General features: G+C 42.0%; 40 protein-coding genes and 1 pseudogene (1 of these 41 running past the window's edge). 27 read left to right on the top strand and 14 right to left on the bottom strand.

Annotated elements, in window-relative coordinates:
• Positions 1-64 precede the first annotated feature (64 nt).
• Positions 65-1,459, bottom strand: coding sequence for a TldD/PmbA family protein (locus tag ACM5QX_RS17635; protein WP_414754714.1), 1,395 nt, complete (start codon positions 1,457-1,459; stop codon positions 65-67).
• A 466-nt stretch (positions 1,460-1,925) separates the two neighbouring features.
• Positions 1,926-2,417, bottom strand: coding sequence for a phosphate-starvation-inducible PsiE family protein (locus ACM5QX_RS17640; protein ID WP_414754715.1), 492 nt, complete (start codon positions 2,415-2,417; stop codon positions 1,926-1,928).
• A 329-nt stretch (positions 2,418-2,746) separates the two neighbouring features.
• Between ACM5QX_RS17640 and ACM5QX_RS17645 the strand changes: the two genes are divergently transcribed.
• The 5 genes from ACM5QX_RS17645 to ACM5QX_RS17665 all read left to right on the top strand — a co-directional run bounded on the left by ACM5QX_RS17645 (position 2,747) and on the right by ACM5QX_RS17665 (position 7,059).
• On the top strand, positions 2,747-3,718 hold the full coding sequence (locus ACM5QX_RS17645; RefSeq protein WP_414754716.1) for a CobW family GTP-binding protein: 972 nt from the start codon (positions 2,747-2,749) through the stop codon (positions 3,716-3,718).
• Positions 3,719-3,809: 91 nt separating this feature from the next.
• On the top strand, positions 3,810-4,871 hold the full coding sequence (locus ACM5QX_RS17650) for a WD40 repeat domain-containing protein (protein ID WP_414754717.1): 1,062 nt from the start codon (positions 3,810-3,812) through the stop codon (positions 4,869-4,871).
• A gap of 78 nt (positions 4,872-4,949) precedes the next feature.
• Entirely contained in the window at positions 4,950-5,222 is a 273-nt protein-coding gene (locus ACM5QX_RS17655; RefSeq protein WP_414754718.1) for a hypothetical protein, read from the top strand.
• A gap of 269 nt (positions 5,223-5,491) precedes the next feature.
• Entirely contained in the window at positions 5,492-6,472 is a 981-nt protein-coding gene (locus ACM5QX_RS17660) for a metal ABC transporter substrate-binding protein (RefSeq protein WP_414754719.1), read from the top strand.
• A 236-nt stretch (positions 6,473-6,708) separates the two neighbouring features.
• Positions 6,709-7,059 carry a hypothetical protein gene (locus ACM5QX_RS17665; protein WP_414754720.1) on the top strand — a complete coding sequence of 117 codons (351 nt, stop codon included), beginning with the start codon at positions 6,709-6,711 and terminating at the stop codon, positions 7,057-7,059.
• A gap of 246 nt (positions 7,060-7,305) precedes the next feature.
• On the opposite strand, the gene ACM5QX_RS17670 is transcribed toward ACM5QX_RS17665, so the two are convergent.
• Positions 7,306-7,854, bottom strand: coding sequence for a pentapeptide repeat-containing protein (locus tag ACM5QX_RS17670; RefSeq protein WP_414754721.1), 549 nt, complete (start codon positions 7,852-7,854; stop codon positions 7,306-7,308).
• A gap of 207 nt (positions 7,855-8,061) precedes the next feature.
• Between ACM5QX_RS17670 and ACM5QX_RS17675 the strand changes: the two genes are divergently transcribed.
• Positions 8,062-8,718 (top strand): glutathione S-transferase family protein, encoded by a 657-nt coding sequence (locus tag ACM5QX_RS17675; protein WP_414754722.1) that lies wholly within the window; start codon positions 8,062-8,064, stop codon positions 8,716-8,718.
• A 227-nt stretch (positions 8,719-8,945) separates the two neighbouring features.
• Here ACM5QX_RS17675 and ACM5QX_RS17680 read toward each other — a convergent pair whose 3' ends face one another.
• On the bottom strand, positions 8,946-10,337 hold the full coding sequence (locus tag ACM5QX_RS17680; protein WP_414754723.1) for a choice-of-anchor Q domain-containing protein: 1,392 nt from the start codon (positions 10,335-10,337) through the stop codon (positions 8,946-8,948).
• Positions 10,338-10,971: 634 nt separating this feature from the next.
• Complete coding sequence (locus tag ACM5QX_RS17685; RefSeq protein ID WP_011317181.1) at positions 10,972-12,126, bottom strand: NAD-dependent epimerase/dehydratase family protein; 1,155 nt, start codon at positions 12,124-12,126, stop codon at positions 10,972-10,974.
• Positions 12,127-12,983: 857 nt separating this feature from the next.
• Here ACM5QX_RS17685 and ACM5QX_RS17690 point away from each other — a divergent pair.
• Entirely contained in the window at positions 12,984-13,973 is a 990-nt protein-coding gene (locus ACM5QX_RS17690) for a protochlorophyllide reductase (RefSeq protein WP_414754724.1), read from the top strand.
• Positions 13,974-14,254: 281 nt separating this feature from the next.
• Here the strand turns inward: ACM5QX_RS17690 and dnaK are convergent, their stop codons facing one another.
• Positions 14,255-16,156, bottom strand: coding sequence for a molecular chaperone DnaK (gene dnaK, locus ACM5QX_RS17695; protein ID WP_011317183.1), 1,902 nt, complete (start codon positions 16,154-16,156; stop codon positions 14,255-14,257).
• A 514-nt stretch (positions 16,157-16,670) separates the two neighbouring features.
• Here dnaK and ACM5QX_RS17700 point away from each other — a divergent pair.
• Positions 16,671-19,184: a DUF3656 domain-containing U32 family peptidase gene (locus tag ACM5QX_RS17700; protein ID WP_414754725.1), complete on the top strand. Its 2,514-nt coding sequence runs from the start codon at positions 16,671-16,673 to the stop codon at positions 19,182-19,184.
• Positions 19,185-19,462: 278 nt separating this feature from the next.
• Here the strand turns inward: ACM5QX_RS17700 and ACM5QX_RS17705 are convergent, their stop codons facing one another.
• Complete coding sequence (locus ACM5QX_RS17705) at positions 19,463-20,161, bottom strand: YdcF family protein (protein ID WP_414754726.1); 699 nt, start codon at positions 20,159-20,161, stop codon at positions 19,463-19,465.
• Positions 20,162-20,484: 323 nt separating this feature from the next.
• Here ACM5QX_RS17705 and ctpB point away from each other — a divergent pair, with 323 nt between their 5' ends.
• From ctpB to ACM5QX_RS17725, 4 genes are all read left to right on the top strand, one after another.
• Positions 20,485-21,822, top strand: a complete 1,338-nt coding sequence (ctpB, locus tag ACM5QX_RS17710; protein WP_414754727.1) for a carboxyl-terminal processing protease CtpB — start codon at positions 20,485-20,487, stop codon at positions 21,820-21,822.
• A 187-nt stretch (positions 21,823-22,009) separates the two neighbouring features.
• Complete coding sequence (locus ACM5QX_RS17715) at positions 22,010-22,978, top strand: glycosyltransferase (protein WP_414754728.1); 969 nt, start codon at positions 22,010-22,012, stop codon at positions 22,976-22,978.
• A gap of 66 nt (positions 22,979-23,044) precedes the next feature.
• Complete coding sequence (locus ACM5QX_RS17720; protein WP_190568729.1) at positions 23,045-23,740, top strand: response regulator transcription factor; 696 nt, start codon at positions 23,045-23,047, stop codon at positions 23,738-23,740.
• 68 nt (positions 23,741-23,808) lie between these two features.
• Complete coding sequence (locus tag ACM5QX_RS17725) at positions 23,809-23,955, top strand: hypothetical protein (RefSeq protein WP_414754730.1); 147 nt, start codon at positions 23,809-23,811, stop codon at positions 23,953-23,955.
• A gap of 314 nt (positions 23,956-24,269) precedes the next feature.
• On the opposite strand, the gene ACM5QX_RS17730 is transcribed toward ACM5QX_RS17725, so the two are convergent.
• Positions 24,270-24,551 (bottom strand): Npun_R1517 family heterocyst differentiation transcriptional regulator, encoded by a 282-nt coding sequence (locus tag ACM5QX_RS17730; protein ID WP_010995902.1) that lies wholly within the window; start codon positions 24,549-24,551, stop codon positions 24,270-24,272.
• Between the two features lie 691 nt (positions 24,552-25,242).
• Between ACM5QX_RS17730 and ACM5QX_RS17735 the strand changes: the two genes are divergently transcribed.
• The 4 genes from ACM5QX_RS17735 to ACM5QX_RS17750 all read left to right on the top strand — a co-directional run bounded on the left by ACM5QX_RS17735 (position 25,243) and on the right by ACM5QX_RS17750 (position 31,444).
• The gene (locus ACM5QX_RS17735; protein WP_010995900.1) at positions 25,243-25,599 is read left to right on the top strand and encodes an NAD(P)H-quinone oxidoreductase subunit M; all 357 of its coding nucleotides are present in this window, start codon (positions 25,243-25,245) and stop codon (positions 25,597-25,599) included.
• Positions 25,600-26,236: 637 nt separating this feature from the next.
• Positions 26,237-28,513: a protein phosphatase 2C domain-containing protein gene (locus tag ACM5QX_RS17740; protein WP_414754731.1), complete on the top strand. Its 2,277-nt coding sequence runs from the start codon at positions 26,237-26,239 to the stop codon at positions 28,511-28,513.
• Between the two features lie 372 nt (positions 28,514-28,885).
• Entirely contained in the window at positions 28,886-30,463 is a 1,578-nt protein-coding gene (locus ACM5QX_RS17745) for a CHAT domain-containing protein (protein WP_414754732.1), read from the top strand.
• A gap of 336 nt (positions 30,464-30,799) precedes the next feature.
• Positions 30,800-31,444 (top strand): hypothetical protein, encoded by a 645-nt coding sequence (locus ACM5QX_RS17750; protein WP_414754733.1) that lies wholly within the window; start codon positions 30,800-30,802, stop codon positions 31,442-31,444.
• Positions 31,445-31,703: 259 nt separating this feature from the next.
• Here the strand turns inward: ACM5QX_RS17750 and ACM5QX_RS17755 are convergent, their stop codons facing one another.
• Positions 31,704-33,038, bottom strand: coding sequence for a PrsW family glutamic-type intramembrane protease (locus tag ACM5QX_RS17755; RefSeq protein WP_414754734.1), 1,335 nt, complete (start codon positions 33,036-33,038; stop codon positions 31,704-31,706).
• Positions 33,039-34,152: 1,114 nt separating this feature from the next.
• On the opposite strand from ACM5QX_RS17755, the gene ACM5QX_RS17760 reads away from it, so the two are divergent.
• The 5 genes and pseudogenes from ACM5QX_RS17760 (at position 34,153) to ACM5QX_RS17780 (ending at position 38,013) form a co-directional block, all read left to right on the top strand.
• Positions 34,153-34,563, top strand: a complete 411-nt coding sequence (locus tag ACM5QX_RS17760; RefSeq protein WP_414754735.1) for a hypothetical protein — start codon at positions 34,153-34,155, stop codon at positions 34,561-34,563.
• A 115-nt stretch (positions 34,564-34,678) separates the two neighbouring features.
• A complete protein-coding gene (locus ACM5QX_RS17765; RefSeq protein WP_414754736.1) occupies positions 34,679-36,082 on the top strand; it encodes a hypothetical protein in 1,404 nt (467 codons plus the stop codon).
• Positions 36,083-36,096: 14 nt separating this feature from the next.
• On the top strand, positions 36,097-36,279 hold the full coding sequence (locus tag ACM5QX_RS17770; protein ID WP_414754737.1) for a hypothetical protein: 183 nt from the start codon (positions 36,097-36,099) through the stop codon (positions 36,277-36,279).
• 96 nt (positions 36,280-36,375) lie between these two features.
• Positions 36,376-37,140, top strand: a pseudogene (locus ACM5QX_RS17775) (class II aldolase/adducin family protein); the annotation flags it as partial.
• A gap of 84 nt (positions 37,141-37,224) precedes the next feature.
• Positions 37,225-38,013: an SDR family oxidoreductase gene (locus tag ACM5QX_RS17780; RefSeq protein ID WP_414754738.1), complete on the top strand. Its 789-nt coding sequence runs from the start codon at positions 37,225-37,227 to the stop codon at positions 38,011-38,013.
• Positions 38,014-38,350: 337 nt separating this feature from the next.
• Here ACM5QX_RS17780 and ACM5QX_RS17785 read toward each other — a convergent pair whose 3' ends face one another.
• Positions 38,351-38,719: a KGG domain-containing protein gene (locus ACM5QX_RS17785; RefSeq protein ID WP_414754739.1), complete on the bottom strand. Its 369-nt coding sequence runs from the start codon at positions 38,717-38,719 to the stop codon at positions 38,351-38,353.
• A 621-nt stretch (positions 38,720-39,340) separates the two neighbouring features.
• Between ACM5QX_RS17785 and ligA the strand changes: the two genes are divergently transcribed.
• Positions 39,341-41,371, top strand: coding sequence for an NAD-dependent DNA ligase LigA (gene ligA, locus ACM5QX_RS17790; RefSeq protein WP_414754740.1), 2,031 nt, complete (start codon positions 39,341-39,343; stop codon positions 41,369-41,371).
• Between the two features lie 951 nt (positions 41,372-42,322).
• Positions 42,323-46,522: a chemotaxis protein CheB gene (locus ACM5QX_RS17795; RefSeq protein WP_414754741.1), complete on the top strand. Its 4,200-nt coding sequence runs from the start codon at positions 42,323-42,325 to the stop codon at positions 46,520-46,522.
• Positions 46,523-46,568: 46 nt separating this feature from the next.
• Here the strand turns inward: ACM5QX_RS17795 and ACM5QX_RS17800 are convergent, their stop codons facing one another.
• Positions 46,569-47,531, bottom strand: coding sequence for a phosphatase PAP2 family protein (locus tag ACM5QX_RS17800; RefSeq protein ID WP_414754742.1), 963 nt, complete (start codon positions 47,529-47,531; stop codon positions 46,569-46,571).
• 428 nt (positions 47,532-47,959) lie between these two features.
• Here ACM5QX_RS17800 and ACM5QX_RS17805 point away from each other — a divergent pair, with 428 nt between their 5' ends.
• Positions 47,960-50,557 (top strand): M1 family aminopeptidase, encoded by a 2,598-nt coding sequence (locus tag ACM5QX_RS17805; protein WP_414754743.1) that lies wholly within the window; start codon positions 47,960-47,962, stop codon positions 50,555-50,557.
• Positions 50,558-50,809: 252 nt separating this feature from the next.
• Here the strand turns inward: ACM5QX_RS17805 and ACM5QX_RS17810 are convergent, their stop codons facing one another.
• A complete protein-coding gene (locus ACM5QX_RS17810) occupies positions 50,810-51,898 on the bottom strand; it encodes a hypothetical protein (RefSeq protein ID WP_414754744.1) in 1,089 nt (362 codons plus the stop codon).
• Between the two features lie 447 nt (positions 51,899-52,345).
• Here ACM5QX_RS17810 and ACM5QX_RS17815 point away from each other — a divergent pair, with 447 nt between their 5' ends.
• The 3 genes from ACM5QX_RS17815 (at position 52,346) to ACM5QX_RS17825 (ending at position 55,781) form a co-directional block, all read left to right on the top strand.
• Entirely contained in the window at positions 52,346-54,064 is a 1,719-nt protein-coding gene (locus ACM5QX_RS17815) for an ABC1 kinase family protein (protein ID WP_414754781.1), read from the top strand.
• A gap of 56 nt (positions 54,065-54,120) precedes the next feature.
• Positions 54,121-54,498: a hypothetical protein gene (locus tag ACM5QX_RS17820; RefSeq protein WP_011317205.1), complete on the top strand. Its 378-nt coding sequence runs from the start codon at positions 54,121-54,123 to the stop codon at positions 54,496-54,498.
• Between the two features lie 512 nt (positions 54,499-55,010).
• On the top strand, positions 55,011-55,781 hold the full coding sequence (locus tag ACM5QX_RS17825; protein ID WP_414754745.1) for a glycosyltransferase family A protein: 771 nt from the start codon (positions 55,011-55,013) through the stop codon (positions 55,779-55,781).
• A 52-nt stretch (positions 55,782-55,833) separates the two neighbouring features.
• On the opposite strand, the gene ACM5QX_RS17830 is transcribed toward ACM5QX_RS17825, so the two are convergent.
• Complete coding sequence (locus tag ACM5QX_RS17830) at positions 55,834-56,760, bottom strand: Npun_R2821/Npun_R2822 family protein (RefSeq protein WP_414754746.1); 927 nt, start codon at positions 56,758-56,760, stop codon at positions 55,834-55,836.
• A gap of 10 nt (positions 56,761-56,770) precedes the next feature.
• Positions 56,771-57,671 carry the 3' portion of an Npun_R2821/Npun_R2822 family protein gene (locus ACM5QX_RS17835; RefSeq protein ID WP_414754747.1) on the bottom strand. Its footprint extends 95 nt past the window's final position, so only the last 901 of its 996 coding nucleotides appear in the window; the start codon falls outside the window, past its right edge — the gene reads right to left on this strand; the stop codon is at positions 56,771-56,773.

Raw genomic sequence — 57,671 nt, forward strand, 5'->3', positions numbered from 1 at the left:
ACTTTCATCTTCTTACTTCTCCCGCCTTTTTTCTTAATTCACATTAGGCGTAATTTTGAATTGATTACATCTCTCCCCCAACTACTACATCTCGAATCCGTAAACTAGGGCCACCACAACCTACAGGTAAGCCATTTTGCCCACCTTTACCGCAACCTCCAGATTCATCCCAATAAAAATCATCACCAATAGCCTCAATATCAGCCAGGGTTTGAAAAACATTTCCTGAAAGCGTCACATCTTTTACAGGTTCGGCAATGTTACCGTTTCTGATCATCCAAGCTTCCCCGGCGCTAAAGGTGAACATTTCGCCGTTAGTCATACCACCTAGCCAATTACGAGCGTAAACACCTTCTTTAATATCAGTAAATAAGTCTGCAACTGGTGTTTTACCCCGTTCAATCCAAGTATTGGTCATCCGCACAATGGGATTGAAGTGATAATTGAGGCAGCGAGCGTTACCCGTTGGCGTTTCTTCTAACTTACCGGCGGTTTCACGGGAATGCAAACGTCCCACTAAAACACCATCTTTGATTAGTTGGGTAGTGGTAGCGGGTGTACCTTCATCATCATAAAAATAACTACCGCGATGTCCTTCTGGGGCTGCACCATCAAATATTTGCAGTTCTTTGGGGCCAAAGCGCCTGCCAATGGTCATCACGTCTAATAAATCTGGATTTTCGTAAGCCATGTCAGCTTCGGAAAGATGCCCAAAAGCTTCATGAACAAATAAACCTGTCAGCACGGGATCGATAACTACAGTGTAGGTATTACCTTTGACTGATGGTAGAGACAAAGCTGCAACAGCTCTTTGTGCAGCATTCTTAACTTGAGTATCTAAATTAATTAAATCTTCGTAGGCTTTGCGAGAACCTGTAGTTTCCCTGCCAGTTTGCACTGTTTCACCATTTTTAGCAGTGGCAGCAAAGCGCATTTCCATATCCACCCAAGACTGTTGAATGAGAGTTCCTTCCGAAGTGGCAAGGATAATTTTTTGGCTACTGTCACTATAACGAACTGAGGTTGTAGTAATCCGGTGGTCAACACTTTTGAGTAAATCAGTATAGCGATCGCATAATTCTTTCTTCTTCGCCAAGGGAACTTTTCGCGGATCTGTACCTGTCAGGGGTAGCCTGCATATAGCTTGTACTGAGTCCATAGGAGCCAGTATCGTTTCTTCGTCTCCTACCATACGGGCGGCGGCGATCGCTTCTTCAATCCTGTCTTGAATCGTTGCCAATTGGTTAAAGCAGCTCAACCCCCAACCACCTTTATAACAAGCGCGGACGTGTCCACCAATTGAAATCCCTTCGCTAAGAGTTTCTACTTTGTCACCACGCAACAAGATATCAGTTCCTTCTGCTTCCTCTAGGCGAATCATTAAATAATCTACACGCGACGAGTAACGGGCGATGAGGTCAGATAGTAAATTTTGTGCGTCAGCAAGTATAGTCGGCATTTCTTAGGTAGTCACCACAACGGACTGTATTTATTTTGCAATCATTTTGGTAATATCTGCTAGTGGTTTCAATAATTAGGGGTGTGGGGATAGTAGTTTACAACCCAAAATTGCTGGGCTAAGGCAAGTAGGGGAAGCAGAGGAAGCAGGGGGAGAAGTCGCAAGGAGGAGCCACTGTGTTGGGCGGGTTTCCCGACTTATAGCAAGTGGCGTTGGTTTCCCTCTCTTACGAGACGCTTACGCGAACCGGGCGAACTTCGGGGGAGAAAGAGGTTTTTTTGCTGCTATTAACCTCACAAAGTTGACTTGCCAGACTACTAGGGAGAGGTGTACTGACTTTTTCCATAAATCAAATATGAGTCCCGTACCACTCTCTGGGTACTGTTTACTAAGCCACTCTGCTTTTAGGTTGCACAATCCGTCGTGAAAGCTGTTGACTGTTGACGGTCAACAGCCAATCTGTATTTCAAGATTTATCAGATAACAATTCTGTACTTTCTTCTGTGCTTTCATAGTCAGTAAGTCTAACGTGTTCAAAAAATTGGGATATCCAAGGTAGAGCCATTAAAATTCCTGTTAACACCAACAAAAATATAGAAATGCCTATAATTTGGTCACGATTAATTTCTAACACTCCACGTAGAATTACTTCCCGTAATGCAGAAACTATCGTAATTTCTGCGGCTGCTCCTACTGATATTTTCTGTGATTGCAAGTAGTCAATTAACAAACGAAATAATTCTACCAAAATTAAAATAAACAAGATATCTGATGTGACTTCCCTTAAATCTAATGGTCGCAAAAAAGATAAAAACATATCACATAGACGAATGAGCATGACACAAAATAAGCCCATGCACAGGGAAATTACAATAATATCTTGAAAAAATTCTAGATTACTGACAATTCTATCTCGATGAAACCAACTATTGAATTTTGTAATTATTCTCTTAGGCATAAATTCTCTGGCAGAATATAAATTATCTATCTTAATAATAAGCAATATAAAAAATAACTTTTATAAAAATTTTGACAGTTTGCCAAACTGATAACACTGATGCCATAATATGAGATAAATGTGGCTTTGATTACATTTATTTTCATATGGATGTATAGAAAAGATACCTAATACAGTTTAGTGAGCTACACAAATTTTAAAGATGTAACTGAGTCACCGGAAAATATTTTTTAACAGTCTTATGTGAACAAGATTCGCACAAAAATATAAAAAGACTTATCATAGGTGATAATGATTATCCGTATGGTAAGATTTGAGGCTTTTATAATATGATGGCCGACGTAATTACAGATTCAGTTCCCGTTACTGTTCTGACTGGCTATTTAGGCGCAGGTAAAACAACCCTACTCAACCATATCCTCACATACGAGCATGGCAAGAAAGTTGCTGTCATCGTTAACGAATTTGGGGAAGTAGGCATTGATAACCAATTAGTTATTGATGCAGATGAAGAAATTTTTGAGATGAACAACGGCTGCATCTGTTGTACAGTTCGCGGGGACTTAATCCGGATCATTGGCAATTTGATGAAGCGTCGTGATAAGTTTGACCATCTAGTAATTGAAACTACTGGATTAGCTGACCCTGCACCAGTGATTCAGACATTCTTTGTAGATGAAGATATGCAAAGCCAACTGTCTTTAGATGCAGTAGTAACGCTGGTAGATGCCAAGCATATTTGGCAACACTGGGATGCAGACGAAGCGCAAGAACAGATTGCCTTTGCTGATGTAATTTTACTTAATAAAACTGATTTAGTTACCCCATCAGAATTAGATGAATTAGAAAAACGGATTAGGTCGATGAATGCGATCGCCAAAATCTACCGTACTCGCAATTCTGAGTTAGCAATGGACGCTTTGTTGGGTGTGAAAGCCTTTGATTTAGACCGTGCTTTAGAGATAGATCCCAATTTTTTAGGTGAAGATGCCCACGAACATGATGATACTGTTTCCTCTGTGGCTTTAGTACAAGAGGGTGAACTCGACGGGGAAAAATTAAACGCTTGGATTTCCGAATTATTGCGTACCCAAGGCCCCGACATATTTCGCATGAAAGGCATATTAAATATTGCCGGGGAAGATAATAGATTTGTCTTCCAAGGGGTACACATGATATTCGATGGGAGACCCGATCGCCTCTGGAAACCCAACGAAAAACGCAAAAACGAACTAGTGTTCATCGGTCGCAATTTAGATGAAGCCCGACTCAAGCAAGATTTTCTCGCTTGTTTTGCTTAAAAGATACCAAGAGGCTAGGGGGTTCTCTCCCCCTGCTCCCTCTGCTACCCCTGCTCCCCCTGCTCTCTTCTCTCACCTCTCTCAACAACCTATGAACGTGACAACCAGCAAAAATAAGGAATTTGAAGAACACTATTCAGGGATGCTGGCAGAATATGTAACAGCGATCGCCTGGTCTCCACAAGGAAATACTTTAGCCGCAACTTCGGCAAATGGTGAAGTAGTACTATGGCAGGATGGTGAGTTAACAACCCTGCAAGCTGGTAATGGCCAGTCTGTCGATTGTCTTGCTTTCTCCCCTGATGGCAAATTTCTCGCTGTTGGTGGACAAGATGGACGGGTGAAAATCTGGCAGGAACAAGAATTAATCGCCACCTTAGAAAATGCACCTGCATGGGTAGACAAGCTGGCTTGGAGTCATACTAGCAACCAGTTGGCTTTTAGTTTGGGGCGTTATGTACAAGTTTGGGACGCTGATACTCGTGAGGTTGTCACCACCCTGAATTTTGCCGACTCATCCCCATTGAGTATTGATTGGCGGATTGATGGTCAATACCTAGCAATTGGTGGTAACAAGGGAATTAAAATTTGGCACGCCCAAGACTGGGATGAAGAACCATATATTCTGAATATGCCTACTGTGAGTGTGACTATGGCTTGGTCGCCTGATGGTAAATTCCTGGCTTCAGGCAACATGGATCGTAGCGTCACCGTGTTGGAGTGGAATAATCCCGACCCTTGGGTTATGCGTGGCTTCCCCGGTAAGATTCGCCAACTAGCATGGTCAGAAGCCACCACCAAACTAGGCGCACCAATACTAGCCTCTTCCAGTGTGGAAGGTATCGTGGTCTGGGAAAAGCTAGAAGATGAAAACTTGGGATGGGAAGCGCGAGTTTTAACTAATCATGTGGGTGTGATTAATGCGATCGCCTTTGCACCTAAAAGCTTTTTACTAGCTTCGGCTGCAACCGATGGCTGGCTATGTTTGTGGAACAAAGCCAAGGAAGTATCCCAAATTCTCACAGGTGTTGCTGACGGATTTTCTACCCTAGCATGGCACCCCCAAGGTAAACTAATTGCCGCAGGTGGTGAAAAAGGAGAATTAATCATTTGGTCAAAAATTTTGCGGGGTCAAGGATTTGGGCGTAGTTAATTAGTATTTATTTACTAAAGTTGAAGATAGTTAATAAATTGGCTATGCTGTATCAGAAATAGTAATTATTTGTGAATTATGTACTTAGTCAAACTAGTTTTGCTGGCCTGTCCTGTACTGATCGCATCTATGTTGCTGGTAGCTAACCCAGCAAAGGCAGTTAGTATCAACTCTGTACTTGATACACAAGCCATTACAGCCGTATCTACACAGCCCATTTCCCCATCGACCACTCTACACTTGACTCGTTCATCTAATCCCATCATCGATCAATTGGGTTGTAACTGCGCCAACTGTGTCCAAACTAGGCTTCAGCTACTACAAGGGAAGTTACCCACTGGTAATTTGTGAAGTGAAAAAGCATAAACTTTTAGAGGCACAGCAATGCTGTGCCTTTATTCTTATTGCACTCCTACAAAAATCTGATGAGATTCTTGAATAATCTAAGTACTAGTAGGGTGGACAATGCCCAGTACAAGCCGACTGTAATATAAAAATCAAATGGTAGTCCTATAGGTAATAGCTAATAGGAAATTGTTTCATCTTCCAGCCAATTAAAAATTAGTATAATCTTATTAATCAATATCTATTATTTTTTATCCAGTCAGCAACAGTAAATAATGCCAAAGAAATTATTAGCTAAAAATTTATTACGCGTAATTTTAACTATTTTCACCACTGCATTTGTTGGATGTAGAAATCAAACTACAAGTGCATCTTTTACTCAGACTACTAATGTGGTTGATGAAAATCTTCCCAAAGTTGTAGCAACCACAAGTGTACTGTGTGATTTAACCAGACAGATTGCCGAAAATACGATTAATCTCATCTGCTTAATCCCCCCTAACAAAGCACCTCAGCTTTATCAAGCAACAGCAGAAGATAAAGATGCACTTGAGCAGGCTAATCTAATTCTCTATAACGGTTATAATCTTGAGTCAGAATTAATCAAGCTCATAAATACAACCAAAAACTCTGCACCTAAAATTGCTGTGAGTCAAATTGCAGTTCCTCAGCCACAGCAAATTCTAGCAAATTCTCGTAGAGTAAATAACCCTTATGTTTGGCATAATCCTAAAAATGCTATCAAGATGTTGGAAGTCATTAATAGCAACCTGAGAAAATTAGAACCCAGTAATACCGCCATTTATGGTGATAATACAAAAAGAATTAAAACCGAATTAATTCAACTAGATAATTGGATTAAATTAAAAATTGCCACTATTCCCAAAGAAAAGCGCAAATTAGTAACAACTTATAATGCAATAAATTATTACACAAACGCCTATGGCATTCCCTCCGCTACTATTGGCACTGAAGAACAAGCGACAGATCAGAGAATCAAAAATCTGACTCAGTATATCCAAAAATCTAATGTACCGACAATCTTTGCAGATATGACCGATACATTAAAAGTGATGGAATCTGTCGCTACTGAGGCGGAAGTAAAATTGTCAGAACGGCGACTATACACTCAAGGACTAGGAGAAACAACCAGTGATGGTGACACTTACCAAAGTATGATGATTGCTAACACACGCACAATTGTGGAAGGTTTGGGGGGTACATACTTGATATTTCAACCCAAAGCCCAAAAGTAGTATCTAATTATTCTTCTTGTTGCCTCATTGCTAATATTGCTATGCCTTGGTTCAATCAGTAAATAAATTTATGGATGGAAATAATAAATAAGTAACAACACTAATGTTACTTTTACCTACTCTATCCTCGACAAAAGTCCTGACTAGGCAACATAATCTCCTGATGGACAATCAGTATCACTGTAAGATTTAATCGGAGTATTCTGAGTTGTCAGAATTAATTTCCAAGGAAACCCATGAACAAATTTATCCTAACCCTAATTTCTAGTCCCGTTTTGATAGCATCTATTCTGTCTATGACAGTTATGGTCAATCATACACAAGCAATTGAGCCAGAAGTCAAAAACACAGATAAGTTATCTTGTATCAGAAATAAACATAAGGTTGGTTTGGTCTGTGCTAGAGCTTCTGTTTTAGCCCAAGTGCCTAACTATCAGCCGGAAATAGAATTTTCCCAAGAAGATGCGCCTATGTTGGAGTTCAACGATGCAGAAAGCGATATAGCAATTGCCTTGTTTGGTTGTGACTGTCCGGCTTGCATTAATTCTTTCCGTCAGATGCGCGGTGCAACTCCTTTGGTTTACTAAAATTGTACACGCAAGCTAGCTATAAAAATACAGGAGGCAGTTGTTCAACGACTGCCCCAGATTTGGAAACACAAAAAATAAATTATCCGAAATTGATGGTTTGGTGGGGTGCGTCAGTGTGAATAATTTCTGAGCGTATTTAGGTTCTATGGCACTGACGCACTCTACATTTTGGGTATTTTTTTATCTGGAAGTCCCTTATTAGGGTAACAAATACTCTTGTTACCCTTGTGTATGTTGTCTGAGTCAATGACAACCAGCCCAAGTTATCCATCTGTGAGAGAGACCTAAGCGCACAACTCTACCAGTGATTTCTTGCTCTGTAATTACAGCTCCAGAGAAATTTGCCCCCCTCAATTCTGCTTCCATGACGTTGCTACCAATTAAGTTTGCTTGCTTGAGATTAGCGCCACTCAAATCAGCACCACTCATTTCCGCTTCACTCAGGTTAGCACTGAATAAATTGGCCAAAATTAAATTGGCACCCCGTAAATCTGCTCGACTGAGAGTGCTTTGTTTTAAATTGGTGCTAATTAAGTCTGCACCGATGAAGTTGACTTCACTCAAGTTAGCTCCACTTAAGTTAGCTCCACTCAAGTCTGCATCAGTTAAATTAGCACGGCTGAGATTACATCCGCTCAAGTTAGCTTGACTAAGGTTGGCTCCACTTAAATCAGCTTCGGCAAAATTTGCCCCCCTCAAATCAACAGCATAAAGGTTAGCTTGATGCAGATTTGCTCTGTGGAATTTTCGTTCTCCTGCGTTATATAACTCTAGGAGTTTATTAGCATCCATACGGACACCTCTCAATGTTTGCGGGTAAGTAAGTCTAGTTGTGAATCAGCACGAACCACACCACACCAAAGAAAATCTATTAAGTTTTTGGTAATGAGAATTTTAGGTAAAACTTGTTATTTTATTGTGCTAGATTTTCCAGTATTTTGTACAATCACTTAACGAAAGGATATAATCCCTGAGCGTAGTTGATAACTTAGGGTTGCCATGCTGAAGTTTTACTACAATCCCATCTCTGTTAATGCTCGTCGAGTTTGGGTAGCTTTACTGGAAAAACAAATCCCTTTTGAACCATTGTTGCTGAATCTCGATGGTGATCAATTTCAGGAGGAATTCACGGTAATTAATCCCCTCCAGCGTGTGCCTGTGATAGTAGATAATGGCTTACGGGTGGTGGAGTCTTTGGCAATTTTGGATTATCTAGAGACAAAATATCCCACTCCCTCGCTAATTCCTAGTGAGCCTGCGGCGATCGCTACAGTTCGGATGGTAGAAATGATCACAGTCAGCGAGCTTCAGCCTGCTACCGTCATCTTGACTCGGCCATTAGTAGAATTAGACACCGATGCCAAAAAGCTCGCATCTGCTCAAGAGGCAGTAGGGAAGATTTTACAGTTTTATGAAACTCTTTTGGGTGAACACACCTACTTTGCAGGCCAAGATTTCACACTGGCAGAAGTGGTTGCAGGTACACTGATTCCTTCTCTCCCCCTTTTCGGGTTCTCTTTAGATGATTACCCCCGTCTGCTAGCCTGGGCGGAACGACTAGAAGAACGGGAAAGTTGGCAAAAGACAACCCCAGATTTCGCCTCTATCGCCGCCGCTATCCCCAATATCAAAGCAATCCTAGAACGGCGTTTTTAAAAATAGGGAGTAGGGAGTACTGAGTGCTGAATATTCAGTGTTGAGTCCTGATATCGTCTGAGCAATATAGATTAATTTGCTTCGACTCAAGGATGATTGCTCATTGATCAAACAAAGCAATTCGATTGTAAAAAAAGAGGTTGTGCGCCGAAAACCAATAGAAGATAAAAGTTTTTCTGTATAATTCACATTCTCGGCACACAACCCCCTGTTTTTCTCTCTAGTTACTAAAACTGATACTCGTATGCACCGATATCATATTTAATACCAGAAGGACGAGGATTACTGAGGATATCTTTCTTTAATTGACTCCAGGTATAACCATTGTTAATTGCTGGACTAGTTACATTCAATTGGAAGTTGTTTAGGGATGGGTTAACAAACTGGGGGTCCGCAATAATATCATTAGCTCCCATCACAGTGATCAAGGAACTATTAGCGTATACATTGTAGTTATAACTAACATTTGTATTGCTCCAGTTATTGTTGACATTTTTGCCAGGATAAGCGTAAAGAATGTTATTCCACACCTTGACATTTGACGAGGCATTAGCAAAGATTTGCCCATGAGAGATTTCTGGGCTTTGGTTATTCAAATAAGCAGTATTGTGAACAATATCTACATTTTCACTGAGGTAGGTATGAATGCCCGTACCACCATTTTTATATGTAAGATTGTTAGCAACCAAAGTACGTCCTAGATAGGGGCCTAAAGTTGATCCGCCTTGAGTATTTCTTAAATCATCGATGACGATACCATTACCATCTTCAATTTTCCCACTGTATACGAAGGGAATATACTGTCGATTATCATAAACCCGATTGTTGGTAACATACATTCTGTATCCCTTATTGCTATCATAATTCCAATTCTGATAGACCGAAATACCACTGCTAGCATAAGGAGAGTACCAAGCATTGTTATAGACTTCATTGCCATCTATCGTTACATAGTCTGCTTGAATTACAGCAATACCACCACCGCCGCATCCATGTATCTTGTTGTTGAGGATTCGGATGTGATGCGGATGACCATTGTTCCGTCCATCAATGGTGATACAATTTCCGATTGTCCAGGGATTATAAAGGTTATACTGCTGTTCTCTAGCATAATCAAGGCTGATATTGTCATTATTCCCTTCTATCTCTAGCCCTTGGATCTCGACATAAGAGGCTCCATCGCCAATATAAATCCCATTCCAAGCATCATGCTTAATTTTAGGTGTATGTCCACTAGATGCCCGAAATTTGATCCATGCGTTAGCGCTACCAGAGCGAGTTATGGATACAGCATAGCCAGCACCAGGGTATGGATTTGTGTACAGTCCATTCATAATTATGACTGTATCCCCTGGGTTGGTCAAATCGGCAGCTCTTTGAATTGTTCTAAAGGGAGTAGTTCTGGAGAGTCCATTATTGCTGTCTTTTCCCGTACCACTTACATAATAGGTTTTTGGTGTAGTAGCTGCGGCTAATAAAGTGTGTTTAGGTGCTTTGACTTCTTGAACAGTAGAGGAATTACTGGTATCAATCCTTGATGTAAGTGTATGTTTTTGTACATTAACTGAGCTGCTGAAAAGGACGGGCATGATTAGCAATGCAGTAAAGTTAGTCTTCATGATTAGGTATGCTCGTAAAAAGTTAACAAGTTTTGCGGTCAGATAATAACGTAGGTTCCTAGTTATTTTGATGAAAGTGTAATATTTATTCGTTCCAAAATCTTTAAATACTGTATTTTTTTTACTATTACCAAAGATGGACAGTCATGATGAAGTAAATTTCGCAGCTAAGCATGAAATTTTTCTAGGGGCTGGAGACTGATATTTTTACTCAGAGTTGTCCGCTCGGAACTGAATTGTGTTAAGACTCACGCATAAGAACACAAAATCAACGGTGCAGGAATATAGCGGTGTAGGACTTTAAAACCCTTACACTGTATTCCCTTGGAGTTGGAACGATTGTTCTGTCGCTAAAAATGGGGCTGTTTTTTGGGCCAAATCTATACGCGCTTATGTAATGATCGGCTGCCTTGAAAGTGGGGAGTAGGGAGTAGGGAAAATACAGCTTTTATATTTGGCTGCGAAAGTTTTTTCTTCAGGACTGTCTTCCTCAAAGGAAAATCTACAACGAAACATAAAGATAACTTTCTCTGATCTAAAAATAGGGTGTAAAGGTATGAGAGTCTAGGTGTTGAACAATCTCATACTTTTACACCCTGGGAGAACAAAAAAGCTTTTTGCTTCAGTCTTATTGTTAATTTCTATGCCAAGAGACTTTGGGTAAAATTTGCTTTTGATCAACTCGTCCTTGATACTTGACAGCAAAGTTTAAGAGAGAATCTAGCAGAGAATCAGAGAGATAATGAGGTTGCAAGCCTAAATCGAGTAGTTTAGTGTTTTTGGCATTGAAGTAATGTTCTTCTTTCTCGATTCTGGGATTATCGAGATTATTGATCTCTACATTTAACCCCAAGGCATTGCCAGCTTTTTTCACCATTAATGCCAAGTCACCAACACTGAATTGTTCAGTAAATTGGTTAAAGACACGAAACTCACCCGATGGAGCCGGATTAGCGATCGCTAGTTCTACACATCGCACCGTATCCCGAATATCCAAGAATCCGCGCGTTTGCCCACCTTTACCATAAACAGTTAGGGGATGACCAGTTGCAGCTTGAATGCAGAAACGGTTGAGCGCTGTACCAAACACACCATCATAATCTAGTCGGTTAATTAAGAGTTCGTCCATCCCCGTTTCTTCGGTGAGAACGCCGTAAACCACACCTTGATTTAAGTCTGTTGCCCGCAATCCCCAAATCCGACAAGCAAAATGGATATTGTGGCTATCATGAACTTTACTCAAGTGGTACATTGAACCGGGTTGCTTGGGATAAGGTAGGGTATCCTTGCGCCCATTGTGTTCAATGGTGATGTAGCCTTCTTCGATATCAATATTAGGTGTGCCGTATTCCCCCATTGTTCCTAACTTCACTAAGTGACAGTCAGGAAAATCTTCCTTCATTGCATACAGCAAATTCAACGTACCCACAACGTTATTGACCTGGGTAACAACTGCGTGTTCACGGTCAATCATCGAAAATGGTGCTGAACGCTGTTCGCCAAAATGGACTATGGCATTTGGCTCGAATTTATGCAACGCTTTTTGGAGAAATTCATAGTTGGTAATATCGCCAACAAACAGGTCAATAGATTTGCCTGTTAAATCTTGCCAGCGCTGGAGACGTTGCTGAATTGGTGCGATCGGAGTCAGAGTTTCGATACCCAGTTCATTATCCCAGTGCCGACGCACCAAACTATCTAATATTCCAACTTCATAACCGCGATTGGAAAGATAAAGTGCGGTTGCCCAACCGCAATATCCATCGCCACCAATAACTAGGACTTTCATTTTCACCAGTTTTTACTCGCTGATAGCTTAATCTATCAGGTTTGGGTACCCCCTCACTCATCATTCTGGAAGATGTGGAGTCAGAAAGGACTCTTCATTTCAACGAAAAAACAATGTCTTCTTGTGGCGATCGCATCATAAGGATTATTTAAAAGTCCTACAATTCGATATGTATGAGTTGATTATCAGTTATTTCTCTTCCTAAATACTTAGCTCGCTCTTTGACTAACCAATACTCTTTATTTTGAGTATTCATTTGTCATTTTTGACTTTTTTGCTGATTACTAGCTATATGTTTATCCAGGTAAGAGGGCAAATGTTGTTCTAGGTACTTATCTACCTGTTGTTTAATCAGATGTTCCCAATCTATTTTTCCTGGATCTTTTATATTCCTTGAACTCTTAACTACTTCGTTTAAGGGATTATTTACATACTGGGAGATAAAATTAATTAGTACGGCAGTGGCTGTTGTACTGTTATCTCGACACTGGCGGGTAAACTTTTCCCAAAGTTCTACATCGCAGTTGCATGAAGCTAGTTTTTTATTACGTAAGGACTCAAAAAATCGAGTGACTGGACACTAAATTCTTTAAAACTGACAAATAATTCTTTAATGTACAACCCTCAGAAGGTTTTTTTGGTTCAGTGCGTAAGTCCTATATGTGAGTCAATCACCAGACCTTTGCTCAGACAATTTCCCATATTGCCAAGCAACCAGATTTATTAAGCAATTTGAACTAAAAGTTAAGATTGATGTGACTCTATGTAACAGTCAGTAATCAACCAATCAGAGGTAGCAACTCCTTAAGGTAAGATCCTGAAAATAGTAAAAGGCGATTACATAGAGTCTTAAGACAATGGCACAGGATCGAAAATCAACAGTTATAGTCACTGGAGCTTCTTCTGGGGTTGGTTTGTACGCTGCAAAAGCCCTTGCTAAAAGAGGATGGCACGTCGTCATGGCTTGCCGCAATTTAGAGAAAGCAGAACAAGCCGCGCAAGAAGTCGGCATCCCCAAGGATAGCTACACCGTCATACATATTGACTTAGGCTCATTGGATAGTGTGCGCCAGTTTGTCAATGACTTTAGAGCTACTGGCAAATCCTTAGACGCTTTATTGTGCAATGCTGCCATTTATATGCCCTTAATCAAAGAGCCTTTACGCAGTCCAGAAGGTTACGAATTGACCATGACCACCAATCACCTTGGTCATTTTCTGCTGTGTAAGCTCATGCTGGAAGATTTGCAGAAGTCATCGGCTGCGGATAAACGACTTGTGATTTTAGGAACTGTCACCCACAACCCAGATGAACTAGGTGGTAAAATTCCTCCGCGCCCAGACTTGGGTAACTTGGAAGGGTTTGCCCAAGGCTTTAAACCACCAATTTCTATGATTGACGGTAAGAAATTTGAACCAGTGAAGGCTTACAAAGACAGCAAAGTTTGTAACGTCCTGACCATGCGGGAACTGCATCGCCGTTATCATGAATCCACCGGCATTACCTTCACTTCCCTTTATCCCGGTTGTGTGGCCGAAACACCACTATTCCGTAACCACTATCCCCTATTCCAGAAAATCTTCCCCTTGTTCCAAAAGTACATCACTGGTGGCTACGTATCCCAAGAGTTGGCAGGAGAGAGGGTTGCAGATGTGATTGCTGCGCCTGAATACAAACAATCTGGTGCTTATTGGAGTTGGGGAAATCGTCAAAAGAAAGATGGTAAGTCTTTTGTACAAAAAGTTTCTCCCCAAGCTCGTGATGATGAAAAAGCCGAACGCCTGTGGGATTTGAGCGAAAAGCTAGTCGGACTGGAGTCACAAAAGCCAGTTGCACTCAATAGTTAGTAATTTGTTTTGGTTGTTGACGGTTGATAGTTGACAGTTGATGGTCAACTGTTAATACCAATTCTCTATGAAGTTGCACCCAATAAATGATGTAGAGACGTTGCCTGCAACGTCTCTACAATCCAGAATAAAGCACATCTTCATTAAGAAATTTTCACCAGTCCCCAGGCGTATTCTGCTTTTCTCAATATCTAAACATAAAAAAATTCCCACCCAAACATCGATTTGGGTGGGTGATATTGAGTAGGTACAAATTAATGTACCTTAAATCATTACCAAGATTATTTAGTCTCTGTAAAATCAGCGTCAATTACATCATCACCACCATCAGATGAAGTAGTACCGCCATCTTGAGGAGCCGCACCAGGCGCAGCACCGCCACCAGCTTGTTGATAGATGTTGCTACCAACTGCGAACAATGCTTGTTGCAATTCTGGGGTCAGTTTCTTGATTTGCTCGTCGTCTTCCTTCGCAACAGCTTCCCGCAGGTCTTTGACTAAACCTTCAACTTTGGTTTTATCCGCTTCGGGGACTTTATCGCCCAATTCTTGTAGCTGCTTCTCAGCTTGGTAAGCCAAAGAATCGGCTTGGTTTTTACGCTCAATTTTTTCCCGGCGTTCTTTGTCAGATGAAGCGTTTTGTTCCGCTTCTCTCACCATGCGGTCAATGTCAGTTTTATCCAGAGTGGAAGCACCAGTAATACTGATGGACTGTTCCTTACCGGTACCTTTATCCTTAGCGGTGACGTTCAGGATACCGTTAGCATCAATGTCGAACACGACTTCGATTTGGGGAACACCCCGTGGTGCTGGGGGAATACCGTCGAGGCGGAAGGTTCCCAAGCTCTTGTTATCGTTAGCAAATTCTCGTTCACCTTGGAGGACGTGAATTTCCACGTTGGTTTGACCATCCACGGCTGTAGAGAAGACTTCAGATTTTTTGGTGGGGATTGTGGTGTTGCGAGGAATAATCTTTGTCATCACACCACCCAAGGTTTCTACACCCAAGGACAATGGTGTTACATCTAACAACAAGATGCCTGTGACTTCACCACCCAATACACCTGCTTGAATCGCTGCGCCAACTGCCACAACTTCATCAGGGTTAACAGTTTGGTTTGGTTCTTTACCTAGCAGATTCTTAACGAGTTGTTGTACCGCAGGAATACGGGTAGAACCACCCACTAAGACCACTTCATCAATATTGTCTTTCTTGAGTTTGGCATCCCGTAGCGCCTGTTCGACGGGAATACGACAACGGTCAATCAAGTCAGCACAAAGTTCTTCAAACTTAGCGCGAGTCAGAGTCATATCCAGGTGTTTGGGGCCGTCCTGGGTAGCTGTGATGAATGGAAGGTTGATTTCTGCTTGGGTCACGCTGGAAAGCTCAATCTTGGCTTTCTCTGCTGCTTCGGTTAAGCGTTGCAGTGCTTGTTTGTCTTTGCGGAGGTCAATACCTTCGTCTTTTCTAAACTGTTCAGCTAGGAAATCAACGATTTTTTTATCGAAGTCGTCACCACCAAGGTGGGTATCACCAGAAGTAGCCAATACTTCAAATACGCCGTCGCCTACTTCTAGGACGGATACGTCGAATGTACCGCCACCAAGGTCAAATACGAGGATGGTTTCATTGCTCTTTTTATCAAAACCGTAAGCCAAGGAAGCGGCTGTGGGTTCGTTGATAATCCGCATGACTTCAATACCAGCGATCTTACCAGCGTCCTTGGTAGCTTGACGTTGGGAGTCATTGAAGTACGCGGGAACGGTGATTACAGCTTGGGTAACAGTTTCACCAAGATATTTACTAGCATCTTCCACTAGTTTGCGGAGAACCTTGGCAGAAATTTCTTCGGGAGCAAATTGTTTACCGGCTCCAGGAGAGTCTACCTTGACGTTACCGCCACTGCTGAGAACTTTGTAGGAAACTTCTGTAGCTTCGTTTGTTACTTCGTCATAGCGACGACCAATAAAGCGCTTAACAGAATAGAAAGTATTTTCGGGGTTCATCACCGCTTGGCGCTTGGCGATTTGTCCTACTAGGGTGTCGCCGTTTTTAGCAAATGCCACTACCGACGGTGTGGTGCGGAAACCTTCTGCGTTGGCAATAACTGTGGGTTTACCACCTTCCATTACTGCGACGCAGGAGTTAGTTGTTCCTAAGTCAATTCCAACTACTTTTGCCATTTTAGGTGCTGGCTCCGTATAACTACAAATGAATGGGAATATAAAGGGCTTAATTCTTGAACTAACTAGTGAAAAAAGCAGTCAGTTCAGTATCCATAACCTTTGATTTGGTCTTCCTGGGTGGGAAATTCCAAGTTATGCTGATATATATACTGAAGCTCAGGGATCGCCAGTCCATGAAGGGTGGTTTCCCGAACCTTGAATGGGACGGTTAATTTTAAAATTTGTTTTTAGCTGGTTCATGGATTAAACTGCTGTCACTCTGTCTAATTTATGAGAATTAATACTTTGAGTAATTAGGGTCAACCGTAACGTTAATGTGGTGTTTGCCGTCTTTAGAGATAAATAACCCTATTTTGTCTAAGATCATCCTGACAATAAATAAAGCGATCGCTCCCCTAATTACGTTAAGTTACTGATACAAATACACCATTGGTAATTGCTGATTCTCTTCCAGTCGCCAGTTTTTCTTAGATAAAATTACTATGGTGATACATAACCTTTGCCAAACTTGATGAAAAGCGCTGACAGACAAAATCCCCAATCCTCCTTTCCACGTCCTGACATCCTCGCACCGGCTGGTAACTGGGAATGTGCTAAAGCTGCTGTAGAAAATGGGGCAGATGCGATTTATTTTGGTTTGGATAAGTTTAACGCCAGAATGCGGGCGCAAAATTTTACTGAGGCAGATTTACCTGAATTAATGGCATTCCTGCACCTGCGGGGCGTAAAAGGTTATGTCACCGTCAATACACTAATTTTTCCCCAAGAATTAGGGGAAGCGCAGCAATATCTCCGCACAATTATTGCTGCTGGTGTGGATGCGGTGATTGTGCAGGATGTGGGGATTTGTCGGCTTATCCGTCATCTGTCACCGGATTTTCCCATTCACGCTTCTACACAAATGACCATCACTAGCCCGGCTGGTGTGGAATTTGCCAAGTCTCTTGGTTGTGAATTGGTAGTACTAGCCCGTGAATGTTCTCTTGCAGAAATTAACAAGATTCAACAGCAGATTGCACAAAGGTCTGCTTCCCTACCCCTAGAGGTTTTTGTTCACGGGGCTTTGTGTGTAGCCTATTCTGGTCAATGTTTGACTAGTGAAGCCTTGGGGGGACGTTCTGCCAATCGTGGTGAGTGCGCCCAGGCTTGCCGAATGCCCTATGAATTAACTGTTGATGGGGAAATTATAGATTTAGGCGATCGCAAATATTTACTCAGCCCCCAAGATTTAGCAGGATTGGAAATTTTGCCTGATTTGGTTAAGTCAGGGGTGACCAGTCTCAAGATTGAAGGACGGTTAAAAGCTCCAGAGTATGTGGCTAATGTTACCCGTGTCTATCGACAAGCATTAGATCGGGTGATGGGACACTCACAAAGGGATTATGTATCACATCAAGAGCGCTACGACTTAGAAATGGCTTTTTCTCGCGGACTTTACACTGGTTGGTTTCAGGGAATTAACAATCAAGAACTAGTTCATGCCAGATTTGGCAAGAAGCGCGGGGTTTACTTAGGTGAAGTCAGCCGTATTCACCATGAAGAGGTGACAATTAAATTAGCAGCACCTGTGAAGCCAGGGGATGGTGTGGTGTTTGACTGTGGTCATCCAGAGGCGAAAGAAGAAGGTGGTCGAGTCTATGGGGTGGTGCAGAAGGGTAAAGAAGCCGTATTAAGCTTTGGTCAAGGTAATGTGAACTTCCGCCGCGTTCATGTAGGAGATAAACTTTGGAAAACCAGCGACCCAGAACTTGATAAACAATTGCGCCAAAGCTTTGCTGGAGATAACCCCCAATTTCAACGTCCCATAGACTGGGAAATTCATGGTGAAATTGGTCAGATGTTAGTGGCGATCGCCCGCGATGAACTCGGTAACATTGTACAAGTAGAGTCAGCAATATCATTAGTTGCAGCCCACACCAAACCCTTAGATACAGAACGTCTACAAGAACAATTCGGTCGTCTTGGTAACACTCCCTTCCGTTTAGGAACCCTCACCAATCACCTCAATGGTGCGGTCATGGTTCCCGTCAGTGAGTTAAATCGGATGCGGCGAGAAGTTGTGACTCAATTAGAAGAATTACGCAGTCAACCCAAACGCTGGCAACTACGTAGTCATGTTTCCTTCCCAGACCTCCTCCCTCCCCCATCTCCCCAATCCCCCCAATCCCCCTCCCTCATCGTTTTAGTCCGCAACCTCAAGCAACTCCAAGCCGCCTTACAAACTGGTGTCGAAACCCTATACTGCGAATTTGAAGACCCCCGCACCTATAAAGAAGCTGTACAACTAGTACATGAAGTAAGGAGAGAATCCGCTTCTCCCCAAATCTTCGTCGCCCCACCCCGCATTACCAAACCCGGCGAAAACTGGATTTTACAGCAAGTCCGCGCCGCCAACGCTGATGGTTATCTGATCCGCAACTACGACCAGTTAGAATTTTTTGCAGGCGATATTTGCATTGGTGATTTTTCGCTGAATGTTGCCAACCCCTTAACCGCAGACTACTTTAAACAAAACTTCGGTTTGAACCGGTTGACAGCATCCTATGATTTAAACATCAATCAACTAGAAAACTTACTTACCAGTTGCCCTGCCCAGTGGTTTGAGGTAACAATTCATCAACATATACCCATGTTTCACATGGAGCATTGTGTATTTTGTGCCTTTCTCTCAGAAGGAACCGATTATACCAATTGTGGCAGACCTTGTGAAAAACACGAAGTGAAATTGCGCGATCGCGTGGGTAGTGAACACGTCTTACAAGCAGACGCAGGTTGTCGTAATACTGTATTCAATGGTACAGCCCAAACCGGAGCCGAATACGTACAGCGCTTGATAGGCTTGGGTTTAATTCACTTCCGCCTTGAGTTTGTCAATGAAACACCTGAACAAGTGACTAAAACAATACAGCGTTATCGTCAATTACTGGCAGGTGAAATTACAGGTTCTCAACTGTGGCGAGAGTTGAAACTACAAAATCAACTAGGTGTAACTCGCGGCCCCTTGGGTGTATCTGCACTGCGATGAAATTAGGACTTACGCACCCAGATTTTCTTTTGAGACTGGGTGTAAGGGTGTAAGGGTGTAGGGGTTTCAAACATTTATACCCCTATACCCTTCTCCAAACCCTTGATATTTCGTTTTCATACGTAGGTCTTAAAAATGTGTGCTGTCAAAATTTATAGCTATCGCCAGTAGTGTTAGGACATCAATAAGATGATGTAACCTAGACACCAAGAGGCTTTTCACCCAGTCCCCAGTCCCCAATCCCCGATCCCCAATCCCCAATCCCCAGCCATAACCTCTCACATCCTCAAGTCCCCTTGATATTCACACTTAAAACCTCGACTTTGCCAAGTTGACATATTTACTTTGCTCAGTTGCATAACTTTTGGGCATTGTGGCTGAATGATTTGACTCAAGCCAGCCCATAATATGCTACGGGTGACATCTAACCCTGTTTTGATCCAAGACTCCCGATTACCAGGAACACCAGTTTCTTTAACGACCTCAACTTCTACCCAAATACCACGAGAGCCTAAAAGAATCTGTGCCATCCATTTAGCTCTTGGTAAATGAGTGGGTGAAGTAATTAGTCTGACTTTATGTACTCCCCAACTTTTTAATATCGGTACTCCATAGTAGAAATTTTCAAAGGTGGAATTGGCGCACTTTTCCAGCCAAACATTAGACAAATCTGCCGCCTCACGCTCAAAAATTAGCTTGATACATGGGTCTGGAGAACCTTGGGAAATTAAAATGGGGATTTGTGGATATTGTTTGGCTATTTGGGCAATATAAATTTCCCGTCTAATACTACCGCCAAGGACAAAAAAGGCATCTGGAGGCTGGGAAGAAGCAAAAACTAGGGTTATAGTGGTGATGATTAGCCAACCGCCAAGCACCAGACATAAAACCCCCACAAGTTTTTGTATTAATCGCCACTTTTTCCTTATGTCTTCCCTTATAGGGACTGATGAATTTCTGTTGAATTTGCGCCTCATGACACAAGATAAAAAAGCTTGGTTAGTTAAGCTTAAAAGACCAGCAATTCTCCAATAGAAGTGCTATCTTATAAAATTAATATGGGGTGTAAAGATGACAGTAACAAAACTGTCACACTATTGTCACACTGCTAGATTAAACTAGCTAAGAAAATCAAAGAAATAGTAATGATTGTTAATAAATTAATGCAAAATATTAGCATAATTTAAAGGGGAGAATTAATGAGGGGAGTGTAGCTGAAAATTGAGTATAAAAACTTAAAACTTTACCCAAAGTCTGATTGCTAAACTGTCAAAATCACAATAAATCCCTGCTGATATACATGAACTCATCTGCGAAACATCACTCGCTGCTCCAGGTTGCTATGATTGGAGGAGCGATCGCTACAACGGCGACTATATCCGTATTTGGCCCAGCTTGGACTCGTAGCGTTCGTGCCGCCTTACAAGATAGTCCTAAAGCGGTAATAGACCAAGTATGGCAATTAGTAAATAACGAATATGTTGATGGCAAGTTTAATCAACAAGATTGGCTAGCAGTTAGAAAAAGTTTATTAAGCAAAGATTATTCATCTAAAGAAGAAGCTTACGTGGCAATTCGGGAAGCCCTACAAAGGCTGAACGATCCATATACCAGGTTTATGGACCCCAAGCAGTTTGAAGTCCTCACCAGTCAAACATCTGGGGAAGTATCTGGTATAGGTATCCGCATGGAGTTGAACGAAACAACCAAGCGGCTGACTGTCCTAGAAGCCATAGAAAACTCTCCAGCCTTGAAAGCTGGGATTAAAGCAGGTGATGAAATCCTAGCAATTGACGGCAAACCCACCCAGCAAATGAAAGTGGATGATGCCTCTAAATTAATTCGCGGTAAAGAAGGCACCGCTATTACTTTACGTCTAGGACGTACTGGAAACAGTGCCTTTGATTTGAAGCTCACCAGAGCCAAAATAGAAGTACCAACTGTTTCCTACAACCTGAAGCAAGAAGGTAGCAGACGGGTTGGTTACATCCGCTTACGGGAGTTCAGCGCCCACGCCGCCGAGCAAATGGCACGAGCTATCCGCAATTTGAACGGACAAAAAGTAGATTCTTATGTCTTAGATTTGCGGGGAAACCCTGGTGGTTTATTGCAGGCGAGTATTGAAATCGCTCGGATGTGGTTAGATGATGGTGGCATTGTCCGTACCGTTAACCGTCAGGGATTTAACGAAGATACAAAAGCTAACCGGACTGCTTTAACAAAACTTCCCTTGGCCGTATTGGTAGATGGTAACTCAGCTAGCGCCAGTGAGATTCTGACAGGTGCGCTCAAGGATAATAAACGAGCTGTAGTTATTGGTGGTCAAACCTTTGGCAAAGCTTTAGTCCAGTCAGTTCATGAATTACCCGATGGTTCAGGTTTGGCAGTGACGATCGCTCACTACTATACCCCCAACGGTACAGACATCAACCATAAAGGTATTACACCAGATATCAAACTGGAGTTAACCGACGCACAGGAACGCCAACTAGCCAACAATCCCAAACTAATTGCTACTCAAAACGATCCGCAATATGCCCGTGCGATCGCTGTATTATCTGGCAATAACTTTGCTCGTCCTCCCCTCAATCCAACCAATCAACCAATGAGTCTGGGTGCTAATGAGTTGAAGTTTTAAAAATCTGTTCTATGAGTGATTAGTTACCAGGTGTTCATATATCAGCATTTTTCTGTTCCATAATTCTGGAGCCATAATCAGAACTTGAGTGGTGCGGGAATACTAGAAAAAGACAGAAGTCAGGCAGAGAATATCTGACTCACTCCTATACTAAGTTAGTATTTCCCAACCCACACTCTCAGGTTTTATGAATCATCAGCAAAATGATCCAACCACCGCCAACAGCTTTTTGCCAATGGTATCGGTGGTTGTTCCTATTTATAACGGTGAGGCAGATTTACCAGAGTTAATCAGCTGTTTTGTATCTCAAACCTATCCCCCAGAAAGGGTAGAGTACTTATTGGTAGATAATAACAGCAGCGATCGCACCCTCTCCTTCATAGAAAAATCTGCGGTTAATTCCCCAATTAATATTCGTCCCCTCAGCGAAAATAAAATTCAAAGCTCCTACGCGGCGCGTAACATGGGAATCCGGGCTGCTGTCAGTGAAATTGTGGTATTCACAGATGCTGATTGTCGTCCCCAACCCCAATGGCTAAATTCACTAATTCAACCTTTTGTCAATCCAGAAGTGGTAATTGTTGCAGGTGAAATCGCTGCTTTACCAGGAAAAAACTTATTAGAAAAACACGCAGACCGCCAAGATACGCTCTCACAAAAGCACACCCTCGCTAATAGCTTTTGTCCCTACGGTCAAACGGCTAACCTAGCAATCAGACGCACTGCCTTTACTCAAGCCGGATTATTCCGTCCCTATCTGACTACTGGCGGTGATGCAGATATTTGTTGGCGAATTTTGCGGTCAAATATTGGTAGTTTAGAATTTGCCCCAGATGCCATTGTCCAGCACCGCCACCGTGCCACACTCAAGGAGCTAGCCAGTCAATGGCGACGCTACGGACGCTCCAATCGTTATCTGCACGAACTACATGGTGTAAACTTAATGCCTGATATCAGCCTCAAAGATATTGGCTACCGTTTAACACGTTGGTTAATTAAAGAATTACCACGGGATAGTGCCAAAGCGATCGCCGGTAAAGCCAACTTGGTAGATGTATTCAATACTCCCATTAGTCTGTTCACCGCTAGAGCGCGTGCAGTCGGACAACGGGATGCCCAACTACCAGAACAGGCTAAGACCATTGAATGGTTGTAGGAAGTTTGAATTTTCGATCCATGATTCGCTACATTGGAACAAAGTGAACCATAGGAAATTTTTTAGATGTCAGCACAATTGTTACTGGTAGATGATGAACCCGGATTGAGAGAAGCCGTCAAAGACTACTTACAAGAAAGTGGTTTTAGCGTTCAAGTCGCCAGTAATGCCCGTGAGGGTTGGGATTTGATGCAGCAAAGCACACCAGACCTCGTAATTTCTGATGTGATGATGCCTCAGGTAGATGGGTATCAATTTCTCAAGCAATTGCGCGAAGACCCCCGCTTTCAATCACTCCCCGTGGTATTTTTAACAGCTAAAGGGATGACAAGCGATCGCATCCAAGGTTATCAAGCCGGCGTTGATGCTTATCTACCCAAACCCTTCGACCCAGATGAACTGGTAGCGATCGTCGAAAACTTACTTACCCGCCGCAACAGCAAGCCCCAAAAAACCACCGAAGAAGGCGAAACACCAGATATAGCCGAACTAGCCAATCAAATTGCTCAAATCAAAGCTTTATTAACTCAAAGGAATGCAATTTCCCAGTCACCTGCTCCTTTTAAAATTGACCTCACTCCCAGAGAACAAAGCGTTTTAAACTTGGTAGCTGAAGGACTAATGAACAAGGAAATCGCCCGCCGTCTCGAAACCAGCGTGCGTAACGTCGAAAAATACGTCAGTCGTTTGTTCAGTAAAACAGGAACTAACAGCCGTACTGAGTTAGTTCGTTTTGCCTTGGAACACGGTCTAGCCAAATAAACTACTCCGAAACTTCCATAAGAATTTCCCATCTCTGTACCTTTATATGGGACAGAGATACAAATGCTTTGTCGGAAATATCTTATGTAGCAGTAAAAATACTATTACACTTAATAACTAAGGATATTGCAGCATCAACTATCAACTTTTTCCAAGATGTGAGAGATGCCGTTGCAGAATTTGTGGCAATGTTTACTATTAATCTCCGCAAATAAAAGTAAAACCCTGGTCAGAGCAATTGCCCTCATAAATAAGACATCTAAAACTTTTACTAGTCTCAGAAGTGCAACATTAGTGCTAGTAATTACTCATCTATATAAGTACAGTAAATGGTAAAAACTCCGATTGTAGTTGCTTTATTTAGCTTTTCGGAGAGTAGGGTAAATTTGAGCTTATTAACAAAGGCATTAAGTTATACAAGCCAACTCAATATTTAGAGCAAATAGGTAAATGGGCTAACTTATGAGAAATTAAGATTTTCTACCCAGTATTTGATTTGCCGCTACTCAAATTGCAACTTTATTTCTAACTATTGATTAGTATCAACAGCATTACGTAAACGCATCAATTGACGACGCATTTGAGGTGATGCTTTAAACTCAGAAACTTCTTGTGCTTTTACAGACGCTTGTAGCATCTCTAAAAAGTCATCCGACCCTTCAGTTAAAGCATCTAGCAGGATCTGCATCAGTTGTTCGCGATCGCCCAACAAGCTTTTTTCCTCAACTAACCGGAATTTGAGATGTATTTCGCACTCATAGACACCGACTTCTATATTATTTATTTGCCGTGGTAATGCTTTCGAGTTCATAGTTTTAGAGATTCCTGTGCTTGGTGGTATGAGGTTGAGGAGGTATATCTCCTACAAAATTTCTGTATAGTCTTTTGAATTCGTTCTGCCTGAATTAACAATTTCTTTTCAATTCACCGCATTTATCTTCCATTCCATGCTCCTGATTTTTTTAGATAGTCTTTTATTGTCGAAGATCGAATCTTCCTGTGTTAGTTGTATTTCAGGTAAGCCATAACTATTATTCAGTTTTTGAGATTATATACAATAAAGTTTCTGTAAGAAGTTGTTCTAGGTTTTTAAAGCTTTTCACATCAACTTTATTTTAAAGTCAACAATAGTTTGAGTTTTTACTGAACTTTTCGTGTTTACACGTAAGTAAATCCCTCATTTTTTTTGATTTTATTAAAGCTAGACGTAGTTGTATGCTAATTACGTAAAATTACTCAATGTACGTTTTGTTCATCATCAAATTCAGGAGTGGTAGATGAGCGATTTTATCAAAAGTAAAATCTTGGTTTTAAACCATAGCATAGACTCTAAGTTCAACTGAAGAAAATCCAATCAACCTCCGGGGAACAGGGAAAACAGGGGAGAACTGACTCCAAGATTCTTCCCTAGTCCCCAGCCCCATTTAATTTGAGTGCTTTGAAGCCCATATATAGCGTCTACAATTATTTCAGTGTAATTAACCTGAATCTGACACCCTGTTATGGAAAACGCAACGCTGCTCAAGTCTACAACCCGACACATCCGCATTTTTGCAGCAGAAATTGACCGGGATGGTGAACTAGTTCCCAGCAATCAGGTCTTGACCTTGGATATCGACCCGGACAACGAGTTCAACTGGAATGAAGATGCTTTGCAAAAGATTTATCGCAAGTTCGATGAATTAGTCGAAGCCTCAAGCGGTGCAGACCTGACAGACTACAACTTACGCCGCATTGGGTCAGACTTAGAACATTATCTGCGATCGCTCCTCCAAAAAGGCGAAATCAGCTACAATCTCTCTGCTCGCGTCACTAACTACAGCTTAGGGCTTCCTCAAGTGGCCGTTGAGGATAAATAGTACGCAAGATCCCCAGAACCCCGACTTCTACTTCTTGAGCAAGAAGGGGTTCTGACTTATTTTAATAAATGTGTTAATTTGAACAGCACTAAATCAATTAGATATTTATCATCCAATTGGAGTGCTGTACGAATTATATAAGCGTTAGCCTACTCTACGATTTCTCCACAGGAGTAGCCGCAAGCTAAACTTAAGCTATTTTGCTTTCCTGCGGAACGCCACTCACACCTGTAGGGTATTACTAAGGATGAATTGTCCAGATGTCGAGCGTTGAGTATCTTAATTCTTAATTAAAGTTTATGACTGTTCCACAACTTATAAACTATGGAAATATCTGTGTTTTTTGCGATCGTTCATGATTAACGCAACCAAAGCAAAAAATCTAGACAAGACGAGTGTTAGCGGCTCTAGCAAGGGAAAGCAACAGATAAATAAAAGCTATGATGAGGCTGTAAGATTGACAAAGGAGTATGGTGTTTGCATAAGTTCAGATAAGTATTAATATCTGTTGGTATCTACCAGCTAAAATCATGATCCCACGATGGATAACTCGAATTCAAGAAATATGAGCGGTCTTCATTCTTGCCGCTACCAGTGCTGTTGAAACAATTGCCAATCGCTGATCGGTGCGAACACTATGGAAAATGATGCGGCAACGCTCTACTGTCCAAACGAACTTTGTCAGGCTGCGAATCCCCTGACACACAAGTTTTGCCAGCGATGCTCCACACCCTTACCCAAGCGTTATTTGTGGGTGGTGGGAGATAGTCTGAGTATGGGCATTACAGGAGAAATATTAGCCGATCGCTATTTAATTATCAATCAGTCTGTTGTTTTAGATACTAAACCCGGTTTACTACCCCAAGCGCCCGATTTAGAAAATACCCATCCCATCAGACCTTATCTGCGGCTCATCCCCTATCGGTTAAATATCCCCCAAGTGTATGGGGTGCTGCCGGCAACCGATGGGTATGTCCACAGTCAAGTTTTATTGTTAGAAAAATCTCCTCTGTTCGCAGACAATTTAGCTCAACAGGTGCATTTGTGTAGCGAATTTACCGATGCTTGGCGCTACGCTACATCAATGCGCCAACTACATTGGCTGTGGCAAATTGCCAATCTTTGGCAACCTTTCAAGAGTGAAGGCGTTGTATCTAGCCTACTCAACCCCTATCTGTTGCGGGTGGAAGGGCCATTAGTACGGTTGTTGGAGCTGCATTCTGACCCTACAACAGCCCTAGAATTGCCACAATTGGGTGAATTTTGGCAACAACTACACCAGGAAGCCAAACCAGCCATAGCAGAATTTGTTCAGCAAATTAGTTATTTGCTCATTCAAGGCGAAATCAAATCCTCAGAGGTACTAGTTGCTGTTTTAGACAGAGGATTGGCAGAACTAAGCAAATCACAAACGCCCACCATTCAAATCGCTACCAAAACTGACACTGGCCCTAGCCGTCAACGGAACGAAGATGCTTGTTATCCTCCCAGTGGGACATTATTGAGCAAACCACCCCAACCAACGGCCTTAGCTATTGTTTGTGATGGCATTGGTGGACATGAGGGCGGCAATGTTGCCTCTAATTTAGCAATTGAAACTGTCCACAAGCAGGTACAACAACTGATAAATGTACCACCAGACCATATCGAACCATCGCTGTTGATAGCTGATTTAGAACGGGCAGCAGCCGTTGCCAACGACAAAATTAGTCAGCGCAATGACAGCGAAAATCGCCAAGGACGAAAACGTATGGGTACAACCTTGGTGATGGCTTTACCTATTGCCCACGAAATGTATATTACCCACGTCGGCGACAGTCGCGCCTATTGGATTACCCGTCACGGTTGTTATCAAGTTACCCTTGATGATGATGTGGCATCAAGGGAAGTGAGATTAGGCTACGCTGTGTATCGTGAAGCAGTACAACAAGGCGGTTCAGGTTCGCTGGTGCAAGCTTTAGGCATGAGTCCTAGTAGTTCATTACATCCCACAGCCCAAAGATTTATCCTCGATGAAGATGGGGTATTTCTGTTAACTTCCGACGGGTTAAGTGATTTCGACCGTGTAGAAGACTATTGGGAAACGGAAATCTTACCAATTCTGACGGGTGAAGAAAATAATATAGTTAACGTGGTTGAGCGATTGGTAGATATTGCTAACACGAAGAATGGACATGATAATGTGACGATCGCCCTAGTTAACTGTCAAGTCAAATACACCGAACCACAGATAACTCTGAAGGCAGTTGTTCCCGACAGCACTCATATCAAAACTGTCAATTTGACATCAAGAGCGCTACAGCCAACCTTACTAGAGGCTAAACCAGAACAAAAAACTCAAGTAGTTCCCAGCAACTTACCTAATAGAATCAGCAAACTGCCTCTAAATCTCATCGTGCCGTTAATTTTGGTGGCAACAGCTGGTGTCTTGGGATATTGGGTAATGTTACTGCGATCGCAATATGCCATTCCCACAGTCACCCCGACTAGAAATATACCATCAGCCACCCAGAGTCCCAAAGTACAGCAGCGATCGCTAAATAATCTCGCACCTGGATGGATAATTAAAACTAACAGTGAAATCACTTTCAATCAACAACAAGTACCCCCAGAAAGTTTTTTAGAAGTGATTGATAAAAAATTCAATCCTCAACCTGCTCCAGGGATTTATGAAGTATACCTACGTCTTTGTAACCCCCAGCCAGCTAGCGCTAATAATTTAGCTACAGAACCTCCGCCACCTTCAGAACAGCCAATCAAAACGGAATTAGCTCAACTGAAACGATTTGCTGTGACAGTTTTACAACCCAGTCAAGATAGCCCTTGTAATAGTGTTTCTCTACCAGCAGACATCCCACCCCCAGCAGCCAATACTCCTAACAATCCAGGTGCAGCTGAATCAAATAATCGATAAACTGATAAAAACCTGAAATAATACAAATAATAACAAGACGCAATTTACCAGCCAAAAGTTTTTCTTAAGGAAAATCACACTTGGCTATTATCGTAAATTCAAGGGTTTAACGCCCCTCTCTGACAAAGTTCTGTGAAGCTCTCTACGAGACGCTAAAAGCGAACGCGGACTCGCTACCGCTAAGCTAACGCCGGCAGCCGGCGCACTCTACGGGATCTTGCTACAGACTTGGCGCTAAGTCTACAAGTAGTTTCAGTCTGGGCAAAATTCCCCTACTGAATACCCATAGCGGCGCGTAGGCAAAATATCTCGACTGCGACAGCCTCAGTAACCATAATTTTGAATTGTTCTTACCTCGTAGTGTGCTAATCCATGCCCTCCCTGAATCTGGCGATCGCCCGTCTCATCAACACTGGCAAAGATAGTTTCGCCATTTGGGTGGTCAAGGCTCCCTATCCCAGTGGCTATGTTTTGCGTGACTGTGCTTGGCCTGCCGAACTCAGTCAAATTTGGCAAGAATGGCAGCAAATGTTTGCCGGTCATAGTGGTATTCACATTTCTTCAGATACGAAACCCCCATTAACAAACTCAGTTCCGGGAAATATAGTCTCCCTCCCCTCCGGGCAAACCACTGGTTATAGTAGTCGCCTCATGCAATACCTGGGGATGAATTTATGGCGTTGGATATTCGAGGGGCCAATTCTGGGGAGTCTGGAACGTAGTCGCGGTATCGCTATGGGTCAACATACACGTTTGCGCTTTCGTCTGGAAATTCGTGATCCAGATTTAATCGCCCTACCCTGGGAAATTATGCAACGGGAACCAGGACAGCCTGCGGTGTCCCTCTCCCCAGATGTATTATTTAGCCGTACAACCAGTGAAGTTGAAGCTTTACCATATTTACGTATCGATCAAGCTTTAAAGGTGCTGCTGGTTCTTGGACATGATCAAAACCTGCAACTGCAAACAGAAGCCGCTATCCTAGAAAAAACCCTGTTAAATGGTGCTCAGGTGGCTGGTTATGGTCAGGGTTATGCACCATGTACAGTCAAAACTCTCATCCAGCCTACACCCCAAGAGTTGATTCAAGAGTTAGAAACGAAAGCATATAATGTATTTTTCTACGCTGGTCATGGTCTACCAGGGCCGGATGGCGGATTGTTGTTCTTGCGCCCAGGAATGAGCCTGAACGGCATAGAACTAGCCCAAGTATTAACCCGCAGCGCTTTGAAGTTGGCCGTATTTAACGCTTGTTGGGGAGCGCAACCAGCCGCTATTAATCATCAGGCTATTCCTGCTAGTAGTTTGGCAGAAGTTTTAATTCGTCATGGTGTGCCGGCAGTTTTAGCGATGCGGGATGAAATCGCTGACCATGAAAGCCACAGTTTTATTCAAGCCTTTGCCGAAGCATTGCGATCGCGCAAGCCCATCGATGAAGCAGTGGCGGAAGCCAGGCAAGAGCTGTTAACACTATATAAGTACAATCAACCCGCTTGGACTTTACCCGTTCTCTACTTACATCCAGATTTTGATGGTGAACTCATCAAAAGTTTTGATGAAAGTGTAACGGAAATGCCCGATACTGCTATTCCTAACTCTAATTCTTCCATGCCGATCGCCTCTTTGCGATCGCTCTCCCCCGGAGGTCGTAGCTGGTTTTTAAGAACTGGTGTCACACGCATCGGTCGGACGAAAGATAATGATATCGTCATCCCGGAACTTTCTGTTTCTAAGCGACACGCCGAAATTTTATGCCGGAATAATTTTACCGGTAATCCAGCCCGCACCTATTATCTCCAAGATTTTTCCACTTATGGTACAACTTGGTTTTTAGGCTCTAATGGTTGGCAACAAATTCTGCGGGAGGAAGTTCCTTTAAAATCAGGTATGCAGTTAAAGTTTGGTAGTTCAAGAGGTGAAATCTGGGAATTTATTATTGAAGATTCTTGAATAAATCATGGCGGGGGAAAAGCAGAATTCTGAAAATAACCTTTTTTCCTCTCCTGCCTCCCCTGCTTATCTGAACCTGGGGGATTTACCTGGAAAAATTTTTATCAGGTAAGGGAGATTTTGTCATGAGTTAGTAGCCAAAGTTTGAGAAAAACAGTCCACAATGAGACTAGGCATGAAACCAGATAAAAAACAAATGACGACTAACAACTGAGATACCCAATGCAGTAAACGGTCAATTTGAAGATTATAAAAAAACGTTTTTTTTTGCGGAAATCTAAATCTGACTGCTGTAGCTGTCAATGTCAACTAAATCAATTTATCAGGAGGCAATCAATGACTCATAAAACTAACGGTTCAGATGCTTGCCATTCTGTAGTATCTCAAATGGAATTAGATTTATTAGCAGCTTTATTAGAACCAGAGGATGCAGCCTATCCTTGGAACCCCTCTGACGATGAGTCAGAAATATACTTTGAAGAGCTAGAACGGCAATTTGCTCAAGATGTATCAGATGAAGAATTCACCACCAGAGCGCAGGTTTTTTACGATAAACTCGATCACCTATGGTCAGGGGTAACACCTTCTTCATACTACAATCATAATACATCGTCGTTAGCTGTAGATCATCTTCAAGAAAATTTACACACAGCTTTTGCGACTGGTATCCCACAAAATTGGCTAAATGCGATCGCCACCAAAGCAGCAGAAATTTTCGCTTCTCAACAATCTCTAGGTGAGCAACTCGTAGAGTGTGTACAAAGTGTATTACCCACATGGGAAGCAGATGACTTGTTGATTTTCGCCCGTCCCTATGCTTACGCTATGCGGAGCAGCGAAGGGCAAAACTTAACATCTATAGTTGATAATGTTAATCATCAAGAGTGGTCTGCTCTATCAGAAGTTGAGCAAGCAAAGTTAAGTGTAGCGATCGCTTACTATGCTATTAGACAACTCAATGATTCTCAGGCAGAATCTTAACTTCTACAGCTTTTTTATATACTTTGACCTTGATATTTTTACTGTGAACAGTGATTTTGCTCACAGGTGGCACTTTTGTCGGATTTTTTAGTTTTTGAGTGTTAGATTTTTAGGCACAAAAAAACACCATACTGTAACCATAAGCTGATGCAAAAATTAGCGCAATCTACCTTAAGACAGAGAAACGAACTTCGGCAAAGATTTAGGTGTGAGCGCCCAGTAGAACGCTCAGTTGAGTTATCAAGCCGTACTCAGGACTCTATTTAGGATCAAGAAAACGAGTGGCAAAATTTTGCGATCGCGTTGGTGATAAAGCTCTGGCTTTCAGAATCGCTGCCATCAAGAAAGCATAAGACAAAACCCCAACAACAACTAAGAGCAAATTATTACTGTGTCCGGCTGTATTCCATAAAGCGTGGAGTGCGGCGGCACTGAGGTAACCAACTGCGAGAATCTGTTTAGCATGACGGGGTTTGAGAGCAGCTAAACCGATGAAATATCCCAAATAACCACTATAAGCCATGTGGCCTGCTGGCAAGCCTAAGATGCGAGCAATCAAGACTTGTAAACCCGCTTCTGTACCTGCTTGTAAGGACGCGGCTGGTACATATTGTCCCAGAGTTTCCAATAAGGTAAAGCCTACAGCCGAAGCAGTTCCCAAGAGAATACCATCCAAAGGTTCCCAAACACCGACACGTTCTCGCCAAGCGGGTGGTAGTCCCAAAGCAATTAGATATACTCCCAATATGGGCAAAGCTTTGAGTAATTCTTCCATTAAGCCAGCCCCAAAAAAGTACCCCACAAATAATTCTGTGAGGCTGCTGACAGGCTGATCTATGGGTGGTACGCTACCAGGAAGGACTTCCCGAAAAATGAAAATAAATAAATTTAATAAAGGACTGAGCAAAATCAGGGTTGTACTCAAGGCTGCACCAACTAACACCCACCAAGGTTTAGGCTTGCCGCAAAGTTGGTAAATAAAATAGTAAGCAGCCAAAGCTATATAAGTTGCGACGATTACTTGATTGGCTTGTGGCCTACCCACCGTCGCAAACATCAACACCACAAATACTACTGTCAGTATTCCGGGGACAAGATAAGCTTTGCGTGTTAAATCCTTACCAGTAGAAATAATCGGAAACAGCTGGGTGAAGCTCACCGAATCTGGTTTGGGGGGGTGCTTGGCTGAGGGTAGGGGTGCAACTTGGTTGGTGATGATTGTCGGTTGGGGAGCGACTGCATACTCAAACAGGAATTGTGGCCCATCAGCACCCAAAGAAATGCGATCGCCTGCGTGTAACTCCTGACATCCGTACAAGCGTTGACCATTTAAATAAGTACCGTTGGCACTATTCAAATCACAAAGTACCCAGCTAAATTTGCTATCTACAGATGAAGCAACGGGACGAACCACAGCATGACGACGGGATACCATCCGATACATCATGGCATCTAAAACAACTTGGCAGCTGGGGTCACGTCCAATTACCACTTCTTTACTGGTAAGCGAGTAGCGAGATTCTGACCCAAATGCTGCTCCGTTACCAGACACTAGCCGCAGAAAAGCATTATGTCTTGCGTTTTTGCCTGTCATCGAGTAGGTCTTTCCAAACTAATTCATAAAAAATGCCTGGGCTTCGGCGTTAACCTCAGCCACACTAACAGCAGCATTGCTAAATACACTATAGCTCTACTCTCTGTGAATAAATTTAAAATTCACTCATGCAAAATTTAAAATTCTTTCTCCTCATTGTGACAAGTATTCTCACCGCAAAAAGTATTTTTTGTATCTTATTTATTAGATATATGAGTTCTGGAAATCCGGTAATTAATTAAAAGTACAGCTATTGAACATATATTTAGTAATATTTACCGCTTTTTTATATATAGGAATAAAATTCCCACTTGGCATATTAATTAGGACTTATCCACAAAGATTTTCTGTTGAGATTGGGTGTAAGCGGTGAAAGCTTGCGCCGTAATCCTTGGTTCAATAGGTATGGTTAGGGTTTTTAACTCCTGAAGTTCCTACATCCCACATCCCTTGATGTTTATTTTTTAAATTGTTATGACTTATTTTCTGTTATGGGATGAGTATTTGATTTCTGAAATATATGTATGGTAGCTACTGCGCCCTTAAGGATTTCCCTGCTGGAAGCAAGTGGCGTTAGGCAATGCCCACCCTACAGATACTTAGATATTTATACGCAAGCGTAGGCTACGCCAACAATAATCAAATCGGCTTCCTATGCTTACTGGGTATTCATGAAAACTGAAAATCTTGTATTTTGTCTTTTAAGTGTATTTTTCAGATCGAATAAATTCTGTAAAAACACCGTAAAAATAAAGATTTTATGTCCTAAAAATTTGATAAATATACAGAAATTACAGACAATCAGGGAAAATATTCACCTGTTAAATAGCTGAATTCGTTGATGACAAATACACCTACAATAGCTATAATGTATATTCAGAAGATATAACAGACAGTTAAATATATGAATTTACATCTTATGAATTTTTGGCAAAAATTAGAGGTTAGTATTTTACTTAAACAACCGTAGTTCTCCCGCTACGGTTATTTTTTTGCTAAAAGACAAAAAGAAATCACGATTGTATCTTGAATTTAACAATTTCCCGTGATTTTACCGCGCCAAAAAATAAGTTTTATGAATACAAAGAAAATATAGTTATTCAATTTATATCTGATGTTTTTAAAACCATTTAGCGGCTTAATGGTAATTGCCTCATTGTCATTGAGTGGAATAGCAATTACCGACGGTGGGCGGAGCGCTATCGCCGAAACCAAGAATAATAATTTTTATCTTCAAGTAGGCGCAGATCAACGAGGTTTTCCCATTGCTTTAGATTTGGCATCTATCAGTGGGACTAACTTTACTCTTGTCCAACAACATGGCGAAGGTATAGCTAAAAGAAGGCTTCATGCAGCTTGTAGTCAAGGTAGATTATTTACTAAAAAGTTTTCCCTCTACGCTGCTAATGGTAAGTTAACCAGCGAAGATAAAACCGAGCAGGAAATTTTTCCTAAGCCAAAAACTGCTGATGCTGCTTCTATGGAAATTGTTTGTCGAGTAGCAAATAATCGTCAAAAAAATTAATTTTCGATTACTAATCACTATAGTCCCAGACTTGTTCGATAAGTCTGGGATTTTTGTTTGAAACTTTTGTGATGTTTCAGAAGTCTGATGTTTCAAATTATGTGAAAAACCAACAATGTCTTCTACTAGTCAGGGCGTTCCAGGTTTGCCCGATTTGACCCATCCAACAGAGCTAATTCAGCTTGGGTCGCAATTAATTACAGCTTCTCTATTATTAGTATTTTTGGTCATAGCTTTGGGAATTGCGATCGCTCTGATGAGTTTCGCTTTGCGACACAATTCGTCACAACAAACTATTTTTATTGGTGAATGGGCTATTCGCTATGCCCAAATCTTGCGGGGATTGCAACACTTAACCTTAGTATTAATCTTATTGGTGGGAGGATTTTTTCTCTCTGCTACCTTAAGTAATCGTTATCACCACTGGGAACAGGCAAAAATTGCCCAAGTAGTCCAAAGCGTTTCTGGGGATAAATTAGAACAAATTGCGCCGCAAGTGCGCTATGTCACCCAAGAACCATATACTTACACAACTCAAGTTAATGGCAAAATAGTCAAGGTCAATGATACGCAACAGGTAAGCCGCTTACTATCCTTGGCAGGCTCGCAAATTCAGGTAAAGTTGGAACAAAGTACCGATGTACAAGGACGTAGTGCGGTTTATCGTGCAGACTACACTGCTGATTACAAAGTAGTCAACCGCCTCAAGGATATTAATAATTTCTTCTTTGAAATACAGCCGCCCAATGGCTACTCATTACTATCTAACTATAAAGTAGAGCGCGATCGCACCAGGTTAGAAACGGTCAATCCAGGGAATTATAGCTTTGCCTTTCGTTTGGAACCAGGACAAGAAACCAGTTTTCGCGTTACTTATCAGGCGCAAGGAGGGCCGCGCTGGGTTTACAATAGCGCCGGACAGCTATTATCTAATTTTCGCCTGACAGCGATAGCCAACTTTGCTGGGGCTGATTTTGCCAGTGGTATCGTACCTAAGGATAGGAAAGCTGATGGACGCAGCACTCAATATACTTGGATATTTGATGATAATGTTTCTGTGAAAAACCCATTTGGGGTATTCACCAATACAAACCCTATCCGCCAAACAGGCATTATTCCCCGTTTATTATTGTTAGCACCAGCATTATTTTTGTGGTGGATCTTATTGCTATATTTATCTCTACCGATGAGTTTAACAAACGTAGCGATCGCCAGTGGTATCTACTTTGCTTGCTTGTTGACCTTAACCTACTTGAGCCGCTTTATGGATGCTCAATTAGCATGGACGATGATTTCCCTTGTCCTACTTACCTTAACTTGGGGCTTGGGTTCTACTCGTAGTGCTGCTTTGGCTGCCATCATTTGTACCATCGCTGGGGCAATAGTACCAGTATTGGCGTTATTAGTACCATACAGTGGTCTGACCTTGAGTGTTGCAGGTTTACTGTCTGTGATTTGGTTGGCGGTGCGTCACTGGTATAACTGGGATATCTCGCAACCAGAGGATAGTAAAAGTTAATTAAAATCTGGTGTTTGGGGGTTCCATCAGGTTCTAAAACACCGATTCACGATGATTGCTTGGGCGTTGATTTTTTATGCAAAGGTAGTCAAGGTGAAACACTCTACAGCAGGGTAGATGGTGGTAATTTAGAAAGATACGCAGAATTAGAAGTAGTGGAAGTGCGATCGCTACAACCAGATGATAAGAGGGTATGATTCCTGCTGTCACAACTACATCTGGGAGTCTATCTATCTCTATCTATGTCTTACGGTATTTGTTAATAAACGTTAGCAAAAAAGTATCCGAAAAAGAAAATGTCCGTATTTAGTAGACCCCTACCCCCCGTATTTAACAGCATTGAAGAGGAACGCCTACACCGTAAACAGCGTCTAGCAGCAGCTTTTCGCCTGTTTGGCAAGTTTGGCTTCAGCGAAGGAATTGCAGGTCACATCACAGCTCGTGACCCGGAATTTACAGACCACTTTTGGGTAAATCCCTTAGGGAAGTATTTTGGACACATTCGAGTTTCTGACTTGGTATTGGTGAATCGAGATGGTGATGTGGTCAAAGGCGACGCACTCATAAATCAAGCTGCTTTCGCTATCCATTCCCAAATTCATGAAGCTCGTCCGGATGTCGTTGCGGCGGCTCATGCTCACTCAATTTATGGTAAAGCTTGGTCTAGTTTAGGTCGTCTACTCGACCCTTTAACCCAAGATGCTTGCGCTTTTTACGAAGACCACGCCTTGCTGGATGACTATACAGGGGTCGTTTTAGAAACTTCTGAAGGTAAACGACTGGCTGAAACCTTAGGTAATAACAAAGCGCTGATTCTGCGGAATCATGGCATTCTCACTGTAGGACATACAGTAGATGAAGCAGCATTTTGGTACATTAGCCTAGAGCGTTCTTGCCAAGCTCAACTACTAGCGGAAGCTGCGGGTCAACCTAAAATAATTGGCCATGAAACCGCACGTTTAACCCATAGTCAAGTAGGGGAACCGAAAGCAGGTTGGTTTAGTTTCCAGCCTCTTTACGATAGAATCGTCCGAGAAGAACCTGAGTTGTTTGATTAGGCACTAGAAATAAATCAATTCACAATTAAAAATAGCCTACGGGTAGACTTACACCTACCTACATATTTAAGAAAAATTATACCTATGGATTTGCAACTCAGGGGCAAAGTAGCCTTAGTGACAGCAGCCAGTAAAGGATTAGGCAAAGCTACAGCATGGCAATTTGCCCGTGAGGGCGCAAAAGTGGTTATCAGTGCGCGCAGCGAGTTAGTTGAGAAAGCGGCGGCGGAAATTGCCAACGAAACTGGTGCGGAGGTATTGGCTGTGCGTGCAGATGTTACTCAACCGAGTGACATCGAACGAGTTATTAATAAGACAGTGGAAAGATTTGGCGGGTTAGATATCTTGGTGACAAACGCCGGTGGGCCACCGTCGGGTACGTTTGATGAGACGGATTTGGCAACCTGGGAAACAGCCATTAACTTAAATTTGCTCAGTGCGGTGCGTTTGGTAAAGTGCGCCTTACCTCACTTGCGTCAATCAACTGCACCCGCAATTCTCACCATCACTTCCACCTCCACTAAACAACCAGTCAAAAATCTGGTGTTATCGAACTCGATTCGTTTAGGGGTGATTGGTTTGACAAAAACTCTGTCCCAAGAATTGGGCAAAGATCAAATTCGTGTCAACAGTATTTTACCCTGCTGGACATATACAGAACGAGTGGAAGAATTAATTAATGCCCGTATGGCTAAAACTGGTCAGACGAAAGATGTAGAAATTGCTAATATTAATGCGGCTGTTCCCTTGGGACGAATGGGAAGACCAGAAGAGTTTGCTAATGTGGCGGTATTTCTTTGCTCACCTGCGGCATCATTTGTGAACGGTGTCATGCTGCAAGTAGATGGCGGACTGAATGCTGGAACTTTTTAAAATTGGTATTGGAACTTGAGATGGCAAGTTTAGTTGAGCATTAGTAATTAGTCTATGAAAAAATGACCAATGCTCAACTATAGGAATCATATTTGATTTTTGAAAATATCTAAGTATCTGTAGGGTGGGCAATGCCCACCAAAACCCTGATACTACGTATATTTCAGAAATCAAACACTAGTCCTATATAACAAAGAAACTAAGCTATTCTGCTTTTAAGTTGCGCAATCCATCACGAGGGCTGTTAAAAGTTGACAGTTAACAGTCAACTGCCCTTATTAGTAGTTATGCAATTTAGACACTCATTAGCTTATCGAGGCTTTAAATTCAACAAGAGCTATTTCTTCTTCTGGGTATTTTTATGGCTCTGCTTTCCAGCTTCAGAGTGCTGTTCTTTTGTACCGCCACGAGTTTGCTTTTCCTCGCCGCTATCTTCAATTTCTTCGGTGTTTTCGCTTTCTCCGCCGCCTTGTTTCTTGCGTCCACCACCGTGAGAATGTTTACCACCCTCACGGCCGATTTCCGCCATATGCTCTCTATCTTGGCTAACAGTTTCGCCGCCTTTGCGTCCAGCTTCACGAGCTTCTTCGGGGGTAAATTCGTGAGCAGTGCCTTTTTCGTGAGCAGCCTGTCCGCCTTTGCTGGCGATTTCACGTTGCTTATCTTCATCCATAGAAGCAAAGCCACGTTTACTTGTATCTGACATAATCTTGCTCCTTGTTACTAAGCAGATTTGTTGACTTTTCAGCAGTGAAAATCTTTATATGATTCGTTATCAATTTAGCCAAGTAATTTAGTGACCTTCATGTCCCATTAGTGGGAATAAAGTATGATTCAGCCTTAACTTTTGACATATAACCGAAGTTACTAATTTTAAGTAGCCCCACAAAAGAATTAGAGACCAGAGGCTAATATTATTGAGTAGCTGAAATGAAGAGTTATATGCTGATATCTGCGGTTATGGCTCTTATTAACCCCATTTACAAGCTGATAGTAGATTTAGTCTTCTGATTTATTACCGATTAGCCGTTAAGCTGTCGCATATTTAACTGGTACATCTTTTTGTGTTGGGTGTTAATAGTTGACAGTTAACCGTCAACCGTCAAAAAATTATACAAGTGACTATGTAATTTAAAAGCATAATGGCTTACGGATTACCTATTGCCTGCAATTTTTTGTATTAAACTGAGTAACCTAGAAATGTAGGTATTTTTTATTTAAAAGCTGAACTCAAAGACCATTAATCTAGGGTTTGGTATCCAAAGCCTGCTACTGGCAGGTTTTATCGTCTTTATATTTTATCCGCTAGGTATTTTGCAAAAGTCTAATGGTACAAACTCACTCTGAAGTCAAACGCGTAGAAGAACTACGTCGGTTGTTGCAACAAGCTAGTTATGCTTATTATGTCTTGGATGCACCCGTCATGGAGGATGCAGTTTATGACCAACTGTATCGGGAACTGCAACAACTAGAAATTCAGCATCCAGAATTAGTTACACCAGATAGTCCGACACAGCGCATCGGGGAAAGACCAGCAACACAGTTTCTCTCTGTGCGCCACAATATTCCCCTCTACAGTCTGGAGAATGCCTTTAATTTAGAAGAGTTGCAAGCTTGGGATCAACGTTGGCGGAGACAAGTAGCACCAACAGAGGCGGAATATGTGGCGGAACTGAAAATTGATGGTTCGGCGATCGCTCTCACTTACGAAAATGGTATTTTAGTCAGGGGTGCAACTAGGGGTGATGGGGTGACGGGGGAAGATATCACCCAAAATGTCCGCACTATTCGCTCCATTCCCTTGCGGTTAAGTTTTGACGATATAGAAAATATTGCCAAGGTGGAAGTCAGGGGCGAGGCTTTCTTACCTCTGGAAGTGTTTAAACAAATCAACGAAGAACGACAAAAAGCCGGGGAACAGTTATTTGCGAATCCGCGCAATGCGGCGGCTGGTACACTCAGACAGCTAGATTCAAAGATTGTAGCGCGACGACGGTTAGACTTTTTCGCCTATACCCTGCATATTTCGGGGATGGATGACGCAAGTATTACCAATACCCAATGGGAAGCCTTGGAATTGTTGCAAAAAATGGGTTTTCGGGTGAATTCCCAGCATCAACTTTGCCAGTCGCTCGCAGAAGTTGCCGATTATTATAGATATTGGGATACGGAAAGATTAAATTTGCCCTACATGACCGATGGGGTAGTATTAAAACTCAATTCCTTTAAACTCCAAGAACAGTTAGGTTTTACCCAAAGATTTCCCCGATGGGCGGTGGCGTTGAAGTATCCCGCCGAAGAAGCACCCACCCGTGTAGAAAATATTGCGGTGAATGTGGGGAGGACGGGGGCGTTAACACCATTGGCTCAAATGCGCCCGGTGCAGTTGGCGGGAACTACTGTGTCTAGGGCTACTTTACATAATAGCGATCGCATCGCTCAATTAGACATCCGCATCGGTGATACTGTCATTGTCCGCAAAGCCGGGGAAATCATCCCCGAAGTTGTCAGGGTACTCAAAGAATTGCGCCCAGTTGACACCCAACCATTTATTATGCCTACTCATTGTCCAGTCTGTGGACAGCCTGTGGTGCGGGAGACAGGGGAAGCGGTGACTCGCTGTGTGAATGCTTCCTGTGCGGCGATTCTTAAAGGCTCAATTGAACACTGGGTGAGTCGTGATGCTTTAGATATTAAAGGTGTGGGGGAAAAACTTGTACATCAGCTCGTCGATAAAGAATTGGTGCATTCCGTTGCCGACTTATATAGCTTGACAAACGAACAATTGTTTGCGTTGGAAAGAATGGGAGAAAAATCGGCACAGAAATTAATTGAGGCGATCGCTCAATCAAAAAATCAGCCTTGGTCACGAGTACTATATGGTTTGGGCATTCGTCATGTGGGTAGTGTCAATGCCCAATTATTGAGTGAAAAGTATCGCGCAGTCGCAGAATTATCGTCTGCCAAGCAGTCAGATATTGCAGGTATTTATGGCATAGGTGCTGAAATTGCCCAATCTGTTTACCAGTGGTTTCGGATTAGTGCCAATCAACGTTTAATTGAGCGTTTGCAAGCAGCAGGGTTACAATTTGCAAACACTGAAGAAATATCAGCCGTCGATAATGCTAACCTCAAATTGGTGGGTAAGACCTTTGTCATTACAGGGACTTTACCTACCTTAAAACGCGATGAAGCTAAAGCCTTAATTCAAAAAGCTGGGGGAAAAATAACGGAATCAGTTAGTAAGAAAACAGATTATTTAGTTGTGGGTGAAGATGCAGGTTCTAAGTTAGAAAAAGCGCAAACTTTAGGAATTAAACAGTTAAGTGAAGCTGAATTAATGAAAATTTTAGCGTAATACAACTTTTCATCTTAAAAATTAGTCAGACAATGTTTAGAAAGAGTAAAACTTACTAAATATTTTCTGCCAAACACCTCCTGAGAAAAGAGGGGCGACTGGATTGCGCGGGTTTTCAAGTGACAGCTTTGCCAAGTTGTCGAAAGTGATGCAGGGGCTTGAAAAACCCATTCTCTTGATAAAATATGGATGGAAATTTATGCGAAAGTAAGTGCTTACATCCGTAAGTAATTAACCAAGATTTTAGCCAGTTGCTAGCTGTGACTATTGATTTGCCAATATTATTCTTGTGGAACAGAGAAGAATCTAGGAATCCGATTTGATTATTGAAACGTTCTCAGTATCTATAGGGCGGGCAATGCCCAACGCCACTTGCGTGAATGCCGGTAAACCCGTGTAATACAATGCCCACCTTACTACATTTCAAAAATCAAATAGTAGTCTTATATTTGGGAAAATATTTAACAGTTATGCCAATATTTTCTAAAATAACCTTTTCTGGGAGTGCTGAAAATTTTTATATCTTAAGATAGATGCAATTATTTTATGAGGGAAAATACTTCTTCTAAAAATATATCTCTTTTATTTTATTTATCATCTATCAAAATGGTGTAATTATATTTAGCTAAACTAACATCAATTTGAAACAAGAGTGCAACAGTTACATACAGACATACCTTGATTGTGTTCGGCTTTCTTAATTTGGTATTCCTGCGGAGAACCCTTACCCCCACCGGGAAGCAAGCTACTCGTACCGTCTCCGACAGGAGAAAAGCATTTTGTTGGTGCACCCATGCTACCGCGTTCGCCCTTCGCGGAGCGTTCCGTAGGAAAGGCGTTCTCGAAGAGTACCCATAGGGTGTTTTGAATTTTTAATTGGTATAAAGCTGGAAATATCATACTGTAATGTCAAATAATGCAACTCTCTGACTTTTCATCAGTGTATAGATAATGAATTCAAGTCCGGCGAAAAAATCTCAATCTAATACCCCTGATGAAGAGCAGCAGGGGAATGAAAATGAATTATTTCCTATTGTGGGCATGGGGGCTTCTGCGGGAGGTTTAGAAGCATTCACAGAATTACTCAACAATTTGCCAACCGATACAGGGATGGGGTTTGTGTTGATTCAGCACTTAGTCCCAGATCAAAAAAGTCTGTTGAGTGAGATTTTGTCTCGGACAACTCAAATGCCCGTGGTAGAGGTACAAAATGGGATGGTTGTGGAACCAAATCATGTGTACGTGATTCCTCCCAATACCATGATGACAATTTCTCAAGGAACTTTGTACCTGAATCCCCGTAAGAAGACTCGCGGACAAGTGATGTCAATTGATACTTTCTTCTTTTCCTTAGCAGAGGACAGGGGAAACAAAGCTATTGCTGTGGTGTTGTCGGGGGGAGATGGCGATGGTACCAGAGGACTGGAAGCAATCAAGACGGCTGGGGGGATTACCTTTGCTGAGTGTCAGGAATCGGCAAGAGTTAGTAGTATGCCTAATACTGCTGTAGCTTCTGGTAGTGTAGACTTTATTTTGACACCACAAGCGATCGCTCAGGAATTGGCAAAAATTAGCCGTCATCCATATATCAAGCCAGCAACTCCCGACAAATCAGTGGAAATCATCCCAGAAGGTGGAAATGCTCTTTACGCAATCTTCAATCTGCTCAAAGGTGTTACAGGCGTTGATTTTAATTACTACAAGCAAACCACATTGAAGCGGCGCATCCTCCGACGGATGATTTTATATAAGTTAGAAAGCTTAGAGGATTACGTGCGTTATCTTCAGGAAAATCCGGCGGAAGTGAAAGCACTGTATCAAGATATGCTAATCACTGTCACCAATTTCTTCCGAGATCCTGAAGTCTTTGAAGCTTTAAAAACTACCGTATTTCCGCAGATTATTAGCAGGGAGCAAACTCCTGACAAACCCATTCGAGTCTGGGTAGCGGGGTGTTCCACTGGTGAGGAAGCTTACTCCATTGCTATCTGCTTACTGGAATATTTGTCTAATCAATCCATTAATACAACTGTACAGATTTTTGCTACGGATATTAATGAGGTAGCAATTGAGAAAGCGAGAATCGGTATTTACAAGCCTAGCCAAGTTTTAGATGTTTCACCAGCACGCCTACAACGCTTTTTTGTGCCGGTGGAAGGTGGTTATCAAATCAGCAAGCCAGTGCGCGAATTGTGTGTTTTTGCCAGACAAAATCTCATTAGCGAACCGCCATTCTCTCGGCTCGATTTGATTAGCTGTCGCAATGTCCTAATTTATCTAGGAGCAACCGTACAGAAAAAGTTGATTCCCATGTTCCACTATGGGCTGAAGTCAACGGGCTTTTTATTGCTAGGTACTTCAGAAACAGTAGGCGAGTTTAGCGATTTGTTTGCACTCGTTGACAGAAAGCATAAAATTTATTCTCGGAAAATGGCTCCAGCTAGATTGGGGATGGATTTATTAGCTAGTCATTATCCTACAGAACCAGCAAAACCCCAACCACCAGTCAACGAAGATGGTTGGAACGATTTACAAATGCAGAAAGAGGCTGACCGAATTGTCTTGAGTCAATATGCTCCAGTGGGTGTGATTATTGATAACGATTTGGAAATTGTCCAGTTTCGCGGACAGACTAGTGCTTATCTGCAATCACCACCCGGTAGACCCAGCTTTAATTTGCTAAAGATGGCAAAAGCAGAGTTAAGGCTAGAACTACGTACTGCTATTCATCAAGCCAAAAAGCGGGGAATTGCTGTCAAAAAAGAAGGCTTATTAATTAAAGATAATGAGCAAGTCAAGCTGATAAAATTCGATATTGTGCCGTTTAAAGCCCCAGGCAGAACAGAACGCTATTTTTTAGTCATGTTTGCAGAGATGCCAACGGCAGCAACTTCTATGTTAGGGGTGGCTGGGGATGAGACTCGGCAGCAAAAACAAGCTAATAATGCTCAGGAGATTAACCAACTCAAACAGGAGTTAGCCAGCACTAAAGAGTATTTGCAATCAATTATTGAAGAACAGCAAGCCACAAATCAAGACCTAAGAGCAGCTAACGAGGAGATTCTTTCTAGTAACGAAGAATTACAAAGCACTAACGAGGAATTAGAAACGGCTAAAGAAGAAATTCAAGCCACCAATGAAGAATTAAACACAATTAACGACGAACTACAACGGCGGAATATTGAATCCACTCAGGTCAGTAATGATTTACAAAACCTCCTTAGTAGTATAAATATTCCTATCCTCATGTTGGGCGGGGATTTGCGAATCCGGCGCTTTACCCCAACAGCAGAGAGAATCTATAACCTGATTCCTACGGATATAGGGAGACCATTAAGTGATATTAATCACAACTTAAATATTTCTGACTTAGAACAGCAAATTCAAGAAGTGATAAGCACCCTCACCTTTAAAGTGCAAGAAGTACAAGACAACGAGGGGCATTGGTATGATTTACGCATCCGTCCCTACCGGACAATGGACAACAAAATTGACGGTGCTGTTGTGGTATTGGTTGACATTGACGCGCTCAAACGCAGTGCTGAACAACTGAGAGCATCCCGCGATTATGCCGAAGCCATTGTTGATACGGTGCGGGAATCTTTGGTGGTGCTGGATCTAAATTTACGGGTAGTGCGGGCTAATCGCTCTTTCTACGAGACATTCCAGATTCAGCCTACAGAAACAGAACAACGCCTGATATTTGACGTAGGTAATGGACGATGGAATATTCCCCAATTGCGATCGCTCTTAGAAGAGATTCTTCCTAATATTGCCCCCTTCCAAGATATTGAGGTAGGGCATAACTTCGAGCAACTGGGATACAAGATTTTACGGCTCAATGCCCGAAAAATGCCCCAAATCGATGATACACAGTTAATTTTGCTGCTCATTGAAGATATCACTCAACAAAAGCAATTAGAAGCAGAACGGACTCAATTACTCGCTCAAGAACAGTCAGCCCGTGAGGCAGCTGAGACAGCCAACCGCGCCAAAGATGAGTTTTTATCAATTCTCTCCCATGAGTTGCGAAATCCCCTCAATACCATACTTGGTTGGGCTAGTTTGCTCAGCACCCACCAATTGGAAGCAGATACAGTTAAACAAGGGTTAGAAGCTATTGAGCGCAGCGCTCAAGCTCAAGCCCACCTCATCAGTGATTTGTTAGACGTTTCCCGCATTAGCTCTGGTAGACTGCGGATGGATGCCCAGCCAATTGAACTGATACCAATAATTGAAGCAGCGATCGCCGTTGTCCGTCTAGCAGCAGAAGCTAAAAACATTCACATTGAAACCCAGTTAGACCCCACACAAAAAACCATAGTAGGTGATCCAATTCGCTTACAGCAGGTGATTTGGAATTTACTTTCTAACGCCATCAAGTTCACCCCAGTCAGAGGCAGAATTGATATCACACTAGAGTACACTGACTTCCACGCGCAAATTCAAATCAGTGATACTGGTCAAGGTATCAGCCCTGACTTTCTCCCCTTTATTTTTGAACGCTTCCGCCAAGCTGATGGCAGCAGAACCCGCTCCAACACTGGTTTAGGATTAGGGCTTTCCATTGTCCGCCACTTAGTAGAACTCCACGGCGGTACAGTGGCAGCGCAAAGCCCAGGTGAAGGGCTAGGAGCAACCTTTACAATTCGCCTACCCCTACAAACTACCGAAGGCGGGACATCTGTACTTAACACCAGCGATTCCTTAGCTTCCACAAACAAAACCGAATTATCAACCGAAAACATTGCCTCTCTCGCAGGGCTGCGGGTTCTTGTGGTCGATGACGAACCAGATATACGTCTGTTATTCAAATTAGTACTGGAAGAATACGGTGTGGAAGTGGCAACAGTTGGTTCAGCCAGTGCCGCACTATCAACCCTGACGGGAAACCCCAACGGCTATGACATCCTTCTATCTGACATCGGTTTACCGGGAGAAGACGGTTATGCACTGATTCGCAATGTCAGAGCGCTGAGTCCAGAACTTGGGGGTCAGATTCCCGCCGCCGCCCTGACAGCTTATGCTGGCTATGCAGAATATGCACAGGCTTTAGCAGCAGGTTTTCAAATGCACCTTGCTAAACCCGTCGAACCATATCAATTAGTGTCTTTAGTGGCTTCCTTGGCTGTAGGGATTAGGGGGGTGTAGGGGTGTAAGGGTATAAGGGGGTAGGGAAGCTGGCAAAAATCCTAACTCAGTACTTTTCTAAGTAAACAATACAAGCAATTAACCACAATAAACCTGCTGCATAACCAGCTAACACGTCCGTAGGCCAATGTACACCTAAATAAAGCCGGCTAAAACCTATTGCCAAAATTAAAGCAGCAGTAGAGGCTAAAATCTGCTTGCGCCATTGAGGAAATTCTTTGGCTAAAACATAGCCGATATAACCATAAACGGCTGTAGAAACCATTGCATGACCACTAGGAAAACTATAGTGGATCGCATTCACTAGATAATCCCACAAGGCGGGACGCGCCCTGCCAAAAAGCTGTTTTAACAGAAAATTTAGACCTATTGCACCTACTGTAGCTATACCCAAGCCTGTTGCTTCTCGACGGCGATTGTAGCGCCAGAGATAGGAACCTAACCCGGAGGAAATTAATAAAAAGGGTAATGGCTCACCTAGAAATGTGATAGACTGCATGGTCAGATCAAGTAGGGGATTGTGCAGCCTCTGAAGCTCTAGCAAAATCCTTTCATCTAGACCATACTTAAATAACAGTCCAGCGCTAAAAGCAAAGGTAGTGGCTGTGGCTGCTCCGAGAATAACTTGAGTGTTGAGATTCTCTAATTGCGGCGGCATGATGCTTTGTGTGGACGAACCTGCAATTGGGCTGAGATTAACCAAGACGCTTCTATAGTCCAAAACAATATCTTGTAGGAGAGAGGCAATACCTTCTGGGCTAAAATTTGGATCGAAAATTACCAACACATTACCCGTGAGATGATTAGCACTCACTTGGGTAATGATATCTATCCTTAATAAGCGTAATTCGATATATCTTTGAAGCTCTTGGGAACCATGCAACCCCTTCACTTTAAATCTTGCTCTACCCTTAACAGCAGTATGTACTGCTCGAACCAAAGAGTAATCATGAGATAGATGACGATAATCATCTTGAGTTTGAGATTTCAGCGATTCCTGTAATAACATTCTGCCAGAGGACTCAAAACTATATTTTTGTCTCCTAATTCTAGCGACATTAACAATTCAAAAAGAGGGACTAATACCAATTCAAAATTCAAAATTAAGAAAGTCAGATTTGGTCTGGGTTTTAAGGTTTAGGTGTGTTAACTGATTTTGGAGAATTGGTATAAGTGTAAGGCTGACCTAACACACCCTGCTGGACTGACACAATTAAATTTGTGCAATAACCGAAATTCCATCCGCGTCTATCTGCGTTTAATTGCATCCCAATATAATGCACAAATTTAGCCATCAGGATACATACTGACAAAATCACGACTTTGCTTGTAGGTAGACACTTTTAATTGCTAAATTTGGGAAATCTACCAAAGAGCGCTATTTTTGAAAAATATACTCAGTTAAAATCTTCAAAATAAAAAGGTCAGTTAGCATCAATGCCACACTCTTATTCTTTTGACCAAGATAGTAACGGACATAAATCATTTGAACTACCCGGAGCTAGGCCACACTATAACCCCGATCGCCCCGGACAAGTAGAGCATATTTTTCTCGATTTGAACTTAGATATTCCTCAGCAAAGTTACACAGGTAGTTGTAGTATTCGTTTATTGCCTATCCGCAACGGTATAGATCGCTTAACGTTGAATGCGGTTAACTTGCAAATTCAATCTGTACAGGTAGACGAGGTAGAGCAGAACTTTGATTATGATGGCGAACAGTTGGTAATTCAACTATCCCAACCCACCGAGATTGGCAAACGGATATTAATTGCGATCGCCTATGCTGTGGAAAAGCCCCAGCGCGGTATCTACTTTATTCAACCAGATTCACACTACCCGAATAAAACCGTTCAAGTTTGGACTCAAGGCGAAGATGAAGACTCCCGCTTCTGGTTCCCCTGTTTCGACTACCCAGGACAACTTTCTACTTCAGAAATTCGGGTGCGTGTTCCTAAATCTCTCATGGCGATTTCTAATGGTGAACTGATTGACACTCAAGAAGACGGCAAGCATAAAATCTATCACTGGTCACAACAACAGATTCATCCTACCTACTTGATGACCCTCGCCGTTGCCGATTTTGCAGAAATTCGGGATGAATGGCGCGGTAAACCAGTCACCTACTATGTAGAAAAGGGACGAGAGGCAGATGCTAAACGCAGCATGGGCAAAACTCCGAGAATGATTGAGTTTTTGAGTGAAAAGTATGGTTACGCCTATGCTTTCCCCAAATATGCCCAAGTTTGCGTCAGCGACTTTATCTTTGGGGGTATGGAAAATACTTCCACCACCTTATTAACAGATCGATGTCTGCTAGATGAACGCGCCGCTTTAGATAATCGCAACACTGAAAGTTTGGTGGTTCACGAACTAGCCCACCAATGGTTTGGTGATTTGCTGGTGATTAAACATTGGTCTCATGCTTGGATTAAGGAAGGAATGGCTTCCTACTCTGAAGTGATGTGGACTGAACAGGAATATAGCGCCGAAGAAGCCGCATATTACCGCTTATTAGAAGCGCGGAGTTACTTGAGTGAAGATAGCGGACGCTACCGCCGACCGATGGTAACCCATGTTTACAGAGAAGCCATTGAACTTTATGATCGCCACACCTATGAAAAAGGGTCTTGTGTTTATCACATGATTCGGGCGGAATTGGGAGAGGAATTGTTTTGGCAGGCAATGCAGACCTTTGTCCAAGATAATGCCCACAAAACTGTAGAGACAATAGATTTACTCCGGGCAATTGAAAAAGCCACTGGACGCAATCTCGCTTTCCTGTTTGACCAATACGTTTATCGCGGTGGGCATCCTGATTTTAAAGTTGCTTATTCTTGGGACGGGGAAGCGAAGTTAGCCAAAGTGACAGTCACCCAAACCCAAGTCCCCGCAGATAAGGATAAAGATGTATTTGACCTGAGAATCCCCATTGGTTTTGGCTATAACCAAACAGAAGCAGCAAAACTGCAAACTTTTACCGTGCGGGTACATGAACGGGAACAAAGTTTTTATTTCCCACTCACAGAGAAACCAGACTTTATCAGCTTTGATGTGGGAAATCACTGGCTGAAAACCGTGTCCTTGGAATATCCCATCCCAGAGTTAAAAGCACAGTTGGCATCTGACCCTGACCCAATTTCACGCATATATGCGGCGGCGGCTTTGGCGAAAAAAGGCGGATTAGAAGCAACTAAAGCCTTAGCAGCATCTCTGAAAAATGAACCATTTTGGGGTGTACGGGTGGAAGTGGCGAAACAGTTGGCAGAAATTAAGCTAGACCAAGCCTTTGATGGATTAGTTGAGGGTTTGGCAGATAAAAGTGCTTATGTGCGGCGGGCTGTAGTGCAAGCACTAGCAAAAATCAAAACTCGCCCTAGTTATAAAGCTGTCAAAGGTATAGTCAAAGATGGTGATGCTAGTTACTACGTAGAGTCGGCAGCTTGTCTGACTTTAGGTGCGATCGCTGCCATGAATTTTGATGATAAATCCAAAGAAGAAAAGGCTATCAAGCTTTTGCAATCGGTTTTAGAAGAAAGGGCTGGTTGGAATGAAGTAGTTCGCAGTGGGGCGATCGGCGGTTTAGCTGAACTCAAAACCTCAGAAGCCGCATTAGATTTGATCCTTGAGTATACCAAACTCGGTGTACCCCAACCATTACGCCTAGCAGCAATTCGGGCATTAGGCAAAATTTCCACGGGCCAAAATCCAGTAAATTTAGAACGGATTATTGCCCGGCTGGGGGAACTGTCCAAAGAACACTTCTTTTTAACCCTGATGTCAGTTGTCGCTGCATTAGGGCAAATGGAGACACCAAAGGCGATGGGAGTATTGCGATCGCTTGCTGACCAAACAGCCGATGGCCGTGTGCGCCGTTTCGCCGAAGAAGAACTGGCTAATGTGCAGAAAAACATCGGTACAGACAACGCTTTACGAAAATTACGGGAGGAACTTGACCAACTCAAACAACAAAACCAAGAACTCAAAAGCCGTCTAGAAAATTTAGAGGCTAAATCCCAGACTGTTAAACAGTAATATCAAATTTGGTGATGGGTAATGATATTAGAACTTACGCATCCAGATTGTCAGTTGAGACTGGGTGTAAGGGGGTAAGGGTATAGGGGAGCCAGTTGCGTGGGCAGGTTTCCCGACTTGTACCACTAAAGCGGAACCCCCAGGGTGCAAACTGGCGTGTGTAAGTGTTTTCAAGATTTACACCCCTATACCCCTATACCCTTGTCCAAACCCTATAGATCACAAGTGCATGAGTCCTTTGATATGTAGCAATTATGGTAACGGTGGAGCTAGAGGTGCGCGTCTTGTAGCACCACCTCCACCTATGCTAGTCGGGCTATTGTTATCCACGATGTAAACTGCCTGATATAGCTTCATGATGTCGTTGTAAAAAGTGCCAGATGAAGCCTCGAAACTGTAACCATATTTTGTTTTAAACTCTTCTGGAACTCCTTTTTCTACTGCTATGTAATGACCGTCCCATCCAGCATCATCAACAACGTAAGCACCGTAATTTTGTAATGCACGAAAAAGCTTCTTGCCAACTGGAGTTTGTAATTGCAGACTCGACTCGGTGACAGATGGCGGAATTGCTAGTAAGGTTCCTTGTACAAAAGCAGGGTTTTTCCCACCATAATTAGTGGCGGCGGCGTTGTCAGATCGGTCTGCTGGCCAGCGATACCCAGGAAGACTACTGGAATAATAGAAGTATTTTTTCCCCCACAGGACAAACTTGATAGCATGGCGAATTGGTAGATCATTAGTCAGTTCGCCTCTACGAATTGAACCGCCAATAGAAGAAAGTCCAGATCCGAAATGCGCTCCACCTATGCCTTGACCAGATAAACTCAAATCAGGGTAATAGCGCCAACCATAAATCGGCCCACTCTTTTGACAACGAGCTAACGGTTCAAGTTGCACTAAGGTTTTACCATCTGGCATCAAAAAAGCGGAGGCATTGTTCGGCGTACTATAGGGAGTTAAGGTAGCGTCGGGAATGATTAAACTATTGGGAACTGGTAGAGATATGTTCATATAATTCGTACCAGCACACCTTTTAGTCCAGCTACCAGGAGAATAGACTGGGCGTAAAGGATCACTAGCTTTTAACTTGTAAAAATACTCTCGATCTGGGCCAAACCAACCAGCCTTTTGAATATTTGCTGGTATATATTTAGCATCTGAGCCTATGGGCATATTCCAAATTGATGTGGTGGAAAATGGCCATAGCCAAGGATCTCTTGTAACTGTTTGACTATTAGTAGCTGACGTTGTAGAGAAAATAGTCAATCCAATACTTATTATTACCGCAAATATACGTAATTGACGCTTGCGGTATTTCCAGAAGGAAAACAATTTCATCAGAATCTAGCCTAGAGAAGTTGATTAAGGGAACTAAGCTATAACTTACGCACTAAGCATCAAAATTCAGGTGATAGTCGTCTTTTTTGACTGTTGAGCTAACACATTGCTATCTATATTTTAGAAAACTAGAATCAGCGATTTATCTGCACACCCATGATGAAATTCTGCTGCGAAGTGCGTAAAAAATATAACTTGAAGATAGTCTTCCCAGACTGAGATTGTAAATAACAGTGAAGAAGTTGTAGTTTTATAAAGTATAATTAATAAAAAGATAGAAATATCTGGGCAGTTCAATAAGCTAGCATAGCCGCGAACAAGCCCGAAAATCAAGATTAATAGTTTTTTTTCACAGAAAACTACCCTTACCTTCGACTAGCAAACAACTTGCGGGTCAACACACTAAAGGACACTGTAAATTTCCCAGAAGAAGAGGCAGACAAAGGCGTGGGTCAGTATCAACCTGGTCAGCTAAAGCGCTACAATCCCGATGCGATCGCTCGTTACTATCGTTTTCGTCCCTGGTTAGCGTGGGGACGGCTATTCAAAATAACTTGGTCTTTTGCCACGTTTATTTTGGGTTTGAAGTGGGATGAATGGCAAAATCAAGTAGAGCAGAACAAGGGAAAACGAGCTACCCAGTTGCGACAACTACTTACCCGTTTGGGTCCTACTTTTATTAAGGTTGGTCAGGCTCTCTCCACTAGACCAGACCTCATACGTAAGGATTTCCTAGAAGAACTCATCAAGCTGCAAGACCAATTGCCAGCTTTTGATAATGCGATCGCTTATCACATTATTGAATCTGAGTTAGATAGACCCATCTCAGAAGTATATAGCGAACTTTCCCCTGCTCCCATTGCCGCCGCTAGTTTGGGTCAAGTCTATCGGGGACGTTTAATTAGTGGTGAGGAAGTCGCGGTCAAAGTACAGCGCCCTCATCTGCGTCCTACCCTCACCCTCGACCTTTATTTGATGCGCTGGGCTGCTAGTTGGTTAGCGCCTTGGCTACCACTCAACCTTGGTCATGACTTAACTTTGATTGTGGATGAGTTTGGTATCAAGTTATTTGAAGAAATTGATTACCTGAATGAAGGTCGCAACGCCGAAAAATTTGCTCACAACTTCCGTAATGATTCCCAAGTAAAAGTACCGAGTATCTATTGGCGCTTTACTACCAGTCGGGTTTTAACTTTAGAGTGGATTAACGGTTTCAAGCTCACAGATACTGACAGTATTCGCAAAGCTGGTTTAGACCCAGAAGCGATTATCAGTATTGGTGTCACCTCAGGCTTGCAGCAGTTGTTGGAATATGGCTTTTTCCACGCAGATCCCCATCCAGGTAATTTATTTGCCATGCCTGACGGTCGTATGGCTTATATTGACTTTGGCATGATGGATCAGTTGGAAGAAAAGAGTAAAGAAAGTTTGGTAGATGCACTAGTGCATCTAGTCAACAAAGACTATAGTGATTTAGCCTTAGATTTTGTCAATTTAGGCTTTCTGACTCCAGATACTAATATTGTTCCTATCATTCCGGCATTGGAAACAGTATTAGGAAATGCCATTGGTAAAAATGTCAGCGATTTTAACTTTAAAACCATCACAGATCAGTTCTCGGAACTGATGTATGAGTATCCATTTCGAGTTCCTGCCAAGTTTGCTTTAATTATTCGCTCTCTCGTGACACAAGAAGGGATTGCTTTGAGCCTTAATCCCAATTTCAAAATTGTGGATGTGGGTTATCCTTACGTAGCCAGACGGTTACTAACTGGAGAATCACCCGAATTAAGAAGGCGGTTGCTGAATGTGCTATTCAAAGATGGTAGATTTCAATGGCAACGCTTGGAGAATTTGATTGCGATCGCTCGCAGTGATAACAATTTTGATGTATTACCCACAGCCAGAATGGGTTTGCAATTTCTCTTGTCTGATGAAGGTCAGTTTCTCCGCCGCCAGTTGGTGTTAGCACTTACAGAAGATGACCGCTTGCACACAGAAGAAGTTCAACGCCTGTGGTCTTTGGTAAAAGATGACCTCCAACCAAATCGCATATTAAATGTGGCGATCGGTTTGCTCACAGATTTATCTAGAGAAGGTGTTGCCGCTATTTTACCTAAGGCAACTTATTTTGGATTTTTTGATGAAGCCCAATCAAAAAATTAAAAATCAACTTTTCTGACATTTTTAAAAAATTTCATTAATTCTCATTGGTAGTTTTCATGTACTATTATCCTTTACAACCACCCTATTTCTTACTACTTTTAGGTCTATTCGTAGCAGTAACCTCCGGTATTGCCTTATCTGGGACACTAAAGTTAGTAGTACAGAAGTGGCAAGTCAATAGCGTCGAAAATTCTCAAGCTAGTTCATCATTAAAAAAACTTTTATCCGTACCCTTTTTAGGTATAACTAGTGGTACTTGTTTATTTTTATCTTCTGGTTTAGAAATATTTGGCTTTCCTGGTTCTCTAGCTTTAGGAATTGGTTTACCTCTCAGTTTGTTGACTTGTCTATTAGTTTGGTTGCAATTAGGTAGTATGTTAACTTTTGCAGAACGCCAAGGGATGAAATCACTAGACTTAGATACTCTGCCTTAGAGGTTATTTATAAAGCAAAAATAAAATTATTGCAGGGGAGCCAGTGCGTTGCTTTGGTTCCCAAAGTTGTGGCAACTGGCGTTGTGTTAGGCCCTCATTTCCCTGATGATTGCTCACAAAATAACTATCATTGCGCCCAACGCACCGCCTCATGGAAGGTGCGTTACGGCTAAATTTTCCTGTCTCTAAATCCCAAATTCTTTCATAGCCGTAACACACCCTACTTAAGATTTACTTTATAAATGGTCTCTTAGACGACTAGCAAAAACCAACATCCGTACTTAAGAAATTGATGAAGATTTAGTAATACGTAAGTAGTTATGCGTGATTAAATGTAAGATGTAATTGCGATACCTACGGGAATCGATGGTAGAACATAGTTATATTTATCTAAGTCTACCTACTTAATAGGGAAATTACTTATTACCGAAGTGACGGGTTTAAGCTCTCTATTGAGTGAAGTATTTTGGGTTCCCGTCCCTCGCAAGTAATATTTCTTACAAGTCAATTTTATGCTTGTTTTTGTAATACCTCTAAAAAGCCAACAAGTTGCTAAATCTTGGAAGAATGTTTCTCAACTCTTTGAGAGATGCCTCCGCTCAATTTGTGAACAAACTGATACCAACTTTAGAGTAGTTGTTGTTTGTCATGAAAAGCCGGAGATAAAGTTTAACCATCCTCATGTTAATTATGTTGAAGTTGACTTTCCCATACCTGAGCGCAATATCCTTCAACAAAGGCAAGATAAAGGAAAAAAAATCATTAAAGGGTTGATGTATGCCCGGCATTTTTCACCAACTCATGTCATGATCGTTGATGCTGATGATTGTCTTAGTGGGCGTATTGCTGAGTTTACAAATCAGCATCCAAATGTTAATGGCTGGTATTTGAATAAAGGATATGTTTATCAGGAGAAAAGTGCGTTTATTTACTATAGAAAATCACATTTTCACTCTTGGTGCGGAACTTGTAATATTCTAAAGTTTGATACCTGCAATTTACCTAGCCAAGATGATGAGTATCCTGAGGATTTAGTAAATCTTTATATCGCACATAAAAAGTTACCAGAGTTTATGATTCAGAAGGGTCTGGTAATAGAAGAACTACCATTTATCGGCGCTGTTTATATTATTGGCAATGGAGAAAATATTTATCAGAAAGGTTTCTCAAGTATACACAATGAAAATAAAAATAAGATATTTTTCCTCCTCAAAGAAGCACTAAAGTTTAGACCGATAAATTCATCTATTAGAAAAGAGTTTGGTGTTTATCAATTATCATAGATTGTTAAAGTCAAAAAGCCTTTAAAATCCGGCTTTTTGGCTTTAATATCAACTACTTTGTAAGCTGCCTTAATTGAGTTTTGATGCGGTTCAAAGTTTTTTCCCACTGGCTTTGTTTTGCTGGTGTAGGTACTGTCAGTGCGGGTAAAGCAGGATTCAGATTTCGATAATGTTCCCATATTTCCCAGTAGGGACAACCTGGTTGAATACGAATACCAGCCCAATGCAGATATTGCAGAGGTTGATTAATATGAGGATCAAATACTAAGTTACCTTGAGTTTGGAAGTGAGAAGAACCAGCCCAATTACCTGGTGCTTTACCTTCCCGGCGCACAATATTGAAGCGGCGTGGAATGCGCTTGAGCAACATATAATTAATGATTGGTTGATCAGAAGTCTTTTGTGAAAAGTCAAAATATTCGGGGTGGGCTGCACACTCGCTAAAAGTGGCAAATAAATCATCTGCCGAGATTAAGTTTTTCTTAGAACCCCAAAAGCCACCGTTAAATATATCTTTAACTTCTGACTCAGTAAACACTTTATCTTCTAGAACTTTGGATGTAAAAACGTTTTTTATACCTCCAGAATGTTGATAATCGCAGCAAATGAAATCTGCTGACTCAAGGTAGTTAAGATTATCAATGATTTTTTCAAAGACAACAATATCAGTATCAATATATAAAAATTCATCAAATGGGCCGAACCAACAAGCCTGCTTACGAAATTGATTGGGACGGGCAAAGAAGCGCCCACCGAAAGTTTCGTGTAATCTTTGAGAAAGTTGGTCTATAAAAGCTAAATCATCATAAAGCTGGACTCCATAGTTTTGCTTAAGAATGTCTGCTATCTTGTGATAATTATCATCATAGGGAATCATCACAACTGGCGTATCCGTGTCATGTAATCGGATACTATTTAGTAGTGCGATCGCCTGATCAATAACTTTATCATTGGCTATAATATACATTCCCCGGCTCATATCTTTCACCTCACACTGTTAAACCTAATTTTTTCAAAATTCTTTGACCTAGACTGGGATAAGTCTTGATAACTTTTGGCTTTGTTGTGAACTGTGGCCTTTGATTTGGTTCATGCAAATAGCGGTAATGCAAAAAGACATCTCGATAGGGAAAGTCAATATTTTCTCCAGTACAAACTTGTCTAAATAAAGCTGATCTTAGCCCAATATAATGAATATATGTGAGTCGATTACCTTTATCATATAAAATGTTATCTCGCACTTCAAAATGGGGGGAAGTTACGCAACAACCTGTTTTTTCTTGATGGGATAAACTGCGAGCGAAATTATAATTAGAAATGCCTAACCGCATAACCATATAATTAAGTACAGTTTGGTCAGGAGCCATATCATAAAGAACTTCAGCTTCTCCCTGAGCCAGTTTATCTAGAATAATTTCTCGATTTTCAGCAGTAAATAACCCTTTTTTAGCAGCATAAAATCCTGAACAAAATATCTCTGTTTGTAATTGTTCCTGGGTAAATAACTTTGTCAATTTGGGAGAATTAATATCATAAACATGAGATAAATCTTTATACTGGAAGTCATGAACTACCCAATCATAGTGATTTAGTTGCTGAAAAACCGCATCTAAGGGACTCATTAATAATGTGTCTGCATCCATATAGACAAAGCGGTCAAAAGGCCCATCAAAGGCACAGAAACGGCGATGAGTACCAACTCGAAAATATGTCTCTTCACTAATTTTTTGCCAATGTGCTTTAGCCGTAGGATGAGTATCCCAAACACGACAAACAAATTCATCCCATTGTTTGATTGAATCTTGATGATCATAAAGCTGTACATGAGGACGACGGGCAATTTCCGCAGCAATTTCCGTTGTCTCGTTGTCATAGGGATAAATGCAAACA

Source organism: Anabaena sp. CCY 9910, from assembly GCF_963920875.1.
Taxonomy (GTDB): domain Bacteria; phylum Cyanobacteriota; class Cyanobacteriia; order Cyanobacteriales; family Nostocaceae; genus Trichormus; species Trichormus variabilis.

Coding starts and splice junctions, on each gene's coding strand:
- ACM5QX_RS17795 (WP_414754741.1), top strand. CDS start 42,323: ATGAATTCAAGTCCGGCGAAAAAATCTCAATCTAATACCCCTGATGAA.
- ACM5QX_RS17780 (WP_414754738.1), top strand. CDS start 37,225: ATGGATTTGCAACTCAGGGGCAAAGTAGCCTTAGTGACAGCAGCCAGT.
- ACM5QX_RS17685 (WP_011317181.1), bottom strand. CDS start 12,126: ATGAAAGTCCTAGTTATTGGTGGCGATGGATATTGCGGTTGGGCAACC.
- ACM5QX_RS17740 (WP_414754731.1), top strand. CDS start 26,237: ATGGAAAATGATGCGGCAACGCTCTACTGTCCAAACGAACTTTGTCAG.
- ACM5QX_RS17680 (WP_414754723.1), bottom strand. CDS start 10,337: ATGAAGACTAACTTTACTGCATTGCTAATCATGCCCGTCCTTTTCAGC.
- ctpB (WP_414754727.1), top strand. CDS start 20,485: ATGAACTCATCTGCGAAACATCACTCGCTGCTCCAGGTTGCTATGATT.
- ACM5QX_RS17735 (WP_010995900.1), top strand. CDS start 25,243: ATGGAAAACGCAACGCTGCTCAAGTCTACAACCCGACACATCCGCATT.
- ACM5QX_RS17820 (WP_011317205.1), top strand. CDS start 54,121: ATGTACTATTATCCTTTACAACCACCCTATTTCTTACTACTTTTAGGT.
- ACM5QX_RS17745 (WP_414754732.1), top strand. CDS start 28,886: ATGCCCTCCCTGAATCTGGCGATCGCCCGTCTCATCAACACTGGCAAA.
- ACM5QX_RS17785 (WP_414754739.1), bottom strand. CDS start 38,719: ATGTCAGATACAAGTAAACGTGGCTTTGCTTCTATGGATGAAGATAAG.
- ACM5QX_RS17760 (WP_414754735.1), top strand. CDS start 34,153: ATGTTTTTAAAACCATTTAGCGGCTTAATGGTAATTGCCTCATTGTCA.
- ACM5QX_RS17825 (WP_414754745.1), top strand. CDS start 55,011: ATGCTTGTTTTTGTAATACCTCTAAAAAGCCAACAAGTTGCTAAATCT.
- ACM5QX_RS17650 (WP_414754717.1), top strand. CDS start 3,810: ATGAACGTGACAACCAGCAAAAATAAGGAATTTGAAGAACACTATTCA.
- ACM5QX_RS17670 (WP_414754721.1), bottom strand. CDS start 7,854: ATGGATGCTAATAAACTCCTAGAGTTATATAACGCAGGAGAACGAAAA.
- ACM5QX_RS17655 (WP_414754718.1), top strand. CDS start 4,950: ATGTACTTAGTCAAACTAGTTTTGCTGGCCTGTCCTGTACTGATCGCA.
- ACM5QX_RS17805 (WP_414754743.1), top strand. CDS start 47,960: ATGCCACACTCTTATTCTTTTGACCAAGATAGTAACGGACATAAATCA.
- ACM5QX_RS17720 (WP_190568729.1), top strand. CDS start 23,045: ATGTCAGCACAATTGTTACTGGTAGATGATGAACCCGGATTGAGAGAA.
- ACM5QX_RS17800 (WP_414754742.1), bottom strand. CDS start 47,531: ATGTTATTACAGGAATCGCTGAAATCTCAAACTCAAGATGATTATCGT.
- ACM5QX_RS17660 (WP_414754719.1), top strand. CDS start 5,492: ATGCCAAAGAAATTATTAGCTAAAAATTTATTACGCGTAATTTTAACT.
- ACM5QX_RS17690 (WP_414754724.1), top strand. CDS start 12,984: ATGGCACAGGATCGAAAATCAACAGTTATAGTCACTGGAGCTTCTTCT.
- ACM5QX_RS17635 (WP_414754714.1), bottom strand. CDS start 1,459: ATGCCGACTATACTTGCTGACGCACAAAATTTACTATCTGACCTCATC.
- ACM5QX_RS17715 (WP_414754728.1), top strand. CDS start 22,010: ATGAATCATCAGCAAAATGATCCAACCACCGCCAACAGCTTTTTGCCA.
- ACM5QX_RS17705 (WP_414754726.1), bottom strand. CDS start 20,161: ATGAGGCGCAAATTCAACAGAAATTCATCAGTCCCTATAAGGGAAGAC.
- ACM5QX_RS17765 (WP_414754736.1), top strand. CDS start 34,679: ATGTCTTCTACTAGTCAGGGCGTTCCAGGTTTGCCCGATTTGACCCAT.
- dnaK (WP_011317183.1), bottom strand. CDS start 16,156: ATGGCAAAAGTAGTTGGAATTGACTTAGGAACAACTAACTCCTGCGTC.
- ACM5QX_RS17665 (WP_414754720.1), top strand. CDS start 6,709: ATGAACAAATTTATCCTAACCCTAATTTCTAGTCCCGTTTTGATAGCA.
- ligA (WP_414754740.1), top strand. CDS start 39,341: ATGGTACAAACTCACTCTGAAGTCAAACGCGTAGAAGAACTACGTCGG.
- ACM5QX_RS17730 (WP_010995902.1), bottom strand. CDS start 24,551: ATGAACTCGAAAGCATTACCACGGCAAATAAATAATATAGAAGTCGGT.
- ACM5QX_RS17645 (WP_414754716.1), top strand. CDS start 2,747: ATGATGGCCGACGTAATTACAGATTCAGTTCCCGTTACTGTTCTGACT.
- ACM5QX_RS17640 (WP_414754715.1), bottom strand. CDS start 2,417: ATGCCTAAGAGAATAATTACAAAATTCAATAGTTGGTTTCATCGAGAT.
- ACM5QX_RS17750 (WP_414754733.1), top strand. CDS start 30,800: ATGACTCATAAAACTAACGGTTCAGATGCTTGCCATTCTGTAGTATCT.
- ACM5QX_RS17810 (WP_414754744.1), bottom strand. CDS start 51,898: ATGAAATTGTTTTCCTTCTGGAAATACCGCAAGCGTCAATTACGTATA.
- ACM5QX_RS17700 (WP_414754725.1), top strand. CDS start 16,671: ATGAAAAGCGCTGACAGACAAAATCCCCAATCCTCCTTTCCACGTCCT.
- ACM5QX_RS17830 (WP_414754746.1), bottom strand. CDS start 56,760: ATGAGCCGGGGAATGTATATTATAGCCAATGATAAAGTTATTGATCAG.
- ACM5QX_RS17675 (WP_414754722.1), top strand. CDS start 8,062: ATGCTGAAGTTTTACTACAATCCCATCTCTGTTAATGCTCGTCGAGTT.
- ACM5QX_RS17755 (WP_414754734.1), bottom strand. CDS start 33,038: ATGACAGGCAAAAACGCAAGACATAATGCTTTTCTGCGGCTAGTGTCT.